This window comes from Leptospiraceae bacterium, from assembly GCA_015075105.1.
Taxonomy (GTDB): domain Bacteria; phylum Spirochaetota; class Leptospiria; order Leptospirales; family Leptospiraceae; genus JABWCC01.
The window spans coordinates 675,686-733,356 of sequence record JABTUZ010000001.1 but is presented as its reverse complement, the minus strand read 5'-3'; the positions used below and the strand labels follow the sequence as shown (position 1 = coordinate 733,356).

The following is a 57,671-nucleotide window of genomic DNA, read 5'->3' as shown; positions in this document are numbered from 1 at the left end:
TGTTTTACCTCATCCGGTTTTTTGTCTTTTTTCTCCTTTGCAGGGTCTGAAGAGAACTCCCATTTTCCGAAACTCGGTTGGCTTTGTTTGGCTGAGCCAGAGGCGCAAGAAAAAATTGCCAAAATAGAAATAATAGAAATCACTTTAAGAATTGTATTGAATGCGAAATAGGATTGAAAACCTCTAGTTGAAGAAAACATTTTTTACTCCGTTATATTTTTTAGACTATATTCAATTTTTTTATGTACTGAAAAATTAGTCTACAAAAATAAAAATCAAATTTTCAATGGACAATCAAACTCTAAAATAAAAAAATTCGGACTCTATGAAACTAAAAATTTATTCTATTCTATTAATGCTCTTGTCTATCTCTATTATTTTTTCCTGCACCTACCCAAAAGCTACTTTAGTCAAGAAAAAAAATTCATCAGGGAATGACCTACTTAAAATAAAATACAAAACTCCAAAATTATTTTCTTACGACCTAATAAAAAAAGAAAACCATTGGGTGATTCTGTTTCAAATTAATGACTATACATCAATCCCGATTCCCCCGACAGGATCAATAATTGACAATAGATGGTTTTACTACTTAGCTGCGATAGACAACCAATTCAATCCATTAATAGACTCAATAAATTTAATCGAAGAGCATAAACAAACAAACTCAAATTACACTGGAACAAATTACGGAATCTTTTCTACAAATCGAGGAGTTGTATTCGTGTATAAAATAGGAAATGTATTTTATTTTTCAGAATTTGATTCTTATGGAAAAACTCTAATTCACAAAAATAAATTTTACAAAAACTTAGAAGATTCGGTTGAAAAAAGTAAAATCCTTTCTATGAATTATCACGATGATTCTATTTATATTTTTTTAGTGGAATCCCCAAAAAATATTTATGAAAATTATTCTTTCAATCTAATTCAATATCATATTCCGACCAAGGATTTAAAGGTTTATAAAAACTACATCCCAAAAGAAAATTCTTGGTATAGCACAAATCAAATGGAAATCCATTTCACTAAAAAAAATATGCAAATTATTTGGAGTGAGTCTATAGATGCAAAATTAAAAAACTCTGCTTTAGCAATAAATCTTGCAGAATGCGAATACAAAAACTTACAATGTACAAATTTTCGTAATATTCTAAATACAGAAAAATCAGAAAATACAGATATTCGTATTTTTCGAGATGGGGGAAACTCAAAATTATTTATCCAAGAAGAAAAAAATCTATGGCTAATAATATCAAATGAAGAAAATTTCCCACTACAAACTCCGATAAAATTAGAAAACAATTCAAAGGAGTATATAGAATATTTTCAGAAGTACAAAAATTATCCAATTCAAGTTGAAGTAGATACAAATTGATTTTTTGTAAGTTTAATTGATTCAGTCAAATACATGTACATGAAAAAAAAGCAAAAATGTTTTCCTTTTCTCTTTTTGCATTACGTGTAGTAAAAAAATCAATTAGAAAAAATTCCCGAAAAATTCAACTGGGATTTAGAAAGTGAAAAATATACTCTGCGAGCGAAGGGACTTGAACCCCCACGCCTTGCGGCACCAGATCCTAAGTCTGGCGTGTCTGCCAATTTCACCACGCTCGCATTTGCGTAATTCTATATTTTTTTTGTGCCGATTTCGGTCAAATCTCTTTCATTTAGGATTATTTTTTAAAATCAAATTTGGAGTCGCAATTGCATTTTTACTATATTTAAAAGACAAGGAATTTGCCAATGCCCTCAATGATTCTTCGGTAGGTGAAAAAGAGAACAATATCTGCAAATTTTTACTTTTCGGAAATTCAAGAAAAGGGGACCCGAAATGGAGTAAAATTATATTTTTATTAGGATTTTTGAGAATAAATTTTTTAATTTCCTCAATATCTTCTAATTTTTCCGACGCAAGCACAATCTTTGACTTCTTCAACCTGTACAAAATCTGTCTTTTTTTTGAGAGCTTCACTTCTTTTAATTTCATTTCTTTTAATATTGATTTTAAAAAAGGATTTTTCACATAAAACTCTGTTTTAGAAATTTCTTTCTCGGTCAAAGGGGTGAATTTTTTTTCATAGCTTCTAATAGATTTTCTTGAAAGAATTTGATTTAGCTTTTTCGGAGATTCTTTTTTTATATACTCTGAGTATTTTTTTTTAGAATTCTCCTTTTTTTCAAACAAATATTTCTCCAATAATTCTTTTGGTGATTTGTACATATTCAAAGGGATGATTCCATTTTCCAATTTTAAAATAATTTGACGCTTCACCGCCTCATTCAGCACATTTTTTCCATTCACATCAAATGCTTTTTCTTTAACAGCCTCTTCGAGCATAAGTTTGTAATCTGAAGAGACCTTTCCCCAGCTTGTAAGCAGCACAATATCTGCACCTGCTAAGATAGCTAACTTCCCCGGCTTTTTATCTAAGTAGTTTTCCGATATAGCTTTCATTTCCATCGCATCCGTAAAAATAACTCCTCGAAACTTAAAACGATCTCGTAAAACCTTATTTAAAATTTTGGGGGATAGAGTCGCAGGTAAATCTGGATCTAATTTGGGAAATACGATATGTGCACTCATTACAGCGCGGATTCCATTTTCTATTGATTTTTGAAAAGGTACCAATTCCATTTGAAACAATTCTTCTTGGCTTTTTTGAATTACAGGTAAACCTAAATGACTGTCTATGTTTGTGTCGCCGTGTCCCGGAAAATGTTTTATCACAGGGATTGCACCACCATCCATTGCACCCCTTTGAAATCCTTCGCTCATCTTCAAAACTGTTTCCAAATCAGATCCAAAGGATCTTGTGTTTATTACCGGATTATCGGGATTATTGTTTATATCCAAAACAGGGGCAAAAAATATATTGATACCGTGTTCTTTCAATTGATAAGAGGTAAAAAATCCAACTCTCTCTGAATACGTTTCTACACCTACTTGACCAATCGCCATAGCTCCCGGAAATTCTTGAACTGATTGTACCCGAACCACCCTACCCCCTTCCTGATCCGTTGAAATTAGAAAAGGAAGAATTTTTTCGATAGAGGCTAAATTCTGTAGGTCTGAAGTTAATTTTTGAATCTCTTCTTTGGCTCCAAAATTCATCCCAAATAAAATAATTCCACCAGGTTTGATTTTTTGAATTTCTTGAATACCGATAGTATCCAAATTCTTTGCAGGAATGGCGATGTGTAGCACCTGACCGATTTTTTCTTCTTCAGTCATCCGGGATAAAATTTCATCAGCTAACAATTCGGTTTCTTTTTTTAACTCTGCGGATTTATCGTTACCATAGCCGGTACCAACAAGGAAAAAAATTAAAACCGCAGCGAGAAAAAAGAAGATTCCGATTTTTCTAAAAATACTTTTCATTACAAATCATTTAAAAAAATTCAATCCAAGAATCAAATCAATTCTTTCCTACTAAAATATTTCATAAAAAATTCTGATTTACCTACAAGCTCTTCCCACTCGTTTTGCAAAATACTTTCGGCAACAATCCCACCACCACTATGGAAGGACAATTTGTCTTTATAAATAAAAGCGGTTCGAATCACCATATTCAGATCCACTTCACCTCGAATATCCCAAAAACCGATAGCACCAGAATATATCCCTCTCGGACAAGTTTCAATTTCCTCGATCAAGTTCATTACCTCTATTTTAGGTGCCCCGGTCATAGATCCCCCGGGAAATAATGCTTTTAGTATTTCCGAAAAACTACAATTCTTTTTTTTCTCTGAAACAACTTCACTTACAAGCTGATAAACCGAAGGATGAGTTTCTATTTCTAATAGTTTATTTACTTTTACACTTCCCGTTTTAGATACTCTTCCAATGTCGTTTCTAATCAAATCCACAATAATACAATTTTCTGATTTTTCTTTTTCACTGGTAATTAATTTTTTCTTTAAGTTATCATCTTCCGCAATACTTTTCCGAATTGCAGTACCTTTTACAGGTCTTGAAATAATTTGACTTTCTTGTATCGACAAAAATTTTTCTACAGAAAAAGAAAGTATATGCAAATCTCCAATACAGACATAGGAAGTATAAGGGGTCTTACTTTTTTGTTTCAGATTAAAAAAATCTTCTAACGGATTCCCAAAATACTTTTTTTCAAATTTTGCAGTAAGGCAAGCCTGATAAATTTTCCCGGAGAAAATTGATTCATGAATTTTCTGAAATGCAATCGAATACGAATTCTGATCTAATGACAAATTGTAGTCTGAAATTAATTCTTCAAAAGTTTTCTCGGTTAAAGAAAAATCTTTTTTCCTTTCTGGAAAAGTATATCTATCGGAAAAAATTTTTTGAATTTTTTTATAAAAATCACTATTTGAATTTTCTTTCATAGAAACAAAATAATATTTTTTTTCTGAATGAAGAAAAATCAACACCTCGGGAAAAAAACACAAAACTGAATCTGAAAACTGTGAAACAGGGATTTTTTTTTTAAAAAACTCTATTTCATTTTTTAATCCGTATCCAAAATAACCATAAAACCCGCCAAGAAACGGAAAATTTTGCAGGCTTAGATTTTCTATGACGATTTTAGTTTGGATTTCTTGTATCCAGTTTTCGATTTGAGATAAGTAAGAAAAATAATTCTCACAAAAAAACCTTTCACTGAAATTTTTTTCAGGAAAGTGCAGAAGAATTTCTTTCGTATCGCTATTTCTTGTGACCGTAAAATCCGGATTTATCGAAAGGCAGCTAAACTTCCTTTCCTCGCCTCCTTGAGTTTTTTCGACTTCAAACCAAATCCCATAATTTTCGTTTTTTAAAATTTCTGGATAGACCCAATCCGGCTCTTTTTCCGTTTTCCATTCTCTGCAAACTATTGCATTATAATTCAAATCAGGCAGTATTTTCACGACAAACCAATTGACGAAAGAGTTCACTTTACTTTTTTGGATAGTATATGACTTCTATTTTAATAGACGGAAAAACTGTCTCTGAAAAAATAAAATCAAAAATCAGAAATTCTATTTCTATTTTAGAAAAAGAAAAAAAACAGATTCCAAGCCTTGCGACTATTCTTGTAGGAGAAGATTCATCTTCGGTTACTTATGTAAATATGAAAATTAAAGCCTGTGAATATGTGGGTATGAAGTCCAAGTTAATAAAGCTACCGCAAAGCACCAGTACAGAGCAATTGATCGCAGAAATCGAAAAATTGAACCAAGATGAAAATATAGACGGTATTTTACTTCAACACCCTTGCCCCAAACACATAGACGAAAGACTCGCTTTTGATTCAATTTCAGTGGATAAGGATGTGGATGGGGTGACTACACACTCTTTCGGAAAGCTATCTATGGGAGAAAAATCATTTCTCCCCTGTACTCCTTATGGAATTTTACTATTGTTAAAAGAATACAAAATCCCAATCTCAGGAAAAAACACTGTAATCGTGGGGCGATCTCCAATTCTGGGGAAACCTATGGCTATGCTTCTTTTAAATGAAGATGCAACTGTTACAATTTGCCATTCTAAGACTAAAAATCTTCCCGAAATAGTGAAAAATTCAGATATTGTGGTAGGTGCGCTCGGTAAACCAGAATTTATTCAAAAAGACTGGATTAAGAGAGGTGCAGTTCTTTTAGATGCAGGGTACAACCCGGGTAATGTGGGGGACATAGACATTAAAAATGGATCTGCCTTTTCTTCCTACCACACACCTGTGCCGGGTGGAGTCGGTCCAATGACCATTGCAGTTCTACTCTGGCAGACCTTACTTTCCAGAAAGAAAACTTTACAGGAACACCCTTTTTAAGAGATTGTTTACGAATGGCAATTAGTTTTGACGAATGTTTCCAGACTTTTCCTAAATTAAATATCCCTTCGGATATTGTAAGTTTTTGGGCAGAGGCTATAAAAGAACTGAAGAGTATTCCAATTAGCAGCACCTCAAAATCTCTTCTAAAAAGTAGTATTCTTAGAGAAACTATTTATGATATTTCTTTTCAAAGCTCCAAGAAATACCAGATCAACGGTACCTTAGTGATTCCCAGAAAAAGGGGGAATCTACCTATCGTAATCTATTTTCACGACTACATGGACAAACGTCCTGAAATAAAAAAAGCACACACTGAAAACGGGATTGCCCAACTCATCTTAGACTTAAGAGGACACGGAAACCAACTAATCCGTCCTGAGTCAACTGAAGGTCAACCAAACATAGACTGGACACCCGGCTATTTTTTGGAAGGCTTGGAAAAAAAAGAAGATTTCTACATGAAGCACGTTTACCTCGATGTGTTAAGAGCCATTGAATTTGTAAGACTCACCGATGGGATCGACGGAGATAAAATCATACTGCACGGAAAATCTTTAGGTGCCTCTCTTGCAGTTTTTGGAGCTGGGTTTTCTGATAGGGTAAAAGGAATTGTTGCAGAAACACCGAATTTTTGCTATATAGAAGAGGAGCAACTTTCTTTTGAAGCAGGCTGGTCCAAAGAAATATCTAAATACGCATCCAAAAGTAAAACAAGAAAGACCTCCTACAAAAAAACTTTGGCTTATTTTGATTCTCTCCACTTTGCAAATAAAGTGAAAGTACCGGCTCTATTTTCTTGCGGGCTTGAGGACAAAGTATCTCACCCAAAATCAATTTTTGCATTATTCAATCACTTGAATTGTGATAAAAGAATGCAGCTATACCCAAACGAAGGAAACGAAGCGGGGAAGGACAAACAAAACACTGTAAATGTTGAATTTTACAAAGAAATATTCGGTCTTGATGGAAATTAAATTTTTTAACTCACTTACAAACGAAAAAGAAGTATTTCAACCACAAGACCCCAAAAGAGTAAAGATATATTCTTGCGGTCCGACTGTTTATAATTTCAACCATATCGGAAATTTTCGATCTTATATGTTCGTGGATATACTCCGAAGAACTTTAAAACTTTTTGGGTATAGCTTAGACCAAACAATGAATATTACAGATATAGACGATAAAATAATTTCTAATTCCATAAAAGAAAATACATCTATCGAAGAGTTTACAAAGAAATGGATCGAATATTTTTTTGAAGACTTAGAAACACTGAATATTGAAAAAGTAGAGCACTACCCTAAAGCAACTGACTCTGTAGAAGAGATGATAGATATTATAGAAAAACTAAAGAGGCAAGGATTGGTTTACGAAAAGGATGGAAATATTTATTACTCAATAGAAAAATTTAAAAATTATGGGAAGCTGAGCAAGATCGAACTCCAAGGAAATATTTCCGGTGCTAGATACGATGCAGACGAGTACGATAAAGAAGATCTAAGAGACTTCGTACTTTGGAAATCTCCAAAATTGGATAAAGAAAAATTCTGGGATACCAAGTTTGGCAAAGGTCGTCCCGGTTGGCATCTTGAGTGCTCTGCTATGATTCGTAAAATATATAACTCTGGAATAGACATACACACAGGTGGAGTTGATTTACTTTTTCCTCACCACGAAAACGAAATTGCTCAAACAGAAGGAGCCTTCCCAAACGAAAAATTTGTAACTACTTGGCTACACTGCGAGCACCTTTTAGTAGAGAATCAGAAAATGTCTAAGAGCAAAGGAAATTTTTATACTTTGCGAGATCTGACCAACAAAAACTACAATAAAAAAGCGATTCGTTATCTACTTCTGTCCTACCATTACAGAACAAAGTTGAATTTTTCTATTTCAAGAATTGAAGAATCAGAAAAAGCAATCCAAAGAATCCAAAATACATTGGATCGAATCATAGAAGAAAATATTCCACTCCAAGCCGGTACACCGACAGAGTATGCAAAAACAGCATTTCAGGAATTTTTAGAAGGACTAAGTGACGATTTGAATACACCTAAGTCCCTTGCGAGTATTTTTGAATTTATCAAAATGATTAATTCTTCGATGGATTCGTCTTCTCTATCAAAAGAAGATTTAACAGACTGTATGAAATACTTTCAATCCATTGATTCTGTACTCGGAGTTTTAGAATTTCAAAAAAGAGAAACCTACGATGAGAAAATAGAAAACCTCATCCAAAAAAGAATTGAAGCAAAAAATAATAAAAACTTCAAATTAGCAGACGAGATACGAGACGAACTGAAATCCAAAGGAATCATCATAGAAGATACAAAAACAGGAGTCAAGTGGAAAAAAATCTAAAACAAAAGAGCTTTATTTACGGAAAACAAAACGTAAAAGAATTTTTTCGGAAACTGAAAAGCTCTAATTCCAATGAAAAAGTCTCTATTCGGGAAATTCTGGTAAAAAAAAATCCATCCAAAGATATTGAAAAAGAAATCCTCTCCTTTATTCCAAAAGGATTCCACATAACGTATATTTCTACAGAAGAATTTGACTCTCTATTTCCAAACTCTAACCACCAAGGCATAGCTGTTGTTCAAGATACAAAAAAAGAATTTTCTAATAGTCTTGATTTTTCTGATTTGAAAAAAGATATTACTGAAAAAAAGGGTCCCATACTCATTTTGGATCGAATCCAAGACCCCGGAAATCTTGGGAATATTCTACGAACTGCTGAGTGCTTCGGTGTTCAATTTGTAATTATCCCCGAAAGGGAATCCTGTGATATTACAAACGCAGTAGAAAAAGTATCTTCCGGTGCAACCCACTATCTAAAAATATATAAAGTCACAAATCTAAAACAAGTAATTGAAGTATTGAAAGAAAAAGGCTATTGGGTAGTAGCGGGTACTGAAAAAGGAGAGAGTAGTCCCAAAAATCTACCGTCTAAAGAAGAGACATGCCTCATCTTAGGAAATGAAAACGAAGGAATAAAAAAAATCTTATTAGAACATTCTGACTTTACATATCGGATTAATTTACACGGTAAAATAGAGTCTTTAAACGTTGGGGTGTCCTGTGGAATTTTATTAGACAGAATCGTAAATAGAATATGACGAACTATACTAAAAGAACCAGAGACTAAAAAATCATGCTTGATACAAATATTCAAGAACCACACTCCACTGGCATTCGACTCTTAGAAGATATGGAGAAAAAGTATAAATCCATTCCTATGGAGGCAATTCTAAAACAAGACGTACTTAGACTTGGGATCAATTTTTCTGTTGAGTCCCTATCTTTAAAATCTGAATACAAGCCGAAAGATTATTTTATTTTTTCGTTTGATCACGTCCCTTTGTCTGAAATGAAAAAAGGAGAGGACAAGAAAGCGCCGGAGGAAATTAAAATCAGTGGAGGGCACTTTCATTTACTTCCAACAATCATATCTACAAGAAACAATCCTAACTCACCTTATATAGTAAAAGCCATAGACGAAAAACCTTATCTTTTTTTAGATGAGGTAAATCTTGGAGTTTTAGAGTTCCCTCCTGTACCCTCTTGGTACAAAAGAAAAACAAAAAGTGGTAAACTACCTTCAGAAATTGCACCTGTAATTGAGTGGGGGTATTTAATTTATCTGACAGTATTTAGAAACTGTCAATATTTTGGAAAAGATGAAGAGTGTGCCTATTGTGATATAAATCACAACTATAGGCAACAAAAAAATGCGGGGAGACCCTATACTGGTGTAAAGGATGTAGAAGACATACTCGAAGTAATGTCTTTTATTAATGAAGAAGACTCTACTGCAAAAGTCTATACGATTACTGGAGGCTCCGTACTCACTTCTCTAAAGAAAAAAACAGAAGTAGAATTTTATCTTGAATATCCCAAAGCAATAGAAGAAAATTTTCCGGGTAAGTGGATGGGAAAAATTGTAGCACAAGCATTCGAGAAAGAAGATTGCCAAAAATTTAAAGAGGCAGGCATAAAAGTGTACCACCCTAATTATGAAGTGTGGGATTCTAAATTATTTGAAAAAATCTGCCCTGGAAAAGCCTCATGGATTGGTAGAGAAAAATGGATTCGACGAATTGTCGATTCTGCGGAAGTCTTTGGTCCTTCTTTCGTAATACCAAATTTTGTAGCAGGAGTTGAGTTATCCAAGCCACACGGGTTTACTACAGTGAAAGAAGGAGTTCAATCGAGCAAGGAAGGACTGGATTTTTTCATGTCCAAGGGAATTGTGCCGAGGTTTACTGCGTGGTGTCCGGAGCCTTACACAACCCTTGGAACGCAAGAAGGTCCACCCTTAGAATATTTTTGTGAGTTGCTTATTGCTTGGAAAGAAACTTTTGAAAAATACTCCCTGCCCGTCCCTCCAGGTTACGGTGAGCCAGGTCCGGGTAAAGCTGTATTTTCAGTTTCTGCGTTTATGGATGTAATCGGCTATAAAGGCAGAGTTTAAGTATAGTTTAGGCATTCTGAACTAAAAAAAATAATAAATTTTCAATTAATTATTGATTCTTTTTAGAATGTTTCTATAATAAATCCATGAAAACAATTCTACTAACTTTACTTATCGGGTTGCCTTTTTACTATTGTGGTGAAGTTGATAAGTCCTACAATAAAGACGAAAAAAGAGAAGCACTTTTTTGCTTTACCCTCCATCCAAATAGTGCAATCCCTCAATCTCTCAAAGATATTACTTTTACAAGTTGCATGATTTGGGTAAAAAATAAACACCAAAAAAGGGTGAAAAGTGACGGTGGAATTAACTGCTGGGATTGCCACAAGTCTCTCAAATTATAAAAACTTCTTGACACTCTTTAAAGTGCAATCTACAATTCCCTTATGGCCTCCCTATCCATAGACGAAACAAAAGAAAAAGTTCGAATTGTGATCGCACATATCCAAAAAGGCTCTTTTGAAGATGCAGAAAGAAACCTGTCTGATGTCTTAATCAATATTAAAAAAGATTATATGAATTTAGAATCTTCTGTTCCTACAAACCATGACATTGCGCTTCTTATTCAGGAAATGAGAAATGGCTTTTCAAAAATGGATAAGCGTTTTGAAGCAGTGGATAAGCGTTTTGAAGCAATGGATAAGCGTTTTGATGATCTAATCCATCAAATGGACAAACGATTTGAATCAATGGACAAGCGTTTCGATGACTTGATTCACCTAATGGACAAACGATTTGAACAAGTAGATAAAAGATTTTCTTTCATGCAATGGGCTTTTGCTTTATTTTTATCGTTAATAGGTATAATGCAGGGATTACTTCTCGGTATTTTAAGCACCAAAAACTTTTAATCAGGGTCTTTTTCATTGTGAATTCTTCAAGAAAACAAAAAAATAATTCAATAACAATGACTAAGCTATTTTTCTAAGTCTAAATTACTAGTAATGCCATGAAAAATATTATAGAAACTCTTTCTAAAACCATGCTCCCCCACGAAATCGAAAAGGTGCTTCCCTTAATAGATGAAATCAATAGCTTAAAAAAAGAAAAAAATGCACTCATTCTTGGGCACAATTATATGACACCTGATGTATTTTACGGAGTGTCGGACATTACAGGAGATTCACTCTATTTAAGTAAAGTGGCAAGTGACACAGACAAAGACATTATACTTTTTAACGGGGTGCACTTTATGGCAGAAACCGCAAAGATTCTTTCTCCACAAAAAAAAGTCCTAATTGCTGATTTGAGTGCAGGCTGTTCTCTTGCGGAAAGTATAACTAAAGAAGACGTAATTGAATTAAAGAAAAAATATCCAAATGTTCCAGTGGTTACTTATATCAACTGCTCTGCAGAGGTAAAAGCTGAAACAGATATATGTTGCACATCTGCAAACGCAAGCCAAATCATAGATTCAATAGATTCTGACACAGTAATATTTTTACCTGATGTTCTACTTGCATCCAACGTTCAAAAACACACTCAGAAAAAATTGATCACTCACCCGGGAAAATGTATGGTTCACGAGGTCTATACCGCAGAAGATATAAATATTACCAGAAAACAATTCGATGACCTTGTAGTGATTTCTCACCCGGAGTGTAGTAGCGAGGTAGTTGACTCATCCGATTTTTCGGGATCCACTTCTCAGATGGAAAATTTTATCCAATCCTCCAATGCAAAAAATATCATGCTGATTACTGAATGCTCTATGGGAGACAACCTCAGGTCTGTTTTTCCAGAGAGAAGTTTTGTTTCTACGTGCCAAACCTGCCCTCACATGAAAAATTACTCTCGAAAAAGTAAAGGGATGCATTACTAAAAGAGCAATTTGAAATTTTCTTAGAATATGAAGTTATCGAAAAAAGCAAGAAAATCAGTACAAAAAATGCTGGATATATCTTTTAAAGCCCGCACCTGAAAAATACCAAATTGCAGATTATGCAAAACTTTCAAGTAAAATGAAAAAATCCTTTTGATTTTGGAATTATCTTTTTTCCATTTTGGGTAAAAGTAACCTTACCGTTTCCTTTTTCAGCATTCCCTATTTCTGTAATTCCTGATTCAACAATCCGATCCGATGACAAAAATAGAATCTCTAACTCTTCCCCGGAAGATAATACTCCCTCAACTCCAATGTATTTCGCATAACGCTCCAAATTAGGAAGTTGGTCTAAATTAATTTTTAAATGAACAGAAGATGCTTTCGCCAATTTTAAAGAATCCTGAAACAATCCATCTGTAATATCCATGCTTGCATTTATACTGTATTTGTGAAAAATATCTTGCATAAAAAAAAGTTTTGAAACAGGCCTGAGGTGCTTTTCTATGGAATTTTTATAAGTTACAAAATCCGGTCGAATTTTTTTACTCAAAACTTGAAATCCGATTTCTGATAGCCCTAGATCCCCCGTGATATACAAATAGTCCCCTGCTTTCCCTCCTGTTCTATTGACCGGATGATTTGTCTTGCCGATTAAAGTCAGCGTCAGATTTGTATTTTCTGAATAGTATGTATCACCACCCGAAAGCTCTATCGAATAGAATTTCAGGTTTTTTTTCAATTCAAAAGAAAATTCTTTTATCCATGTTTTCTTAGATGTTTTTTTGGATAAACCAAGATTTAAAAATGCGTTAGTCGGAATCCCTCCACCTGCTGCAATATCCGAAACATTGACTTCGACCAATTTTTTTGCAATATCTTTTGGGGAACTCCAATTTGTTTTGAAATGGGTATTTTCTGAAATAGAGTCTGTGGTCACTAAATATTTATTATCAAGCACATAACAGTCGCTTTTTGGCTCTGCATTTTTATTAAAAAATAATTGAATTATATCTTCTTCTGTCATTTGACTCTAAAACTTGATTTCAAACTATATTTCTTTCCAAAGTACATTTATCCAACACAAATCCAAAATTTACAGCTTAAATTTACCCGTTTTGAACTCTTTTTATTTGTCCAATTCAGCTATTAAATCAAGAAAAAACTATCATATTATAAAAATTATTACAAAAAAACAGATTTTATCCAATAAAATAAATTTTTATTCCAATAAATTGGAAATTATATTGACAATCTTATTCTATAAAAAATTGTGAATAAAAAGCTCTATTTTGGAAGATTTTTAGAAATTCAGAGTAGGCAGACTAAGGAGAAAACTATGGCAAGACAATTTAAACCGGAAACTATCGCAATTCATGGAGGACAAGTACCGGATCCTACAACTACATCCAGAGCTGTTCCGATTTATCAAACCACATCCTTCGTATTCAAAGGAACGGAGCACGCAGCCAAACTATTTGGGCTTCAAGAATTCGGGAATATTTACACAAGACTAATGAATCCGACTATAGATGTTTTGGAAAATAGAGTAGCAGCACTCGAAGGTGGAGTCGCAGCCCTTGCAACTGCATCGGGTCAATCTGCCGAAACCTTGGCACTATTAAATATCGTAGAGGCAGGACAAGAAATTGTAGCTTCTTCTTCATTGTATGGAGGAACATACAACCTACTCCACTACACTTTTCCAAAAATTGGGATTAAAGTTCATTTCGTTGACCCGAAAGACCCTAACAATTTCAAAAAAGCGATCAACGACAAAACAAGGGCAATATACGCAGAAACTCTAGGAAATCCTAAATTGGATACGTTGGACCTTGAAGCAATTGCAAAAGTAGCACACGATGCCGGAATCCCTCTGGTGATCGACAACACTATGCCAAGCCCCTATTTAATAAATCCTATTGAGCACGGCGCAGATATAGTGATCCACTCACTGACAAAATTTCTTGGCGGGCATGGAACTTCACTCGGTGGCATCATCATTGATTCAGGAAAATTCAATTGGGGTAACGGAAAATTCAAGGGCTTTACAGATCCAGATCCAAGTTACCACGGATTAAAATTTTGGGATGTATTCGGTAAATTTGAGCCTTTCGGTGGAGTAAATATAGCTTATATAATCAAGGCAAGAGTACAAGGTCTCAGAGATATTGGGCCTGCTATTTCTCCTTTTAACGCATGGGCAATTCTTCAAGGGGTAGAAACACTTCCTATTAGAATGGAAAGACATTCTGCCAATGCGCTGAAAGTCGCAGAATATTTGAGTAAGCACCCAAAGGTAAGCTGGGTTACCTACCCTGGTCTACCGTCTGACGTAAACTACAACACTGCAAAAAAATATCACAAGAGAGGATTATTTGGAGCCATACTTGGGTTTGGAATAAAAGGTGGAGTTGTCGAAGCAAAAAAATTCATAGAGAAATTAGAAGTGTTTTCTCTATTAGCTAATATCGGTGACGCAAAATCTTTGGTTATCCACCCTGCCTCAACTACTCATTCTCAATTAAGTGAAAAAGAGCAATTAGAAGCCGGAGTTACACCTGATTATATTCGGTTGTCAGTCGGATTAGAAAATATCGATGACATTTTGTTTGACTTAGAAGAAGCACTTAAATCAGTCTAAACTTTTTTCCCCTGTCTAAAAAACAGGGGAAAATTCTTTTCTTTAATTTTAAAATTCTTTACTTACGAATAAGTTTCTCTTTACGTGGAATTAGCGATGAAAGATAGCGTTGGGCAAATTGAAACTCAAATTGCAAAGTTTGAAAAACTTATCACAGAAAACGGATCTGTAATCAGTCCAGTAGAAATCGCTTACGAAACTTACGGAAAACTATCTGAAAATAGAGATAACGCTATTTTAATTTGTCATGCACTTTCCGGTGATGCACACGCTGCCGGTTTTCACAAAAATGCTACCAAACCCGGCTGGTGGGATTACTATATAGGACCCGGCAAGGCATTTGATACCAATAAATATTTTGTGATTTCGTCTAACGTCATAGGAGGTTGCAGGGGAAGTTCAGGTCCTACAACTATAAACCCCGCAACAGGAAAACAATACGGCTCTTCTTTTCCATTTGTGTCTATCAAAGATATGGTAAATGCACAACACTTACTAATGGACTTCTTTGGATTGAATAAATTTTTCTGCGTATCTGGAGGCTCGATGGGTGGAATGCAGGCTTTGCAATGGGCGGTATCCTACCCGGACAAGGTAGAGAACTGTATCATCCTTGCAACCTCTGCCGAGCACTCTGCCCAGCAAATATCCTTTAATGAGGTGGGAAGACAAGCAATCATGTCAGACCCACACTGGAACAATGGAGATTATAATGATGACCCACCTCGAAAAGGTCTCGCTCTTGCAAGGATGATTGGGCATATCACCTACTTATCTGATCTTTTGATGAGAGAAAAATTTGGTCGTAAGCCTCCAAAAGGAAATATTTTGACAGCAGACTTTGCAGTAGGTAGCTATTTAGTTTACCAAGGAGAGAGTTTTGTTGACCGGTTTGATGCAAATTCTTACATCTATGTAACAAAAGCCTTAGACCACTTCAGTCTCGGAAAAGGAATGGAACTAACGTCTTCTCTTTCCAATGTGAAATCCAACTTTCTTGTAATTGCTTATAGCTCGGATTGGCTCTACCCTCCTTACCAGTCCAGAGAGATTGTAACCTCTCTCGAAGTAAATGCAATCCCCGTATCCTATTGCGAAATCGAAACTACCCAAGGACACGATTCTTTTTTACTCGCCAACCAAGAGCAAACCCATCTAATTTACCATTTTTTAAATCATGCGAGAAACACTATCAATGGAAAATGAGCTAGAAGTTGAAAATCAAAGACCTGATTTTAAATATATCTTAAAAATGATTCCTTCCTCAAGTCGAGTTTTGGATCTAGGTTGCGGGAATGGAAATCTACTCTATCTCCTAAAACAAAAAGGAGTAAGAGGTCAAGGAATAGAAAAAAATGAAGACTGCATATATAAATGTATTGAAAGAGGAGTGACTGTTCACCACGGCGATTTGGACGACGGACTAAAACACCACCTGAATAAAAGTTTTGACTATGTGATTTTAAACCAGACTATTCAGGAAACCAAAAATCCGGGGGGAATCATCAAAGAGTCTTTGAGGATAGGAAAAAAGGTGATAGTCACATTTCCAAACTTTGGTCACTGGAAAGTACGTTGGATGATCCTGTTCAACGGAGAAACGCCAGTAACTGCCTCCCTCCCTTACAGATGGTACAACACTCCAAACCTACACTTTTTGTCTGTAACCGACTTTTTAGATTTCTGCAAAATACAAAAAATTAAAATAGAAAAAAGTGCATTTTTCTCCGGAAAAAAAAACGTAAGACTAAATCCAAACTATTTTGCGGAACTTGCACTTTTTGTGCTGGTTGAGTAAAATTTTCCACTAAGTTCAAAAGAAAAGAAGACTATCGATACCAACTAACGCATATTTATAAATGCAATTAATAGTTTTATGACAAACTGACACCCAAATCATATTTTATGCAAACATTAATTTTCTACCTTTAGGTACCGGGATTGGATCATTAAACTCCTTCGCAGTCTCTAACCAAAGATTCATTGCTTCATTAACATTTTTTAGTGCCATGTCATTGGTTGAACCATGTGCCATGCAACCTGGTAATTCCGGAACCTCGGCAATAAAAGCCTCATCCTCTTTACTATAATAAATGATAACTTCATATTGATTCATAATTTTTCCTTTAGCTTATTTAGAATTAATACTTTTCTAATCTGGCGAACTTGGTATGGTTTTGCTTTTGCTCCATCTTTTTGTACATTAATACGCTCCTCCACACCATCCATTCTAAAAATATGGTGAGATCCTTTCACACGCATTTCAAATCCGATTTTTTGCAATAATTTACAAATATCTTCAAAGTCAATATTTGCATCAGAATTCCCATCAATAATTTTTTGCCAGATTTTTTCATAGGAACCCATATTTTCAATAAATTAACAATTTATGATATTAGTCAATGATATATGAATCATTTTTAAACAAATAAAGCCCATGCACCCCAATTCAAACTCCCAGATCCCGCACCACTTTTTTTCAAAGAAAAAGTTGTGATGGGCAGATTCCCAGTCATTCAGAAGGGAGGGCGAGCCGGAAGCCGATAGTCTCGAAGACCCCGGTATTGTATTGTTTTTTAGTGAAGTTTCAAATTCTAATGCCTGCATATTTCATTTACGAGTAATGCAAACTTTTCCTGCTTTTTCCTTTTTTGCAGAAAGTTTTATAGTAAAATCAATTTTTAAAAATTTATTTTTAGAAAAAAAAAAGCCCGAACGGATATTCGGGCTTCAGAGTCGCACGGCGATTTATAATTTTATTATAAATCCATTCTACAGTATTTATCGTCTTTATTTTGAAAATCTGTAGACCTTTATTTTTCGCATCCCAGCGCCACTTTGTTCTTACGAAAAAAAGTGGTGCCGGGTAACCTAAATTACTCTTACTTCAATAGCTGAAGAACTGTTTGAGGTTTCATATTTGCCTGAGCAAGCATCGCTGTTGCCGCTTGGGTCAAAATCTGATACCTTGTAAAGCTCGTCATCTGCTCTGCCATATCGGTATCTCTGATTCGAGACTCTGATGCTTGAATATTTTCATAAGCACTCATCAGCCCTTTTGCAGCGTGTTCAAGTCTATTGTAGTATGCACCTAAGTCTGCTCTTTGTTTAGAGATCATTCTAAGTGCATCGTCTGCAAGACCAATCACTGAGTTAGCCTTCCCCGCAGTTGACAAAGATATAAATGTCAATACAGTCGGGTTTCTAAGCCCAAGAGCGGCGGTATTCATGGTTTCAATATACACTCTTTCTCTTTGGTGCATATTCGCCCCCATGTGAAACCACATACTCGCAGTAGGATTCAATCTTGCAAAAGCACCTGTCAAGAGTTTCATCTTGTTGAATTCTGCTTGAGATGCAATACGGTCGATCTCATCTACAAGCTGAGATACTTCCACTTGAATCTGTTGACGATCTTCTTCGGTATATATACCGTTAGAAGCCTGAACTGCAAGCACACGAATCCTTTGAACGATTTCGTGAGTTTCCTGCAAATACCCTTCAGTGGTCTGAATCAAGCTCATACCGTCTTCGGTATTTTGCTCTGCTCTTCTGAGACCATTGACCTGTGTTCTCATTTTTTCGGATACTGCAAGACCGGAAGCATCGTCTCCGGCTCTATTGATCCTCATTCCACTGGATAGCTTTTCAATATCTTTCGACAGATTCTCGTTGTTAAATTTCAACGTTCTGTGAGCAAAAATTGCGCTTATATTGTGGTTAATAACCATCGGGTTTCCTCCTTGAATCCCACCTCTTTATAGAGGATAAAAAATGGGTTTTCCGAAGATCTTCCTTGACCTTCCTAAATTTTGTTTCGTCACAATCGAAAATTTTGATTATATTTTTTTTAAAATTCTAAAAATAATATTACATATAGGAATCTGATTACTATGTCGTATAAGTCTTGTGAAAATGAATAAATTTAAGCCGAATAAAAAATTGTTTCTTTTTAATCGTGCAAAGAATAGATTAAAATTTATTTATAAAAGAGAGGATTTCATGTTAAAAAATCTAATAGTTGTATTTTTTCTTCTATTTATAATTTCTTTTGGTCTGAACTCAGAAGATTCGATTCTTACTCCTCTTGAAAAAGAAGTCTTGGATGAAATCAATCTACTTAGACAAAACCCTCCCAAATACTCTGAAATTCTAGTAGAATATAAAAAATATTTTGACGGAAAACTGATTCGTGTTCCCGGAAAAATTGCCATACGAACAAACGAAGGTATTTCTGCGGTAGATGAGGCAATCCGAGAGTTAAAAAAAGCCGAGTCCTTAGAAACTCTTCAATATTCTAAAGGACTTTCTCTTGCATCCAAAAGCCACGTAAACGACACAGGTCCAAAAGGGAGTGTCGGGCACACAGGCACAGACGGCTCAACTCCTTCATCCAGAATGAATAGGTTCGGAAAATGGGATTTGCTTTCTGCGGAGAATATCAGCTATGGGTATAATGTTGCAAGAGATGTTCTAATTCAATTGATTGTGGACGATGGAGTACCGTCCAGAGGACACAGGTTGAATCTATTAAAAAAGGGAATTCACTATGCAGGAGTAGGATGTGGAGACCACAAAATGTACAAAAGTATGTGCGTTATGAACTTTGCTGGAAAATACACAGAAAAAGACACAGGTAGCAATGAATCTGTCAATAACGAAACTTCAACAAAAGAGCCTGCAACAAAAAACCCTACATCGATCCGAAACAAGGTTCTACCTAAAAAATCCGACGAATGGTAAATCTATGAGATTCAACTTAGTAAATATCGCTTTTCTATTTCTTACATTTTTACCAATTCAGTTTTTTTCGGAAGATAACTCCGATCATTTAAAATCCAATGTAAGAAATTTGCGTTCCAATTTAAAAAGTATGGGCTATACAATAGGACAAGAAAGACTCTATGCAGGTATCACAAATGGTGGTAGGGTGATTTTTACCGCAAGAATTAAAACTTCTACCCTGCCTGACTTCATTGCATTTGGGGCAACCCACGACGGAAGTGTAAATGAATTTTTATTTACGGTGTACGAGGCAGACGACAAAGATCGAATAATTCGTAAAATTGTTTCTAAAAAAGTAGATTCAGAAATTTTAGTTGAATTAAAAAAAGAGAATATCAAAAACTATCATCTGGAAATCGAGATATTGGACAATACAAGAGACCCTTCTATTGTAGAAGTACTCTATGGCGTAATTTATTCATTTTCAAAAGATATTCCTGCAAATAAAAAATCAGAAGAAAAACCTTCACTAATCAATCGTCCTGCTTCTGATTCTGAAAAATCAGGGTATTTTCAATGGGGAAAAATTAGTTTTTAAGTCTAAATTTTATGGGAATAGAAAAAATCTTTTTAGCCAATCCAAGGGGATTTTGTGCCGGTGTAAAATATGCAATCTCTTATGTAGAAAGCGTAAATAAAATAAACAGTACATTAGAAAACCCGATTTATGTACGAAAAGAAATCGTTCACAACAAAAGAGTTGTGGAAGACATGAAAAAAAAAGGAGTTCAATTTATCAGTGAGCTAAATGAAGCTCCCGACGGTGCGACTGTGATCTTTAGTGCCCACGGTGTATCCCCGGAAATTGTGCGTTATGCGAAAGAGCATTCTATGAAAATAGGAGATGCTACCTGTCCCCTCGTAACGCGAGTTCACAGAAAAGCAAGAAGATTGAAAGACGAATACCAAATCATCTATATCGGACACAGAGGACACGACGAGGCAATAGGCACAATGGGAGAGGCAGAGATGATGCTTGTGGAAACGGTCGAAGATGTAATTGCACTAAAAGAGAAAATTACAAAAGACAAGCCCCTCACCTATCTGATGCAAACTACACTTTCAGTTATAGATACAAGAGAAATCGTAAAAAAAATAGAAGAGCTTTTTCCTTTTGTAGAGCACCCCGAAAAAGACGATATATGCTATGCGACTACCGAAAGGCAAGAAGCAGTCGGTGAGATGATTCAAATAGTAGATGCAGTGCTCGTCATAGGCGCAGAAAATAGCTCTAACTCCAACAGACTCGTTCAACTTGCACAAAAACAAAAACCGGAATCTTTTAGAGTCAGCTCATCCGAAGAAATCACAAAAGAAATCATTCTAAATAAAAATATAAAAACTCTGGGTGTAACCGCAGGTGCATCTACTCCTCAAGTGTTGATTGATGAAATCATCGCTAAGTTATTGACTTTTTTTCCTGATGCAAAAGTGAAAGGTTTTCCCGGTTCGAGAGAAGACTCCATGAATTTTAGATTACCAAAAGAATTATTGAAAGACTAAGTAAAAAGCGTGAAACATCCCTCTTCAGAATTTCTACTCAACTCTATAGACGAGATTATTTTTTTAACATCGAATGAACATTCACTTTTAAATCAAAAAATTCTACTCGCAAATGATAGTTTTTGGAAATTTTTCGGATACGAAAAAGAAGAAATTCTTGAGAAAGAGCTACCTATTCTTTTTTCGGAAAACTTGGAAAATCCGATCTTTCAAAATTTTCAGAAATCCATGAATTATAAAAAAGTTCAAAAAACAGAAATCCCTTTTCTAAAAAAGGGAAAGTCCCTGGTCACCTTAGAATGGAGGATCTCACCTGTATTTGAAAAAGACACAAAAATTTTGTATTACCTGTCCACTCTAAAAGATATTGGCTCACTCAAATCTGCCAAGGCTTCTCTCACCAAAAGACTGAAATACGAGATGGGGATAAACGCATCTTCACAAATCCTACTCTCTTCCAATTACGTAAATCCTATTTCAGAAGCCTTGGAGAATTTGATTATATTTACCGATGTGTCCAGAATTTCAATTTTTAAAATATTCCACAGTGAAAATCAGGACTACTTTGCAAATCCGATTCAAGTGACAAACCCAAACATATCAAAATTTGATTCCGATATCAAAAGTATTTTTTTTGGAAATGAGTTTCACTGGTGGATAGAAAGTTTTTTAAAAGAGGCTCATATTTGCGGTACGTTAGACGAATTCAACGAAAAAGAACAAGCTATATTTGAAAAAGAAAATATACTTTCAGTTTTGGTAATCCCTATTTTTGTAGATAGTACTCTTTGGGGGTTTATTCGGTTTGAAGACTGCGAAAAAAAAAGAAATTGGAATTCGGAAGAACTTGCTATTTTTAAATCTTTGACACTTATGATAGGAACATTTCTCGATAAAAAAGCAAAAGAGAAAGAACTTCAACTCCACAAATCTCACCTTGAAGAATTAGTAAAAAAAAGAACCAAAGAATTAGAAAAAGCCCTCCTCCTTGCCAATTCTGCGAACAAAGCAAAAAGCGATTTTTTATCCAACATGACCCACGAACTTAGAAGTCCTTTAAATTCAATTATAGGATTTTCGGAATTAATTCGATTGAATGAATCTCAAGTGAAAGAAAAAGAATATTTGAATTTTATCCATACTGCGGGTGTGCATTTACTGAAAATCATAAATGAAATTTTAGATATTACAAAAATCGAATCAGGAATCATCACCTTACAAAAAAATAGAATAGAGATTTTGGAACTTGTCCAAAATACAATCTTTATACTAAATCCACAATCGGATAAAAAAGAAATTTCTGTATTTTTTCATCCTCCAAAAAAAGAAAAATTCTATATGATAGGTGACGAAAAAAGAATCCTGCAAGTTTTTATCAATATTTTAACCAATGCGATCAAATTCTCACCCAAAAAAGGGAGTATTACGGTTCAAGTCAGAATTATAGATTCATTCATTGAAATAGATTTTATAGACACAGGGATAGGAATATCCAAGGAAAACATAGAGAAAATTTTTGATAATTTTGCACAATTCGAATCACCTTTGGGCTCTGAAAACGAAGGTACCGGTCTTGGACTGCCTATCTCTAAAAAACTTGTGGAAGCCCACGGAGGAAAAATTTTAATAAAAAGTGAAATAGGGAGGGGCAGCACTTTTACAATTTCACTTCCATTCACAGAAAAAATTTCAGACTAAGCAGTAAAATTAAAAAAACTTCTTAAAATAGGGCAAAATGACCTATCTACAAACAAATTGCTTATTCGAAGAAGTGAAAATTTTATTGACTAAAACTAAAAAGCAGAATACCCTATTTGTGGTATTGACAAAATTTTATGATATGAGCAAAATACATAGTGTATAGGAAAAAATAAAATTTTAGATAAAGTTTTTAAAAATTTAAAAAAATTTTAAAAACTTTATTGACTTATTTTGACAAAAAAGGGACATTATTTTTTCACAATTTTGAAATATATATTTGAAAAGTATTAGCTTTTATGTTGTTTAAGTGAAAATTCTAAATTCAATTTTTTGGGATAGGGATGAATACTTTTCAGTTATCTATAGAAAAAATCCAAAATATTACTAAAGTCCATAAATTGACTATTTTATTTTTCGGGATTTTACTCGTAACCATTTATACCTCTGCTTATCTGTACTATATAGAAATCGAAAAAGATTTCAAAATCGACTTAAATCGAAGGCTCGCTACAATCTCCGAAAATGAAATTAGAGAATTAGCTAGTTTTAGAAACGAAAGAATTGGAGACGCTGTAGGTTATTATAAAAACGAAGTTTTTTATGAGTTGGTACACAAACTAGTACAAAATCCGTCGGATACTTCTAAAATAGCTAACTTGCTACAGAAATACCAATACCAATACCAATACCAATACCAATACCAAAATATCCTGATTTTAGATGGAAACCATAAGAAAATTATTTTTAATTTGAAAAAAAATCCTATTTCTAATTCTACTCTCAATCTTTCCGCAGAAGCTCTAAAAACAAAGAGCGTAACAGTACAAGATTTTTATGTAGATGAATTCGATAAAAAAATCTATTTATCTATTCTTGTTCCGATTTTAAAGCACGAAAACTCAAATCCTATCGGACTTGCAATTTTTACAATCAACCCCGAAAAATATGTTCAGCCTTCTTTTGATGAATGGTCTGTATTCTTTAAAACAGGGGAGATTCTATTATTCAGAGAAAAAGACGGTAGTATTCAAAATGTAAATTTCCTGAAATACGATAAAAACAAATGGATTGACTTTGCCTTTCCATTGACTCGGGTAGAATTACCTGCAGTTCAATCCATCCTAGGCAGAACCGGAAACCTTGAAGGGACAAATTACAGAAAAGTACCCGTAGTGGCTTACTCTAAAAAAATTGAAAACTCTCCTTGGTATTTTATGCTTCAAGTAGAAAAAAAAGAAGCATACCAACCGCTAATCGAAGAAAGATGGAATTTAATCATCTCAGCAACTTCCTTAATTGGTTTATTTGGTTTTGGTCTATTTTTAATTTCGAGAAGACAGGTGATACTCGACTTAAAAGAAAAAGCAAAAATTTCAAGCGAGATGAAACTGATTAAAAGTGCGTTACACGCAGCAGCCAACGAAATTTTGATCCTCGACAACACAGGTATAGTCCTCTGGGCAAACAAGAGCTTCTCTCAAAATACAGGATACCTGCCTATAGAAATATTAGGCGAAACCCTAGACAAATTAGTCAAGTCAGGGGTGCAAGGTGACGCTTTTTACAAAAAGATACAAGATACAGTTCAAAATGGCGAGGTCTGGAAAGGAGAGGTAATCAGTAAAAGAAAAGACGAAAGCCTTGTACCGATGGAAACCATGATTACGCCTGTATTGAACGAAAAAAATAGAATTACACACTTTGTAATAGTAAAACAAGACATTACAGAAAGAAAAAAGACTGAAGAGCTGAGAGAAAATTTCTACGCCCAATTAGAAGAAAAAGTACAAGTTAGAACAAAGGAATTGAGAGACTCTTATAAAAATATGGAGGAGATCAATTCTTACTTAGAAGGTGCCATGCTCGATTTAAAAAATATGCAAGAAAAAATTATAAAAAGCGAAAAGCTCTCATTTCTCGGAAGGCTCGCTGCGGGAATGACCCACGAATTGAATACCCCACTCGGTGCAATCGTAAGCTCAAACAGAACTCTTTCAGACATTCTAAACAACAAAATCCTAAGCTGTATAATCACGATTACAAATTTAAGCTCGGATGATTTTCAAGTATTTCTTTCGCTATTGAAAAACAGCCAGAATAACCCAATCACAATCGAGCTTCCCGACAGAGAAAAAAAATTGAAGATTCAAAAACAATTGGAGGCAGCAGGATTTTCTGAAAAAAGAGAATTGGCTGAATTAGTATTAGGCTCAGGTGTAGAAGAGTCTGATGACAGTTGGGCGATTTTTTTTAAAAACCCTAAGTCAAAAGAAATCTTGAAATCCATTTCTTGTTTTCGATCTTTGAGGGGACTAAGCGAAACGATTTCTTTTGCGTCTGCAAAATCACTGACTGTTGTAAATGCGTTAAAAAATTATCTAGTACAAGAAAATCCGACAGAAAAAGACAATATTACAGAAGTCAATTTACAAAAAGAAATAGATTCCATACTGACTCTGTTTCAAAGCAAGATAAAGTATGGTGTGAAAATCACAAAGAATTACACAACTTCCGAAAACTGTTTAGGGAATTCAGACAAATTAAACCAAGTCTGGATCAACCTATTGAATAACGCACTACACGCAATGAACTACAAAGGCACTATTGAAATTAAAATCGAAGAAATAGATTCCTATATTGTTACATCCATTACAGATTCAGGGATAGGGATTCCTCTCGAATTACAAAGTAAAATCTTTGACCCTTTTTTCACTACGAAAAAGAATGGTGAAGGAATCGGAATCGGCCTAGATATTTGCAAGGGATTTATAGAAGATATGGATGGGAAAATTGAAGTACACAGTGTACCCGGAAAAACTACATTCAGTATTTGGCTAAAGGCCGCAAGCAAGAGAGAGAGAGAGAGAGAGAGAGAGAGAGACTTTGCGAGATTGAAAAATCCATGAATTTTATACTTTTGCGTTATGATGAAGAAAATTAAATATCAGAAGAATTAAAATACCACTTCGACGATAAATTTGAAATAGAAACTGCAATGAGTGCAAAAGAAGCACTAATCCTAATCGAAGAGCTAAAAAAAGAAGGAACCGAGCTACCCTTGGTGATTAAAAAAACTAAAAACAACATACCCTTATGAACCCATTTCAAAGATCAGAGACAACTATCCGGAAATAAAATCGGTAATGATTACAGGCTATATCGACAAAGAAACAAAAGAAAATATTTCTAAAAAAGAAGGTGTGATTGCAATTTTCACTAAACCATGGGACTTCAAAGATTTAAAAATCAGTAAAGATTAAAACTAAATCGACAAAACACAAAAAAAAATTTGAAAGGTAAAAAAAAAACCTAAACCATGGGACTTAAAAATTTATTCAAACTAATCCGAAACAAAAAAAAAAACAACTATAAAAAGAATTTTCAAAGTTAATTAATCCCATGTAAATATCTTTTACTCCGAAAATAAAAGAGGGTAAAGAATATGGCAAAAACAAAATCCAGAAAAGACGAGCTCATGAAGAGTTGATCAAAGGAATACAAAATCCTGAAGAATTGATCGGTGAAAATGGTCTTCTTCTGAAAAATTAACCAAAGCTATAGTCGAGAAGGCTATGCGGCAGGAACTGACCCATGAATTGGGTTATGAAAAACATTCTCGGCAAAATGGTGCCGGCAATTCCCGCAATGGTTTTCTGAAAAGACTATCAAGGCGACCTGGAAATCGACGTTCCCAGAGACCGAATTCCGAATTTGAACCGAAGATAATCAAGAAAACCAGACCCATTGGAATGGATTTGATGAAAATAATTTCTATGTATGCGAGGAATGACGACACGCCATCCAGGCTCATCTTCAGGAAATCTATCAGGTTGAAGTTTCTCCTGATCTGATCTCCACAGTAACAGATGGTGTAATCGAAGAAGTAGTAAATAGCAGACCAGACCTATTGATTCAATCTATCCGATTATTTATCTTGATGCATTGAGGGTCAAAATTAGAGACGATGGTCAGGTCAAAACAAGGCTGTTCATATGGCTATCGGCGTCAATATGAACGGTTTAAAAGAGGTTTTGAGGCTCTGGATTGAAAAATGAAGGATCCAAGTTCTGGCTCCAAACCTGACTGAACTAAAACCGTGGGTTGCAGGATATTGATTGAACTGTTGATGGACTTACCGGTTTTCGGAAGCGATTAAACTATTTATCCAAATGCCGAAGTTCAGCTTTGTATCGTTCATATGGTCAGAAATTCTCTAAAGTATGTTTCCTTTAAAATCGAAAAGAGCTTTCATCCGACTTGAAAAAAATCTATCGTGCAGTGAACGTTGAGGAAGCAAAATTAAAACTTCAGGAATTTTCTAAAAATGGGATTCAAAATATCCGATGATTTCAAAATCCTGGGAAAACAGATGGAATGGAGATAATTCCTTTCCTTGCCCTATCCGGCAGAAATCAAAAAGCAATTTACACAACCAATGCAATCGAGTCTTTGAATATGACGCTCTGAAAAGTGATCAAAAACCGGGCTTCATTTCCAATGATGATGCGGCAAAAACTGTTGTATCTGGCTCTGCAGAATGCATCAAAAATGGACCATGCCTATCCGGGATTAAAAATAAGTGATTAATCAGTTTGCAATAAATTTTGAAGGGAGAATGGAAATTTAAACGGAAAAGGATTTTACACAAAATTTCCTACACCCTCGAAAATTTACTAAGATTTAAAAAGCACCCTATTCTAATAGTAGAAGATAAAATAGAAAATATTATTCTGCTGCAATCTCTTTGTAAAGAGTTAGGAATTGAAACAGAGGCAGCAACCAACGGAAAAGAAGCCTTAGAGCTATTAGAGAAAAAATTTTACTCTATATATATTGTGGACTTAATGATGCCTGTTATGGATGGGAAAACCTTCATAACAGAGCTTAAAAAAATCCACCCTGACTCTGTTATCTTGGTTCAAACAGCCTTAGACTCACCGGATACGATCATAGAGATTATGAAAATGGGAGTCTTTGATTATATCGTAAAACCGATTAATGCAGACCTATTCAACCAGAATATTTTAAAAGCCTTAGAATACCAATACTTGAAAGAATCTGAAAAGAATGCGATCATGAACGAGGGTTTGAAACTTAGGGGTCAATTAGAGTGGCTAAACTACAAAGAAACAAGGCTGAAAACCGGTGAGGGGTCTCAAGACAAAAATTCTATATACAACCTAAAAACTTCCCTATCCCAAGGTGGTGGATTAGGGATGATGGTGTCAGTAATAGAAATGATCCAAGCCACAGCAACAATAAGCGACGGGGCTTACCATGTTGACAAAGAAGTAATGGAGCTACTATTTGAAAATAACAACCACTCCAGACAATTACTAGACGGCTTGGACAGAATCACAAATCTAATGGAAGAAAAATTAGAGTTCACGGAAATAGATTCCTCAGAATTATTAGAAAAACTCACTCCTGTTGTTGAGGACTTAAAGCCCTACTTTCAAAAAAAGAATTTGCACGTTACCCTACCCATTTCCAAGACGAGGCACAAGCTAAATATCAATCTAGAAAAAATACTCTTAGTTTTTGAAGAAGTTTTGATAAACGCATACAAATACTCTACTCCAAAAAGCCAAATCAATATTTTTTGCAATTCTTCTCAAGGGTATTTTTGTATTTCTGTGAAAAATGAAGTAGCCAAAGAGCCTTACGGTGGAGTTCCTGAATCTATGGAAAAATTGGTCATAGAGCCTTTTTTTAGAATCCACCCACCATTAGAAGACATAATCTCTATTGAAAAATTTGGGCTTGGGTTAGGGCTTACAGTTGTCGATTATTTAATTAGGAAACACAACGGATTATTTTTTATTCACGATGCAATAGACCATACCGGAAAACAGGTCAGCACTTGCGTCTTAGCTGAAATTTTTATTCCATTAAAAGTATAAGGAGAGAATCGTTGTCTAAAAAAATCATGATTATAGACGATTCGGATGTTTTCCGGAAAGTCGTTTCTGTTTATCTAAAAGGCTCAAATTATGAAATACTTGAGGCCTCCAATGGAGAAGAAGCCTTAAAAAAGCTCAGCGAAACAAAGGTGAATTTAATTATTTGCGATGTAAATATGCCGGTAATGGACGGACTAACCTTTCTAACCAAGGTGAAGGCAGAGCCTAATAACAAGTTTACGCCTACGGTAATGCTCACAACCGAATCACAGGAAGAAAAAAAGAAAGAAGGGATGGAAAAAGGTGCAAAAGCCTGGCTTGTGAAACCATTCTCTCCTCAACAATTATTAAGCGCAATCTCAAGGCTTATCATATAATGAGTTTAAGTTTCCGTACAGAGACATTGGGTGACTCCACAACTATTTATTTTGAAGGAGAGCTGAATATTTATTCTGCTGCAGAACTAAAGGCAGAGCTATTGGAATTTCTAGATTCTTGCAATTCACTCACAATAGATCTAGACCAGGTTACTTCGATTGATACTGCGGGTGTGCAAATTCTAATCCTTCTAAAAAAAGAATCAGACAAAGAAAACAAAAAATTTATTTTAAAATCACACAATTTAGTAGTGCTTAGATTTTTTGACTTGTACGGTCTTACTGGATTTTTTGCAGACAAGATAAGTATCTCCAAAGAAGCTAAAGAAAAATTCCGATTTAGCTACGGCACAAAGCTCCACCCGGATAGAATAGGTGTTTCTAAAAAATGAATTTAGACGAGATCAAAGATACATTCATAGCAGAGTCGAGCGAGCTTCTCCAACAGATGGAGACAATTCTTTTGGATATAGAATCCGGTGAGGGAGACGAAAATTCTCTGAATGCGCTGTTTCGGGCAATTCACACAATCAAAGGCTCGGCAGGGATTTTCGGATACAAAGACGTAGTGGATTTTACACATGTAGTTGAAAATGTTTTAGAGCTTGTAAGATCCGGGAAAAAAAATCTAAAAAAAGAATCCATTGGAGTATTGTTGGAGTGCAGGGATCATATATCTGATCTAATCGAGCACGCATCCCTGAATACAGAAATTGCCCCGGATACAATCAAGTTAGGGAAAAGTCTTTTACGAAAACTAAATCAAAATTTTGATCTGGAAACTCAATCCAATGAAAAAGAGCCAGAAGTAGAGTTGCAAAAAAGTACCACCCCGATAGACAACTCAAAAAAAACTCAAGGCACAAACTTCCATATTTCCATTCGATTCAATCCGAGTATTTTAAAAAATGGATTAGACCCTTTTTCTTTTATAAATTACTTAAACGAAATTGGCACAATAGCCAACCTTGTAACTCTTACAGAGGATATACCGGACAGGAAAAATATGGATCCAGAAAATTGTTATATCGGTTTTGAAATCCAACTGCAAACAGACGCAGACAAAGCTACAATAGAAAATGTTTTTGAATTTTTACAGGGAGATTCAATACTACATATTCTAAAGCCCGGATCCACAATAAACGAATTTTCTAAGTTTCTTTCTTCCCTGTCCGAGCCAAAAGAAAAAATTCACTCTTACTTAACATATATTAAAGCGTTAGACGAAACAGAATGGGAAGAAATTCAAAAAGTACTCTCCGAAAAGTTATCAACCTCCCCGACTAACATAGCTACAGAACTACCTACCAGAGAAATTGATACAGACGTATCCTTAATGGTTAAAACAGATGAAATCCACGAAGAAGAAATAGACTTATTCACGAAAAAAAAAGACAAAGACCTTCACTTATCAGAAAATAAATCTATTAGAATAGACTCGGAAAAATTAGACTCACTCATAAATCTAGTTGGAGAGCTTGTGATTGCAGGCGCTAACATGACCCAGATTGCAACAAAAAATAAAGACTCCGATCTGGTAGAATCCTCATATATAATTTCCAGACTCATCGGTGAAATCAGAGATAACGCACTCAGAATCAGAATGGTTCAAATCGGATCTACATTCAGTCGATTCCAAAGAGTAGTAAGAGATATAGGTCAAAATCTAGGAAAAGATATTCACTTTGTGACTACAGGCGGAGAAACAGAATTAGACAAGACTGTAATCGAAAAAATAGGTGACCCACTACTACACTTAATTCGTAACGCAATAGACCACGGCTTAGAGTCTGTAGAAGAAAGAATCAGAAACGGTAAACCAGAAAAAGGCACTCTAAAACTAAACGCATACCACGATACAGGTGGAATAGTGATAGAAGTCATAGACGACGGTAGAGGTCTCGACTCAGATAAAATTCTACAAAAAGCAATCTCAAACGGAGTTGCAAAAGATTCAAACTATTCAGAAAAAGAAATTTATTCCTTTTTATTTTTACCCGGATTTTCTACAGCAGAAAAAATCACAGATATTTCCGGAAGAGGTGTAGGACTCGATGTAGTTCAAAAGAATATTGACTCACTTCGTGGGTCTGTCGTGGTAGAAAGCGTAAAAGGAAAAGGCACTACTTTCAAAGTTCGTCTCCCACTCACTTTGGCTATCATAGACGGATTTGCAGTAGAAGTGGACTCAAGACACTACGTGCTACCACTCGAAATGGTGGTTGAATGCCTTGAATTTACAGAAGACGAAAACAGAAAAAGAAATTATATCAATTTGCGTGGAGAGCTTTTACCGTTTGTAAGAATGTCAGAAATTTTCCTAAACAAGGAATCTGAAAAAAAGAAAGGCAATATTGTAGTAGTTCAATACGGTGATAAAAAAGCAGGACTATTGGTAGATAAGCTATCTGGAGAAATCCAAACGGTGATCAAACCACTTGGTAAAATATTCGGCAATCTAAAAGGAATCAGTGGATCAACAATTCTTGGGACTGGTGAGGTTGCGATGATTTTAGATATTCCTGTACTAATTGAAATTGCAGTAAAAAATGAATCATTAAATTTTCAAAAAGATTTAGAAGGTCAACAAATAGGAGAAAAACAATGAAATTAGCGGTCAAACTTGCATTAGGGTTTTTGGTGGTAATTGTACTTTTACTTATCAATGCATATTTAGGAATTTCCAAGTTAAGAGAATTAAACGATATTATAGACGTAATTACAAAGCAAAGATGGCCAAGGGCACAACTTGCCATGGATATAACGAATTACTCAGGAGAAATCGGAATCAGTATCAGAAACATGGTACTAGCTCAAACTAAAGAAGAACAATTAAAACAAAAAGAAAGGGTTTTAGAAGTCAGAGGGAAATTAGGCGAAATCATTGAGAAACTAAAAGAGACTATCACCAATCCAAAAGCCAAAGAGCTACTCCAAAAAATTATAGAAAGCAGAGTAAAATACGTTGAAGGTCAAAATGCCATAATTGCTTTTGTCGAGTCAGGGAAAACAGAAGACGCAAGAACCTATCTACAAACAGACCTTCGCCCTGTTTTACGAGCCTACCAAGAAAGTGCAAAAGCCCTATCTGATTTTCAAGGAGAGCTTGTAAATGTTAGCGGAAGAGAAGCACAGGAAACCTTCCAGCTATCTCTAAAAATTTTAATCGGTGTGACAATCCTTGCGGTCTTTCTTGCAATTATCGCAGCTCTATTCTTAACAAGAAATATAGTCACCCAAATCGGTGGAGAGCCTGAGTATGTAGCCGAAATAGCAAATAAAGTATCAGGCGGAGATTTGACTATAGATGTTCAGATAAAAAAGAACGATTCTGTAAGCGTTCTATATGCTATGAGAAACATGGTAGTGAAGTTATCTAAGATTGTTACTGAAGTGAGGGCAAATGCAGAAACCCTATCTTCTGCGGCAGAGGAAGTTTCCGCAACCGTTCAGTCTCTATCCCAATCCACATCAGAGCAAGCAGCAAGCGTAGAAGAGACGAGTGCCTCTCTCGAAGAAATGGGTGCTACCATCAATCAAAACGCCACAAACGCAAAACAAACCGACTCCATTGCAACTAAGGCAGCCAAAGACGGTTTAGAAGGTGGAAATTCAGTTCAAGAAACAGTAAAAGCAATGAGACTTATCGCAGAAAAAATAGGAATAGTAGAAGACATTGCCTATCAAACTAACCTACTCGCACTAAACGCAGCCATTGAAGCAGCAAGAGCCGGTGAACACGGAAAAGGTTTTGCTGTAGTTGCAAGTGAAGTTAGAAAACTCGCAGAAAGAAGTCAAATTGCAGCAAATGAGATTTCAGGACTTGCAGGCTCAAGCGTTCAAATCGCAGAAAAAGCAGGCAGCCTGATTCAGGAAATCGTACCCGCAATCAACAAAACTGCAGACCTTGTTCAAGAAATTGCAGCATCGAGTGAAGAGCAGTCTTCCGGCGTAAGTCAATTGAATAAGGCAATGGGGCAAATAGATCAAGTTACACAACAAAATGCGTCTGCATCTGAAGAGCTTGCCTCCACTGCAGAAGAATTGTCCAGTCAAGCAGAAAGTCTAAAACAAAGTATGGAGTTTTTCAAAATTTCAGACGAGACAGAACATTCTACATTCAAAGGGAAAAAGGAAGTCTATAAAAAAGTGTCTAATTTTGCTCACCCGGAAACTACAAAGAAGCCTCAACCAGTAGCTAAAAAAACTCCAGTAGTACATCCATCTCATACAGACGATAACGAAGATGATTTTGAAAAATTTTAGGTGAAAGAAATGGAAGAAAAAAAATACGACGAAAACCAATTTCTCACCTTCATGCTCGGCGGAGAAGTTTTTGGAATAGGAATACTGCACATCAAAGAGATTATAGAATACGGTGGGCTGACCTTTGTCCCAATGATGCCCCCATTTATCAGGGGGGTCATCAATCTCAGAGGAAATGTAGTCCCTGTAATTGATATGAGTGTAAGATTTGGTCAAGAACAAACCCCGATCACAAAAAAAACCTGTATCGTGATTATTGAAGCAAAATTTTCCAACGAAAAATTAGATATAGGTGTTTTGGTTGACTCTGTAAACGAAGTGATCGATATTACTCCATCAGAAATAGAGCCTCCTCCTTCCTTTGGAACAAAAATTCAAATAGATTTCATTTACGGAATGGGGAAGATTGACGGAAAGTTTATTATTCTATTGAATGTAAACAAAGTTTTATCTACAAGTGAGCTTGCGGTTATAGAAGAAAAAACAAATCTTACAAAAGAAATTCGACAAGAAGCTTAAGAATCCTCGACTCAATGGAATTCCCGGAATTAACTGATAGAGAATTCAAGCTATTCCAAAAACTGATTTATGAAAAAGCAGGAATCAGTATGTCGGAAGCCAAGAAAGCTCTAATATCAAATCGTCTTGCAAAAAGAATTCGACATTTTGATCTTAACACGTATTTAGAATATTACAAATTAATTGAAAGCAATTCCTACCCGGAAGAAAGCCAGATTTTAGTCGATTTACTCACCACAAACGAAACCTATTTTTTTAGAGAGCAAATCCACTTCGATTTTTTAAAAAATGAAATACTTCAAAACCCCTACTCTTTGAAAAACTTCAGAGTATGGAGTGCTGCGTCCTCATCGGGTGAAGAAGCCTATAGTATAGCCATGATTCTTTCCGAAAAATTGGGACACACCCCCTGGGAAATTATAGGCTCTGATATAAGCATTCGGATTTTAGAGAAAGCAAAAAAAGGGATTTATTTATTATCAAAGTCCACCGGAATTCCAAAAAACTACTTAAAAAAATATTGCTTAAGAGGAGTCAATGCACAGGAAGGACACCTAAAAATAATCAACGAAATCAAATCCAAAGTTCATTTCTATCAAATCAATTTAAATGAGCCACTCCCTGATATAGGAAAATTCAACGTAGTATTTTTAAGAAATGTGATGATCTACTTCGATAACGATACAAGAAAAAAAATCATCGAAAATATCTTGCCTACAATAGAAGACAAGGGCTATCTTTTTATAGGACATTCTGAAACACTTTTCGGAATCACAGACAGCCTGAAAAATATAAAACCTACCATCTATCAAAAGAAATGAATCTACCAGAAAATATTCTTGACGTATTCTTGCAACCGGGTGATTTCTATTGGGGCGATTCTGAAACCAGAATAAGGACACTGCTTGGGTCTTGTGTTTCATTTTGTTTGTGGCATCCTTACTTAAAGATTGGTGGAATGTGCCACTATATGCTCCCAAGTAGGGGCGTTAGGCGAAATCTTGAAAATCGACTTGACGGGAGATATGCCGATGAAGCTATGGAGATGTTTTTAATCGAGATAGAAAGAGCCAATACAAAACCTCAAGAGTACAAGGTAAAACTATTTGGAGGTGCGAGTATGTTTTCTGATATGAATTTGAGAATAAACAAACAATCCGAAAATACAGATTTTATTCGTCTCCAAGACATGGGAACAAGGAATATAGAAAAAGCCAGACAATTGGTAGAAACATTTAGACTGAATGTTACGAGTGAAAATCTTGGTGGCACAAGACACAGAAGACTTCATTTTGATTTATGGAGTGGTAACGTATGGCTAAAAAGACAAGAGACAAACGAATAAACAATGAAAAAAATTAAAGTGGCAATCATAGATGACTCTGCGGTAGTACGTCAAGTACTAAGCGAAATTATTCGTACAGACTCTGAATTAGAATTACTTTTCACCGCACCAGATCCGATTTTTGCATTAGATAAAATGAAAAACTCTTGGCCGGACGTAATCGTACTGGATATAGAAATGCCACGAATGGATGGGATTAGTTTTTTAAAAAAAATCATGCAAGAAAAACCTACTCCTGTAGTAATCTGCTCTACTCTCACAGAAGAAAATTCTGAAACTACAATGCTTGCACTCTCTGGAGGGGCAGTAGAAATAATTACAAAACCCAAAGTAGGTCTAAAAAATTTTCTGAATGAATCAAGTGACGAACTTATAGACTCTATTAAAGCTGCATCCCATGCCAATCTGTCCAAAATGAATTTTCCAAGTCATGGAATTGTTTTCCAAAAAAATACTGCAGATGTTATCTTAAAACACACAGGAGGTGGTGTACCGAATTTTATCACTACAGATAAAATTGTAGCTATTGGAACTTCTACAGGAGGGACTCAAGCCTTAGAAGCAATACTTACAAAACTCCCTGTGACAAGCCCGGGAATAGTCATCGTCCAACACATGCCTGAAAAATTTACATTAGCTTTTGCGAATAGGCTAAACAATATCTGCAATATAGAAGTGAAGGAAGGCTCTCACTTAGACAGGGTCGTGAGCGGCAGAGCACTCATTGCACCCGGAAATAAACACATGGTTCTAAAAAGAAGTGGTGCGCAGTACCATATAGAAATAATAGATGGCCCCCTCGTATCAAGACACAGACCCTCGGTAGATGTACTATTTCGATCTGTTGCAAAATCTGCCGGAAAGAACGCACTCGGTATAATCATGACTGGAATGGGAGACGATGGAGCCTCAGGATTACTCGAAATGCTCCAATCCGGTTCAAGTACAATTGCACAAGACGAAGAAACCTCTGTTGTGTTCGGTATGCCGAAAGAAGCAATCAAGAAAGGTGCAGTAGAAAAAACTGCCCCACTCTATAACCTACCCTCAGAAATAGTGAAGTTTGGAGAATAACTATCCTAGTAATTCAAGTGTAACTTTTTTCTTTCTTTGTATTATTTCTTCTTCGGTTTCCTCTTTTACAACCTCGTCCGGCTCTACTTTAAAAAGAGTCTGACCCTTGGTTACGATTTTTCCATCAGAATTTTCCATTAGGCTCTGAATAATTTTACCGCTAAAAGGAACTGAAATCTTGTTAAACATCTTCATCACTTCAATAATAAAAAGAGGCTGCCCTGCACTAAAAGAGTCTCCTACTTTTATTAACTCCGGCAAGTTAGGAGCTTCTTTGGAATAGAACATTCCGCCCATAGGAGCAACTATTTCATCGGATTTTGCTTTAGGAGGAGGAGACAAAAATTTAATAAATTTTTCTCTGGAAGTCTCTTCTAAAAATTGTTGTGGAATGATTGCACCCAACTCATCGTCAATTCCTAACTCATAAAACTTAGACAAAATACCGACCTTGGGAAGCATAAGAAGTAACTCCATTCCTACCTGAAATCCTTTGTGAGAAGCCCTGCACTTTCCCCAAAGCTCATTAGAAATTTTTTCAGAATTTGGACTTTCTGTTTTTGAAAATATTTTTTCTAAATCAGAGAATTTCTCGTTTTTACCAATCAAATTTTCTATTTTCTCGTAGAAAGAAATTGCGTTATTTAAAATCAATTTATCGTGATCCCAAATTTTATCACAAGGGAGTTTATTTTCTACATCTTCTAAATTCAAATAATAGTATAAATCATTCAAAATTAAAACTGGATTCCTTAAAAACTCTGCCTTCCCATCGGAAATTTTCCAAGAGTAGTTTTCGTGAAATCCTAAAAATCCTGCCAATAGATGAGGAGAAGATAAAAGTTTCTCTATTGGACGGATAGTTAGAGTGTGCTTCCTGTTTAAAGATTTCAAAGCATTGGGTTTATTTTTCTTAACACTATTTTGAGTTTCTTTCCATGCAATTTCTAAGTCTAGATCTTTTACCTTGGATTCTAAAGCTCCAACAGCTGCGAGGTAAGACTGCATGAATCTTGTAGAAGGCTTGAACATAACGTCCTTTCCGAGTATCCAATTGATCAACCCATAGTGAACAGGAATATTGGTTTGTAAATCAACACCTCTAAGCTCTGTTCTTCTTAGGATATTGCTAAGTCTCTCCAAATTTTCTTTTCTGGAATTTCCATAGCTTACGATTAATGCAATATTTGAGTCATAAGCACCGGCGAGTTTGTAGTGAATAAAAATCCCGGTATCTGGATTCCGTAACCCGATTCCCTGATCATCTCTGATTTCATACTGGACCGGAGGCGACCATGTTTGTATGATCCCACCAGCATGAGGGCTAAGGGATTGGTTAGTCGCATTGACCCTAACTTCTCCACCAGAAATATTTCTCACTATTCTTTCAGGTTTTGGAAGTCTTTTACCGTGTAGAGATAAAATCGCCATCGCTTCTATAAGGCTCTCTACTATAAAAAATTCTGAGTTCTTTTTGGGGTTGGTGAATTTTAACTTATACACCATTTCGGTTACTCTGTGCTCTACTTGAATTCTTGTATTCATCTCCATAAAGAAATGATTCGTTTCCTCGACTATTGATTCAAAAGTTGAAACACTATTCAAATGCACTGCCCTACCGAAGACTTCAGACTGCTCTTCCATTTCCAATAGAACTTTTAAATCACTTTCTAAAATCTTTTTCTTTTTTATGTCTGTGCAATTTTGAATTTCTTTTTCCATAAGCTCTTTTGTAAAAGAAATTTCCAAGAGTTTTTGCTCGTGCATCTGCAAAGAACAATCTCTCCCCCCAAGAGCCACACACCATTCTCCATTTCCAATAGACTGAATTTCATTGTGGCGAGTATTCTCAATATTCAATTCTATCAGGAAATTTCTGTTAGAGCCTTCCTGGGTTACTTTGGACTCTGCAATTATTTCCATAACTGCACCGGATACTTCTTCAGGCTTAGAGATCACTCTTTGCCCTTTTCCTCCACCACCTCCGATGTATTTAAATCGAATTCTCTTGCCCGGATATTTGTTCCAGATTTCGTTACTTTGTTTTAGTGCTTCTTTTTGCAAGTCTGCAATAGAAACTGCATCTTTTAATGCCGAATAAGAAGAGTATAAAAGTTTTTCTGCATTGTCTTCGATAGAAATTTTTGAATCATACTGAAAGTTTATATTATTCTCTTTAGCGAATTTTTCCATTCCCTTAGAGTCTGAATATTTGGAAATCAGAGCAAGGGCAGATACGTTGTCCACACCGGGTGTAACTGACACGTTCAAACTTCTTGCTAATTTTTTTGCCTCATCTTTTGCTCCGGCCCTTCTTGCGACACTTGATGAGGGGCCCATAAATGTAACTCCACTTTTCTCAATGGCTTCGATAAACTCTGCGTCTTCTGCCATAAATCCATAGCCCGCAAATATATGGGTATAGTTATTGGAAACTGCGATATCTATAATCTGCCTTATTCTCTCTTCTTTTTCTTCCTTTCCTGCACCCATGTAGTCTGGAACTCTATGGATATTTTCCTGATAGGGGAATTTTCTTAACTCAGGTGCCAAAGCCATCGAATACACAATACTATCTTTCTCCGATAGTAAGATACCGTATTCTTTTACACCGATTTCATCGAATACTTCCATTGCCTCTTTTCTAACCGGCCCGCGACAAACGATCAAACACTTGATGCTGTCCAAAGCAAACGAACGAATCCACTCATTCTCAGATTCGTGAAATTTTATTTTTTTCCCTTCAAAATCAAACATTACTCGAACTCCCTTTGAACGCCGGACATAGGTTCCGGCTTGTAATGACTAATCAAATAATTTAACTCTCTGCCAAGCACACTTCTTGTATAACCCGGCATAACTACACTCGATACCGATCCAAGGGACAATGCCTCCTTCGGATTCATTAGAGTTTTCTCATAACGCATGGACAATTCTGCAAGTTTAGAATCCCTAAGAGATTTGGCTTCGGTCTCACTCATTCCTTTTTTCATATTCTCGGAGTAATCTTTATTTATACCGGAAATCTCGTCTTTGTAAACATACTCTTTTCCGGCAGGCCCCATAACGGCAATTCTTGCAGTAGGCAGGGTGAATACGATACTTGCACCGGTAAAGTAAGAATTGAAAGTAGCGTAAGCACCTCCAAAAGCATTCCGAATAATTAGAGTGATCCTTGGAACTCTTAAATCAATAATCGAATCGAGAAGTTTTCTTCCTTCTAATACTATCCCACCCGACTCTTGATCTCTACCCGGTAAGAATCCAGTAGTATCTTCTAAAAATATTACAGGTATATTGTAAAGGTTTGCAAATCGTACAAATCTGGCTCCTTTTTTTGCGGCGTTTATATCAATTTGTCCGGAACTGACCGCAGAATTATTTGCCATAAAAGCAACTACGTGCCCACCAATCCTACCAAACGCAGTTACCAAATTTCTGGATCTTTGAGGTTGAAGTTCAAAATACGCACCGTGATCACAAATTTGTTGTAAATAAATTGTAATATCGAAAGGAGTGTTTAATCCTGTCGGTGAATTGAAAGTTTTGCGAAATAGAATATCTTCTTCGTGAATAAACCGATCCAATGGATCCGAGGTAGGATGAAATGGAGCAAAAGAATGGTTGTTGTCAGGTAGATAGCTAAGTAGTCTCAAAGCAGTCCTAAGCGATCCAAGCTCATCCGAGGTAGTCAGATCGACTACCCCACTTTGACCGTGAACCTTAGGTCCCCCTAGATCATCCGCAGTAACATCTTCACCAAGAACAGACTTGACTACACCGGGCCCGGTTAATCCAAAAAAAGTATTCTCGCACTGAATCATAAACGAGCCTTGCCTTGGAAGGTATGACCCGCCACCGGCATTAAAACCGAACATTAGCATGATACTCGGAACTTTTCCGCTTATTTTGCGAAGTGCAGTAAACGCTTCACTGTAACCGTCAAGACCTCCCACGCCAGCAGGAACATAAGCACCTGCTGAATCATTCATCCCTATGACAGGAATCCCGTGCTCTCCGGCCATATACAATAGTCTTGCGAGTTTACTTCCATTCGTGGCATCCATAGATCCTGCTCTAAGAGTAAAGTCGTGTCCGTAAATAGCCACATCTCTGCCTTTGATATTTAAAATTCCAGTAACAATAGATGCCCCGTCGAGACCTGGCCCCCAGTTTTGGTATAAAATATTTGGCTCTTCGTCAGTGAGTACCTTTATTCTTTCCCAAACAGTCATCCTGCCTTTAGAGTGTTGAACTTGTATCCGATCCACTCCTCCACTTAGTTTGGGCTTTGCAATCAGCTCTTCACCCATTTCAATGATTTCTTCATAAATCCCTTTTTTGCGGGTTGTTTCCTTTTGTTTAGAAATATTAGAATCGATGAAAGGATTTTCTAAAGAATATTCTTCTTTTTCCATGATATAGTCCTCTTAATATTTAGGTACTGGCTTTCCAGTATTTTTGAATTTAGTCTCTTGGAAAGTGATTTTTATAATTGGTGTAGCTTGCAAAAAGTCAATCTTCAAATAAATATATACAAAATTTTAAGTACAATCTCCATTGGCTAAAAGCAAAAATGGTTTGGGGGTATTTGCGGGATCCTCATAGTTTGTCAACCACGAATTGCACTGTCTAAATCTTTGTAAACTTGAAATAAAGATAGCATCTCTACAAGCTCTAAAACCTTTACTACAGCAGGCTGCAAAGAACAAAATCTAAGCTGGATTTCTTTCTCTTTACACATCTTCATGGCGTTTACAAAAATTCGTAATGCCGATGAAGAAATGTATTCAACTTTTTCTAGATTTAAAATTAAAACATCTCCGGTCATAGACTGGATCTTTTTATTAAAATCTTCTTCTATCTTATGAACCAAATGTACATCCATTTTCCCTTCTAAAGAAAAAATTGTACATCCATTCTTTTCACTTTGAATTATTTCCATTTTTTCACCCGGCGATTAATTGATTTTTTTTTCAATTAGTATATAATTTAAACCATTTTCTTTATAATAGGTGACTTTATCCATTAATTTTTCAATCAAATACACTCCAAAACCACCCTTTCTTTCCCCTGCCATATTGGCTTCTACACTTGGAGGCTTGACCTTTGAGCGATCGAATGGATTACCCGAATTAGAAAAAAGTACTTTTACGAATTCATCTGAAAATTTGATTTTACAATCAAAGAAAAGTCCTTTGGAAGGCAAGCCATTGTACGAGTGAAGGACTATGTTGGTGGCTGCCTCATCGCATGCTAATAAAATATCGTCCCTTAGATTTTCGTTTAGGGACTTTACCTTGATCGCATCATACACAAATTCTCTCAGTTTGGGAATCTCTCCGGTATTTGCAGAGAATTTTTTAATAAATTGATAGTCATCGGTAAATTTCAATAGCAATACCGTAAAGTCATCAAATTGTTCATTGTCTCCTGAATACTCATCTACTAATTTATATATATCTTCTACAATTTCTTGGACATGCTTATTTTTTCTGGAAATAATTTCTTGAACAAATCGGTCTAACCCAAATTCTTCATCTTTTTCATTTTTCTCTTCAATTGCCCCATCTGTGTACAAAGCAACAATATCCCCTGGCTCTACTCTAAATTTTCCACCTTTGTAATTCGTAAACGGAACAACTCCAAGTGGGGCACCTACCCCTTTCAAGCATGAATAGCTTCCATCTTTTTTAATCAATAGCTGATCGTTGTGTCCCGCAGAGGCAAATTCCAACTCAAAATTAGCCGGGTTGTAGTGGATATAAAAAAGAGTCACAAACATTCCGGATTGTGAGTGCTCGTAAATAAGCTGGTTGGCTCTTTTTAAAATTTCTTCAGGTATTAGTTCATGATTTCTGGATAATGTTCTAATTATCGAAGAGCTCATTGCCATAAATATAGATGCAGGAAGGCTCTTTCCACTAACGTCCGCTACCAAAAAAGAAAACTGGCCGTCCGAGTATTGAAAATAATCAAAAAAATCACCCGATACTTCTTTTGCGGCTACTGTCTTTACTCCGATTTCAAAATTAGAGTTGGATAGTTTCAAAGAAGGTAAAAGATTGTTCTGAATATTTTTGGTAATCTCTATCTCTTTTTCCATAGCTTTTTTAGTAAGCATTTCTTGGTTTAGTTTGAAATTTTCGTAACCCTTTGTAATTTGAGAAGATATAGCTTGGAGCAATCGTTTGTGATTTTCATCGAAAGACTCATTGGCTTTTCTATCAGAGATTACAATCGCTCCAAATGGCCTTTTTGCAGTCTGAAAAATAGGGATGATGATAAATGACTTTAAAATATATTTTTCGTCCTCATTGGATAAGGCAGCAAGAGTCCATTCTGAAATAGAAGCAATCGAAGTCTCGTTATCTGAAATACATTTATAAATCAAAGAATCTTCCGTAAGAACTTGAGAGAGTATCTTTTCCTGATTTCCTGACTTTGACACTACTTGAAATTCTTTTTCTCCATTTTGTCGGATAAATATAAAGGTCTTATTGGATTCCAGCTCAGCCGAAATAATTTGAACTGAGCGAATCAGCAGATCCAGCTCGTCTCTTGATTCCAATACAGCTTCACCCAATTCAAAAAGACTCCCAAGTTCACTAACCTTTTTTTCTAACTCGATATTGGTAGTTTCTAAATTCTGGAGTAGTCTGGTTTTCTGAATTGCAAGGGCTGCCGCATCCGAAAAACTTAGGAACAAATCTATGTCGTTTGAATTGTAATTGTTACGATCTATTGTGTTAATTGCTTCCATGACTCCGATCACTTCGTCGTTTACTATCAAAGGAGCACCCAATATATTTCTAGTTACAAAATCAACCGCCTTATCTACGCTTTTGAAAACTCTCGGATCGGATTGAGCGTCGTTTATAATCATGGGTTTTTTGGTCACTGCAATCGTACCGGCGATTCCTTGACCGATAGGAACCCTAAGCCGGCTCAACTCTTCTTGTTTTTCACCTGCCACAATATGAAAATACAACTCGTTTCTTTCTTTATCTACCAAAAGAATAGAGCAAGACTCAGTTCTAAAAACTGATTTCACTGATTCCATAACCGATAGCAATAGCTTAGATAAATCCAAAGAAGAGTTGATTAGCCCTGAAACTCGTATAATTTCTTTTAGTAAATACTCCATCCTTGAGTTTTTAAAATAATTGTTTGTATTTTCTATCAATAGAAGAATGGAAGTAGCAATCGAAAGATATATCTCTTTTCTGGAAGAGTCCAATTGAGTATCTTTCAAAATCATACTCAAGTAATTGCAATACACTACAATTAACTCAAAATCGCTTGTCGAAAAATTCTCAAAGTGGTAAATCCCTTCGAGTAAAAAAACTCCAAGGTCAAAGTCGCCTGTTTCTAAACCGAGATAGCAAGAAATATACGATTCTGTTGTTTTGCGGTTTTCCCCGGGAACAAAATCTCCTTTTTTTAATAAGAAATTTTTCCTGTCTTGAAAACTTTTGAGTGCTATATCATTGGAAATTTTATCTTCTTGGAGCTCGTTTAGACTTTGAAGTTCGTTTTTTTCACTTAGAAAAAAAAACGACCCTCTCTTTGCCCCTACAAGTCTGATTGCTTCGTTTAGAACCAATTGAAATATATCAACTAATTCGGGGTCAAAAGAAACATAGAAATTATTCTCTGTATTCCTTTTTAATAATGGTGAGAGACTTGAATTTTCCAATACGCTAAAAAAATTTACTTTGTAAACTTCATCGCCTCTTCTCGAAGTTTTTTATTTGCATCTTCCAATTGCTTGATTTTATCAAATGCACTAATAAGCTCAGCTCTTGATAAATTGGATACAGTGGTGGACGCAGTCACTGTGTCTTGGGCTTGCTTCAATTCGAGTCTGGAATAATCGACTATCATTTCATACATTCGCATAATCTCATCTGCATTGGCAAGCTCTTCCTCATTCAACTTTAACACTTTTTCATAACCCCTGATAATATCGTCTTGGGTCTTGACTTTCTTTTGCAGATTTTCAATCGTTTCCATAAGCAATTTTCCTTTCCTACTATTCACTTGACACTTTCGTGGCAAAAACTCAGGTTACACTGAGGGGGGCGTAGCTCAGTTGGGAGAGCGTTTGAATGGCATTCAAAAGGTCAGGGGTTCGATTCCCCTCGTCTCCAACAAAAAAACATCGCCTAATGATTTTTTCTTTGTAAAATAGTCTTACGTCAATGTTTTTTTATAAATAATCTATGTGATTCATGAAAAATACAGAAAAACCAAACCGATTAAAAAAAGACATCTACATCCTGCCAGACTATTTGACCCATTCTGAAAAAGAGGTCTGGGCGACTTTCCTGCAAGGAAAATACAGACTTTTCCTTTTTGAGCTACCAGGCCACAAAAAAAACGAAAAAGGGCAAAATTACTCCCAATTTTTAAATTCTATCGAAAAAAAGGTATTGGAAGACCCAAATCCGATTGCAATTGTTTCTACCGGTTTTACCTCTGCCCTGGCATTAGAGTTAGCGTATAAATACCCCAAAAAAATCGTTCAGTGCATTTTAATTTCTCCGGTACTAACCGAAAGCCGCTTAAAGCAAGCTCTCCTTAAAATAAAAAATATCCTAAACTGGTTACAAAACGAGAAAATCAGACTTTTCTCGGTATATGCAATTTTCAAATCAAGAAATCTGTTTATCCGCTTAACAAATACAATTTCTTTTTTGAAGAATCTAAATTTCAACACAAAAGTAGTGTTTATTTTATCTGCTAAGAAATCCTATCTCAATGATTTTCAAACGAAAGACTCTTTACGTATTTCCAAAAATCCAGAGGTAGTCCGATTCAGATACTCTTCCACGAAGGTCAATAAAAATGACTGGAGATTCAAAAAACTGATTTTTGAGATACTGAACCAGAAATAATATTCAGCTGCATACAAAATACTATTCAAAATTTCTTTTATACCAAATATGGATTTTAAAGAATAGCTACAGTCTAATGATAACAAGGAAACTATGTCTGTAAGAAAAATTTTAAAATTAGGCGATCCGATTTTAAGAAAACCAAGCGAAGAAGTCACAGAAGAAGAGATCAAAGAAAAAGACTTCAAAAAACTCATTCGAGATATGTTTGATACGATGAAACACGCGGAAGGTTTGGGGCTTGCCGCACCACAAATCGGAATTCTAAAAAAATTGATTGTAATCGGATCAGAAAAAAGCGACCGCTACCCGGACTCTCCCAACATTCCTGAAAAAGTAATTATCAATCCAAAAATTACTATTTTAGATTCTCCTTTATCCGGTTACTGGGAGGGTTGTTTGTCTGTTCCACAAATGAGGGGTTTAGTCGAAAGACCTTCTAAAATATCCATAGAATACTTTGATGAGAAGTGGAATAAGTACAACGAGGTTATAGAAGGATTTCAAGCGGTAGTGTTTCAACACGAGATAGATCATCTTTCGGGGATACTGTATGTGGACAGATTGAAAGATACGAAACTTTTTGGCTTTATAGATGCGTTAGACGAAACCGAAGACAATTTAGACTAAGCTTCATTTTAGTTCGTTACTTATTTCTCGATTGGGAGGTATCCAAGAACGGTTTCTATCTATTGTATTTAGAGGTATAAACTCTTGACTATGCCTGATCAAATCTCCCTCTCGAAAAATTAAATTTATTTTTCCGACCGAGTTTTTATATATAGGGCATTCAGCAAAAAATATTCCCTTTGTATAAAAGTAGGATGACATATTTTCTCTTTTTCCGATAAGTATATCTAACCTGTCCGAATCCGGGACAATTGCTGTTTGAAGTAAATTTTCCTGCAAGAATACGATTCTAACATTTTCGTTCTTTTCACTTGCACCGGAAATATTTCCTGTTTTTTCTCTGGCAGACAACAAAATTTCTCCTATTTGAAAATCCTTATTTTCAACGATTCCAAAAGAATTTTTGCGAGAAGTTACCAAGGGTAGATTTAGAGATTTTAGAGAAAGATTGGAATCTAAATATGCAATTTCTTCTTCGGTTAAAAATACTGCATCAAAAGGAACTTGGTTCAATATTTTAAAATTCGATCGAAGTCCTTTCCCTTTTCCGAAAACATTTCCTCCCGTAAATAAAAGCACTTCTCCATTGGAATGGCTGAGTCTTGTTTTTTCCCTCCTTTTCAACTCAGATAAGGTAGATAGACCAAGCCTTCCATCTTCGTCAAATTCAAATAACCCGGAAATATTGCACAAATATAAGATTTCTATTTCTCTGTCGCTTAGACTGATTGGTTTAAAAGAGTTTAAAAAAAATAGAAATAGAACAAGTAAACCGACTCTAAATTGCACCATACTTTCATTATCTCATTATCTTCACTAAATCTATAGAAAGTTTTTACTTTATTTGATTGTATTTTTTTTTTAATAAAGCGATTTGACTATTACAGATACGAGGAAGGTAATGTATAAATCATCCAAAGAAGCCAAGAATCTTGCAGAAAAGCTAAAAAACTCCAATAAAAAAGATGTAGTATCGTCCCTTAAGCAAAAACCATTCTATTTAAGCATTATAAGGTATTTATGTTTGATACTTATAATTTTGTCTATCCCTGCATTTTTCTCCAATTGGAAACTATCCTTGGCAATTTTTATTTTTTCAGTAATTTTGTTTAGTTATAGCGAGTTATTTTTACAGCAAACCCACGGAATCGTAAAAATCTACGGGCCTCTTGGAAGATTGAGGTATATTACCGAAAATCTGATTCGAGACAAATACCTGCAATATTTCCAAGAAACCAACACAGACGGAAGACCGATTCCAAGAATTGTTCGAGACTATGTTTATCAAAAAGCCCACAATCTAAAATCAGTAACCAGCTTCGGGACAGAATTGGATATCTACGATCCGGAAAATACCCCCGGAGTCAGAATTTTACACCGAAATTTTCCAGCCAAAATCACTAATTTAAACTACGAGGTTATCATAGGAGGGTCTAGAAAAAATATAAAACCCTTCATCGTTAAAAATACGATCAATGTATCCGGGATGAGCTACGGCTCTTTGAGTTACAAAGCCGCCGAGTCCATAAGTCTGGGTGCAAAAGATGTAGGGTATGTAAATACGGGAGAGGGCGGTTACGGGCCCCACGGATTTTCAGGAAACGATATTGTTTTTCAAATCGGAACAGGGAAGTTTAGCGTAGGTGAAGAAAAAACTCTCCAAGATGGTAAAACTACCAGAGTCCTAAACGAAAAATTATTAATTCAATTAGTAAAAACCCACCCTAATATAAAAATGATTCAGCTAAAAATCTCACAGGGTGCAAAGCCCGGAATTGGAGGAGTGCTCCCAAAAGACAAAGTGACTCCTGAAATTGCAGAAATCAGAAAAGTACCTCCCTATAAAATGCTTATCTCTCCGCCCCAGCACGCAGAGTTAATTGCACAAACTCCGAAGGAGAGCGTTTTTAAACTTATGGATTTTATAGAAAGGATTAGAAAAATTACAGAGCTACCCGTAGGCATAAAAATTTGTTTTGGAAATTTGGAAGAAATAGAGCTACTCGCAAATGCAATGAAAATATCCAAGAAAGGGCCAGATGCAATTCAAGTAGATGGAGCCGATGGTGGAACTGGTGCCGGTCCAAATATATTCGTGAACTATGTAGGTTACGGTAGTACAGTAGAGACTACCGCAATTTTAGACAAAACTCTAAAAAGGCTTAAAATCAGAGATACTGTAACAATAAGCTCCTCCGGAAAATTATTTACACCTGCTCATGCTGCATCTGCATTTGCTGCGGGTGCAGATACGATTGAAACTGCAAGAGGGATTATGCTTTCACTTGGTTGCATCCAAGCACTGAAATGCCATACCAATGAATGCCCGACTGGAATCACTACAAATAAAGAATGGAGGATTCGAGCCATCCATATCCCAGAAAAGTCCACAAGAATCCATAACTACTTAACCGGGTTTCACGAGGATATGTTGGAGATTACAAAAATCACTGGACACTCCGATCCGAGAGATATTCAACCGGAAGATCTAAGAATGTTCTCTTATGAAAACTTTTTTAGTAAACCTTCTAAACACCAAACAAGTCAACCTACTTCCGGTTTAGTATGAAAAAATTAATTCAAATTACCTTAGATTACGGCAAAATGGTAAAATTTTCCCATACACTTTTTGCTCTTCCTTTTGCCGGACTTTCCTTTGTAAGTGCACTTGCAGAAACTAATAAGACTCCAAGCGAGCTCCAAAGGATTTTATTTTTGATTGTGCTTTGTATGTTTTCTGCGCGTAACGCTGCTATGGGGTTTAATAGATGGGCAGACAGAAAGATAGATGCCTTAAATCCAAGAACAAAAGACAGAGAAATCCCAAAAGGCGTGATTTCGGAAAAGTCTGTCCTTTTTTTTGTAGTTGGATTTTGTGTATTATTTATTCTGTCTTCCTACTTCATAAATTTTTTATGCTTTCTTTTATCTTTTCCGACTCTCGGAATAATTTTATTTTACTCCTATACAAAAAGATTTACTTATTTGTGTCACTATGTATTGGGACTTGGGATAGGCATTGCGCCTATGGGTGCTTATCTTTCCGTGACAGAATATTTTTCTTTACCACCTATTCTATGGTCATTCGGACTTATGCTCCATATCGCTGGGTTTGATATTTTATACTCTACCCAAGATATAGAAATAGACAAAACTATTGAAATGAAATCTATCCCCGTAAAATTTGGAATTCTCTATGCCCTGCTAATTTCAAAACTAACGCATGCAATTTGTTTTATTCTATTTTTATTTGCAGGTTTCACTGCGGGACTTGGAGTATGGTACTACACATTTTTAGGAATCACAGGCATACTTTTGATTGTGGAGCATTTACTTGTATCTCCAAGGAATATGAAAAGACTCCCCATTGCGTTTTTTCATATCAATGCTTCGATTAGTATAATTTTATTTATAGGAATATTTTTAGATAAGTGGAGTATCGTATTATCTAAATTAGGAATCATGATTTGAAACTGATAGTAGGAATAGCCGGTGCAAGTGGTTCGATTTACGCTGCGAGTTTCCTGCGAGCAATAATGTCGATGGAAGGTGAGACGTACCTAATCGTAAGCCCGGCTGCGTTAAGAATATTTCGCGAAGAGTATTCAACCAATATTTCATCAGGAAAAGAAATCTTAGAATTCATATCAGATAGATGGCACATTACGCATAACAAAAATCATATACTCGAAAGAGATTTTAAAGATATCGGAAGTGATATTGCCTCTGGCTCAAACAAATGGGATGGAATGGTAGTCATTCCTACATCAATGAAAACGATCGCTTCTATAAATTCAGGAATCACAGAAAATTTAATTGAACGATGCGCTGATGTTACTTTAAAAGAAAGAAGAAAATTAATCTTAGTCCCAAGGGAAACCCCTTACAACAGAATCCACTTGAAGAATATGCTGTCTTTGGACGAAGCTGGTGCGATCATAGTTCCTGCCTCTCCTGCTTTCTATCAATTACCAAGGACGTTAGACGATATTGCAGATTTTATTTCAGGGAGAATACTGAATCTCTTAGGAATTGAAAACACACTTTTCCCGCATTGGGGGTCATTAAAAGATTAGCCTGCCCTCTCTATTTCTTGTATTCTTTGCTTTAAATCAGACGCTATTTCATACTTTTCTACAGAGATAGCATCGTATTTTTTCAAATACAATTCTGCCAAGTCTTCTCCCTTTTGCCCCGGATAAGTAAGAACTCTTCTGTAATTGTCTAAATCAAACTGTGGGTGGTTAGAGGAAAATTTTTCTAGAAATTTATCTACTTTTAATTTCGCAGCCTCTCTTGCGATACCCTGTGATTTTCTATACTGGATAGATAAATTCGCAAGTGCATCTAAATAATCTTTTACCCCATCTCCTTCGATCACCGGGATTGGATTTCTTTCTTTGGACTTGCACATTTCTACATACTTCATCACAAGCAGGTTAAACTGATCCATTCTTTCCTGAATGTACAAGTCGGCTTTCTTATCGTCGTCCGGCATTTCAAAATCTGAAATATGAACTACATCGTAAGAGTCTCCATTGTCAGAAATGATAGATCTCAATTCTTCTACAGAATCAAAAGAAATTGGTGGAAATGTAACCACAGGAAAATTATCTCCTATTTTTAGAAAGCTAACTACTACATTGGATGCAATGACTCTGCCGCCTTTCTGTATCGGGTTATCACCGACAACGTAACAATAGACGATTAAGTTACCAGTAGGATGTGATTTTGAGCCTTTTTCAAAAATCATTGGACCTCTTTTTATACTTTCTTAGACTCTTTATATTGAATCATAAGATTTTTTTTTGTCAAGTAAAATATCCGTATTATTTTATTTAGAATAACTCATTCAAATCTGTTTTGCTTTACATTTGTGTGAAAATTTTTGATTTGAAATTTTTTAAGGCAAATCAAATTTTGCCTCTATGGACAAACAACTACAAAAAGAACTGCTATCGGAATTTTTCGGAACTTTCATTCTAATTCTTTTCGGTGACGGGGTTGTGGCAATGGTAGTGCTGTATGGGCTCGGTAGCTTTGAATCGATCAACTGGTGCTGGGGACTTGCGGTCGTATTTGGAATTTATGTAAGCTCTAAAACCAGTGGTGCACACCTAAATCCGGCAGTTTCTGTTGCTCTTGCCATAAGAAAAATTCTGCCTTGGAAAAAAGTCATTCCATACTCCCTATCACAAATATTTGGAGCCTTTGTTGCCTCTGCACTTCTATACTATAACTACAATGAAGCGTTTTTTCATTTTGAAAAAAATTCCGGTTTAGTGAGAGGGAGCATTGAAAGCATTGCTACCGCAAAAGTGTTTGCTACCTACCCCTCAAAGTATGTGACGAATTGGGGTGCGTTTTTTGACCAGATTCTTGGAACTGCACTTTTAATAATTTTGATTTTTGCCGTAACAAATCCAAATAACGAAAAAGACGAGGCAAACAGATCTCCTTTTATCATAGGGCTTGTAGTAGTTGCAATAGGGATGGCTTTTGGCGGGAATGCAGGCTACGCTATCAATCCGGCAAGAGATTTTGGACCCAGACTATTTTCTTACTTTTCCGGCTGGGGTAAAATAGTTTTTACTGCGAGCGACTATTATTTTTACGTACCTATTGTAGCACCTATCATTGGATCTGTGATCGGAACATACGCCTACATTTTTTTTGTAGGAAGGTTTTTAGATAAATCCTGATTTCTTTTAACTTGAGTTTATTCGTGTAACCATTTCAGAAATGCTTTTTTTTCGTTGTGTTTATGAAATGAGTCGCGCCACAAAAAAAGTCCGATCTCTTTCTGGAGTTCATCTTGTATTTTTGCTAATCCACACACGTATTTTAATTCGGGTAAAATTGTATCAGCCATATCTTCTAAACCGAAAGGATAGTCTTCTTTTACATTGTATTCGCTATTCTCGTCTTTTCTTTTTGATATATCCAACACTCTTTGAAATAAAAGTTCGCCAAAGACTTTTATTTTTAGAATTTTTTTTTGGGTAGTTTCTTCTACCTTAGTCCAATCTATATTCTTATTTTCTTTGACCAAAGAAAGTAAGGAATGTATCCAACCACAAAATATTGCAGAAATAGAAAGAATCTCCGAAAATCTTAAAATCTCAGCGTATTTTCTATAATCAAAATTTAATATTTCTTCACTTAAAATTGTGACCTCTTCACATTTTAATTGTACGTGGGTGGCTTCCATAGCAAACGGCAATGAAAATTTTTTCTTTTGTAAACCAATTTTATTTTGGTCAACACAAACTACCCTAGCTTTATTTTCCGAAACACTATTTACAACGAGTAGGTAATAATCAGAATGAAGACCATTGGTCAAAAAACTTTTTTCTGCGTTCAATATGAAGTTATTTTCTTTTAGCTCAATTCTGCTTTTCAAATCTCTTAATTTAAAATTCCAATTTTTCTCACTCACTCCAAAAGACACTATTTTTTCACCAAGAACCACTTCATGTAAAATCTTTTTGGAAAGAGTATCTCCTTCTTCTTTTGCTATCTTTAAAATATACCCGGCTACATTTACTTGAGACATTATAGAAAGAGACAGACCTACTCCATGTGGAAGTGTAGCCAATCGAAATAAATTTTTATGAAATTCGTAAAAACCTGCTCCATTCAAAGGAGAAAAAAAACCTAATTCTGCAAAATTGGAAATAGTATTTTTATATAGATTGTCCGTATCTAAAGATTTTGAACTAAGCCGTGTTTTTAATTCATCGAAAGTCAATCTATATAGTCTTTGAGTTTTTTCGATCGAGTCGGATGACGAAGCCTTCTTAGTGCTTTTGCTTCAATTTGACGAATTCTTTCCCTTGTTACCTTAAATTGGTAACCGACCTCTTCCAAAGTTTGAGCATAGCCATCGTCCAAACCAAACCTCATACGAATTACTTTTTGCTCTCTTGCAGGCAGAGTATGCAAAACCTGACGGATTTGTTCTGCGAGTATTGTGCCAGCAGCCGTATTCACCGGAGACTCGACTTCTCTGTCTTCTATAAAATCTCCAAGCTCAGAATCTTCCTCACTACCTACAGGTATCTCAAGCGAGATAGGCTCTCTCGCTACATTCTTTACAGCCTTAACCTTCTGAACCGGCCAGCCCAATCTTTCTGCGATCTCTTCATTGCTTGGGTCTCTCCCAAACTCCTGCACGAATAATCTTGCTTCACGGATTACTTTGTTCACTTGTTCGATCATGTGAACCGGAACTCTAATCGTTCTTGCTTGATCAGATATAGCACGGGTAATCGCCTGACGTATCCACCATGTAGCGTAAGTAGAAAACTTGTATCCTTTTTTGTATTCAAATTTGTCCACTGCCTTGATGAGACCGATATTTCCTTCTTGAATGAGATCAAAAAAATGCATCCCTCTATTTGCATAACGCTTGGCAATAGAAACTACAAGACGAAGATTTGCCTTTACTAATTCTTTTTTTGCTTGTGAGATTTCTCTTTCACCTTTGATTATTTTTTCGCCCCATTCTTTTATATCGTTAGTGGAAGAACCGGCTTCTTGCTCCATACGACGAAGTTTTCTTTCATTGTTTCTTATATCCTTGATAACTTCTCTTACCTCGTCAATATCGACCCCCATCATCTTTTCGATTTCTTCGAGATTTTCGTTCTTTTCGATGAACCTGTTAAAAGTTTTAATTTCTCTTACATCGTGACCATATCTTGCTTTAATTTTTAAGAAATGTCTGTCAATTTCTTTAATTCTGAAAACCATAGACTTAATTTTCTGTGAAATTTTCTGAATCTCTCTTTGAGATACACCGACTTCTCTTGTAGCCCTGTCAATCTTGGAAGAAGAAACTTCTATTTTTTCTTTCAGCTCTTTGTATTTTTTACTGTTCTCTGAATATTTGCGAATTCGATTGATACATTCATTAAATACTTTTTCTTCGGCTTGGATGATCTCCATGTTTCCAAAAAATAATTTTTCTAACTTCTCTGCTTCTAACTGACTCAGTGCGTAAGGCTTATCCACTCGAACCAATTCATACACTTTGATTTTTCTGCTGCGAATCTTTGGCATAAGTTTTGCAAAGCTCGCCCTCAAAATACTGGAACCGAGAATCGTCTCTTCTATAATTTTTTCACCCTTCTCTATTCTCTTAGCAAGAAAAACCTCTGTCTCTCCGGAAATCAAACTTACCTTTCCGATTTCTTTCAAATATAGACGAATAGGGTCTTCAGAGGTAGCACTAATCGAAGGGCTGTCTTTCTTTTTCTTTGTTGCCTTTTCCTCTTTTCCGGATACTACAGGCTCTACAGATTTTTTAGAGTATTCTTCTACAATATCAATCCCCATTTCATGGAGTAGAGTGAATACATCATCTATCTTTTCCGAATTTAAAATTTTATCCGGTAGTATCTCGTTGATTTCATCATAAGAAACCTCACTATTGGCTTTTCCTATTGCGATGATTTTTTGAACTTCCGGCAAACTCTGTAAATTTTCCATTTTTTAGTTCCTTATGCTGTCGATAAAGACAGTTTTCGAATATAGTCTAAATGTTTTTCTTTTTCCGTTTTATAAAACGATAAATCTGACAAATATTGCATCTCGTCTATTTGGCTCATTTTTCGGGCTTCGTCCAATTTTCTGATTTCATCGTCTATAAAAAATATTTTTTGACGATGAATCAATTCATTCAATATAGACCGATAATTTTCAAAATCGGGAACTTCTTCTTTCTCTATTAGAAAAGGAGCGATTGAATTTTTTACAAATTCGGGAAGCTCAGAAGAAAGGACTGACCTTGGACTAACCTCTTCATTATTTATAAATTGAGTGTATATGTAATCCCATAGTATTGAACAATCCTCGTCTAAAAACTCAATCTCGTTCAATTCTCTCGATTCAGATAAAAGCTCATTATGTAATATCAGCATAGACACAATCTTTTTCTCACAAATAATTGCAGAATTGGAGCTTGTCCTCTTTTTAGGAACAGACACCGTAGTTCTATTATCGGTTTTTGAAACTTGAAAATTCTCTCCAACCGTTGTAGAAAAATCAGAAAGTACAGAAGACATGCTAAGCCCAAGCCTTCTGGCTCCCTCCTCTAAGTAGGCTTCCCTGTCTGTTTTTTTTTCTAAAACTTTGACTAATTCAAACAACTGACCAACTGCGTATTTTTTCTCATCCGGAGTAGAATTGGACCTCGCCTTCCCTATGGTTTCTCCTATTAAAAAATCTGAAGCAGAAATAGCAGAATCAATCTTATTTTGTATTTCTGTAGGATTTTTTTGTCTCGAAAAATCAAATGGGTCAATTTTTTCATCCAAGACAGAAACTCTCAATTCCAACCCTTCTTTTAGACAGATTAAACTTGATCTGTAAGCTGCCTTCCTGCCCGCCAAATCACCATCCATCATCAATATCAGCACGTCTGCATAGTTTTTCAAGTGCCTAACCTGACTTTCGGTTACAGATGTCCCCAGAGAAGCCACTGTATTTTCGATACCTTTTGAAACTAATCCAAGTACATCCAAATACCCTTCTACTAAAACTACCTTTCTGGATTTTCTAATCGAGGATGATGCGTTATTCAGGTTGTACAGGATTTTCCCCTTATCATAAACCAAGGAAGCGGGACTATTGACGTATTTGGCTTCTTCTGCTTGTCGAATTATCCTTCCCCCAAACCCTGCAACTTCCCCGGAAATATCAATAATCGGGAACATCACCCTATCTCGAAAAAAATCATAGTAAGAGCCTTTTTGATTCGGTCTTTCCTTTAATAAACCCAATTTTGAACCAAGACGAATTTCTTCTTCTGACTTCAATATGTCTCTTTTTAAATTGTCAAACCCCAAAAAAGAATACCCCAACTGAAATTGATCAAAAATAGATTCTTCAATTCCTCTCGATTTCAAATACTCGTAAGCCTCTTTTCCACCACTTGACCGAAGGTTATTGAAATAGTATTCAGAAACTTTTTTGTTCAATAGATAGAGTTTTGTTTTCTCTTCACTTTGCCCGGATTCAATCTGAGATTTAGACTGTAGAGGAATTCCGGAAAATTTAGAAAGTATCTCAAGTGCAGGTAAAAATTCTACATTTTCAAACTCTCTTACAAACTGAATGATGTCTCCTGACTTATGACAACCAAAACAATGATAAACACCTTTGTCTGGAGACACGGTAAAAGAAGGGGTTTTTTCGTTATGAAATGGACAAAGACCTTTATAGTATCTACCATGCTTTGTCAACTTCACAAAACGGGAAATATAACTACCAATGGCTACTTCCCTGTGTATTCTCTCGATAAAATCATTTTTCTTTTGCAATGAGGTATAGACCAATTACTTGGATAGCATAGATTTTACAACAGAGGAAACGAGAGCACCATTTGCGTTCTTGCCCTTCAATTCCTGCATAACTCTGCCCATGATCTTTCCTGTATCTTGAGGCCCCACAGGGATAAACTCCTGAATCACTACAGAGGCTACCTTACGGATTTCTTCTTCAGATAAATCAGGTGGCAGATAAGAAATTATGATTTGGTTCTCGTCTTCTTCTTTTTGAGCCAGATCGTCCCGTTTGGCTTTTCGGTATTCTTCGGCAGTCTCTTTTCTTTTCTTGGAATTGCTTTTTAAAATTCCCATAACTTGCTCGTCGTTCAAAGAAGACGATCCGGTCCTTGTTAATTCATATTGAATATCAGCTTTTATCAAACGAAGAGTCGCAAGTTTCAACTCTTCTTTAGCCTTCATTGCATCCTTTAAATCCTGATTTATCTTGTCTTGAAGCGACATAGTACCTCCAACAAAAATACGAAATTGATTACACTCATTAATAGCCCGGTAAAAAGCACAATTTCTCATAGAGAAAAAGACTCTTTACAAGTGCCTGTGCACAAATACCGCCTTTAGAATAGTACAGTGCAGTATATTTTAAAAAATGGGATATTTACTAAATTTTATCTTTTTTGGCAAAAATTCTTTTCTTTTTGTCCCTTTTACGCCTTGCTGCATCATTTGCCTTTTTCTTTATGATGCTCGGTTTTTCATAATGCTCACGTTTTTTAATTTCACTCAAAATTCCAGCATTCGCACAATCTCTTTTAAACCTACGAAGCGCACCTTCGATTGATTCGCCTTCTTTAATAACTATTCCGACCACTCATACCTCCAAATAAATCCTATACTAAGGAATTTTACCAGCATAATTAACGTCGGGTTTTTTGTCAAGAGTCAGGAAGTTTAATTCAGAAAAATTATGCAGCAAAAAAATCGGCTTTTTGAATATCGGCTAACTCAATTCTGGCTACTATTCCCTCTTTTCCGTTCTTAATCACTACATCGCCCTCAATTCTTCGATTTTTGTCTAATTCAATCACAGTGCCGTCTTTTAAGTGTAGAACTATATCTATACCTCTGTAATTAACGTATCTTTCTAATGTCTTTCTAAAATTGGAGCTTATTGCCATATCGGGAAACCTTCAGGATTATTTGTATTTACTATTTGTAACGGTACAAGCACAAAACCCCTTTAGCAAAATTTTATGTCTCTAATTTTTTTTTCAAAAATTTTTATAGCATTTCGCATAACGCATGTAAAGTACTTTAAAAGGGTTTCGCTTAACGCATGATACGTACTTTATGAAAAATAAAATAATTTACTGATTAAAATAGACTTTGACTCCCAAATGCCTTTTTTTTAAATCTACTGTTCATATTGCTTTTTTTCAGGTCATAAAATCTCGATTACTCCAAAAGTCAAATCGTCGTCAAACGAACTTTTTCCACTCCATTCCTTTGCGTAGGTTTCAAGCAAGTCGGGTATCTTTGACAAATCAGAAGAGATATGATTTCTCATAAATTCCTGTAACCCTTCCTCATCTATCATTTCACCGGATGAGTTTCTTGTTTCGGTAACTCCATCGGTATAAAAAATAA

The 57,671-nt window shown here is 35.6% G+C and carries 52 protein-coding genes, 2 tRNA genes and 2 pseudogenes (2 of these 56 running past the window's edge); 34 read left to right on the top strand and 22 right to left on the bottom strand.

Translation table 11 applies throughout. From position 1 onward, the window contains the following. On the bottom strand, window positions 1-200 hold the start of the coding sequence (locus HS129_03605; GenBank protein MBE7411139.1) for a hypothetical protein. 421 nt of this gene lie to the left of the window's left edge; 200 of the gene's 621 nt are visible here — the first part of the coding sequence; the start codon lies at window positions 198-200; the stop codon falls past the left edge of the window. Between the two features lie 125 nt (window positions 201-325). On the opposite strand from HS129_03605, the gene HS129_03600 reads away from it, so the two are divergent. Beyond that, window positions 326-1,378, top strand: a complete 1,053-nt coding sequence (locus HS129_03600; GenBank protein ID MBE7411138.1) for a hypothetical protein — start codon at window positions 326-328, stop codon at window positions 1,376-1,378. 157 nt (window positions 1,379-1,535) lie between these two features. Here HS129_03600 and HS129_03595 read toward each other — a convergent pair. The 3 genes from HS129_03595 to HS129_03585 form a co-directional block, all read right to left on the bottom strand. Beyond that, window positions 1,536-1,617 (bottom strand) — tRNA-Leu (locus HS129_03595). Window positions 1,618-1,666: 49 nt separating this feature from the next. Beyond that, window positions 1,667-3,373, bottom strand: coding sequence for a beta-glucosidase (locus HS129_03590; protein MBE7411137.1), 1,707 nt, complete (start codon window positions 3,371-3,373; stop codon window positions 1,667-1,669). A 41-nt stretch (window positions 3,374-3,414) separates the two neighbouring features. Beyond that, entirely contained in the window at window positions 3,415-4,914 is a 1,500-nt protein-coding gene (locus tag HS129_03585; GenBank protein MBE7411136.1) for an anthranilate synthase component I family protein, read from the bottom strand. 20 nt (window positions 4,915-4,934) lie between these two features. On the opposite strand from HS129_03585, the gene HS129_03580 reads away from it, so the two are divergent. From HS129_03580 to nadA, 8 genes and pseudogenes are all read left to right on the top strand, one after another. Continuing rightward, complete coding sequence (locus HS129_03580; GenBank protein ID MBE7411135.1) at window positions 4,935-5,789, top strand: bifunctional methylenetetrahydrofolate dehydrogenase/methenyltetrahydrofolate cyclohydrolase; 855 nt, start codon at window positions 4,935-4,937, stop codon at window positions 5,787-5,789. 14 nt (window positions 5,790-5,803) lie between these two features. Further along, on the top strand, window positions 5,804-6,766 hold the full coding sequence (locus HS129_03575) for an acetylxylan esterase (GenBank protein MBE7411134.1): 963 nt from the start codon (window positions 5,804-5,806) through the stop codon (window positions 6,764-6,766). After that, window positions 6,753-8,153, top strand: a complete 1,401-nt coding sequence (locus HS129_03570) for a cysteine--tRNA ligase (protein MBE7411133.1) — start codon at window positions 6,753-6,755, stop codon at window positions 8,151-8,153. Before HS129_03575 ends, HS129_03570 begins: the two co-directional genes overlap by 14 nt. A 14-nt stretch (window positions 8,154-8,167) precedes the next feature. Continuing rightward, the gene (gene rlmB / locus HS129_03565; GenBank protein ID MBE7411132.1) at window positions 8,168-8,911 is read left to right on the top strand and encodes a 23S rRNA (guanosine(2251)-2'-O)-methyltransferase RlmB; all 744 of its coding nucleotides are present in this window, start codon (window positions 8,168-8,170) and stop codon (window positions 8,909-8,911) included. Window positions 8,912-8,946: 35 nt separating this feature from the next. Next, window positions 8,947-10,266 carry a radical SAM protein gene (locus tag HS129_03560; GenBank protein MBE7411131.1) on the top strand — a complete coding sequence of 440 codons (1,320 nt, stop codon included), beginning with the start codon at window positions 8,947-8,949 and terminating at the stop codon, window positions 10,264-10,266. A gap of 86 nt (window positions 10,267-10,352) precedes the next feature. Next, the gene (locus HS129_03555; GenBank protein ID MBE7411130.1) at window positions 10,353-10,610 is read left to right on the top strand and encodes a hypothetical protein; all 258 of its coding nucleotides are present in this window, start codon (window positions 10,353-10,355) and stop codon (window positions 10,608-10,610) included. Window positions 10,611-10,652: 42 nt separating this feature from the next. Continuing rightward, a complete protein-coding gene (locus HS129_03550) occupies window positions 10,653-11,117 on the top strand; it encodes a hypothetical protein (GenBank protein MBE7411129.1) in 465 nt (154 codons plus the stop codon). A gap of 98 nt (window positions 11,118-11,215) precedes the next feature. After that, window positions 11,216-12,187 (top strand): annotated as a pseudogene (nadA, locus tag HS129_03545) (quinolinate synthase NadA). A 31-nt stretch (window positions 12,188-12,218) separates the two neighbouring features. On the opposite strand, the gene thiL reads toward nadA, so the two are convergent. Beyond that, the gene (gene thiL / locus HS129_03540) at window positions 12,219-13,115 is read right to left on the bottom strand and encodes a thiamine-phosphate kinase (GenBank protein MBE7411128.1); all 897 of its coding nucleotides are present in this window, start codon (window positions 13,113-13,115) and stop codon (window positions 12,219-12,221) included. A 312-nt stretch (window positions 13,116-13,427) separates the two neighbouring features. On the opposite strand from thiL, the gene HS129_03535 reads away from it, so the two are divergent. From HS129_03535 to metW, 3 genes are all read left to right on the top strand, one after another. Continuing rightward, complete coding sequence (locus HS129_03535; protein MBE7411127.1) at window positions 13,428-14,732, top strand: O-acetylhomoserine aminocarboxypropyltransferase/cysteine synthase; 1,305 nt, start codon at window positions 13,428-13,430, stop codon at window positions 14,730-14,732. A 96-nt stretch (window positions 14,733-14,828) separates the two neighbouring features. After that, window positions 14,829-15,938, top strand: a complete 1,110-nt coding sequence (locus HS129_03530) for a homoserine O-acetyltransferase (GenBank protein ID MBE7411126.1) — start codon at window positions 14,829-14,831, stop codon at window positions 15,936-15,938. Next, window positions 15,928-16,530, top strand: coding sequence for a methionine biosynthesis protein MetW (gene metW, locus HS129_03525; protein ID MBE7411125.1), 603 nt, complete (start codon window positions 15,928-15,930; stop codon window positions 16,528-16,530). The genes HS129_03530 and metW overlap by 11 nt, the downstream gene beginning before the upstream one ends. A 105-nt stretch (window positions 16,531-16,635) precedes the next feature. Here metW and HS129_03520 read toward each other — a convergent pair whose 3' ends face one another. The 3 genes from HS129_03520 to HS129_03510 form a co-directional block, all read right to left on the bottom strand. Further along, window positions 16,636-16,848, bottom strand: a complete 213-nt coding sequence (locus HS129_03520; protein ID MBE7411124.1) for a type II toxin-antitoxin system HicB family antitoxin — start codon at window positions 16,846-16,848, stop codon at window positions 16,636-16,638. After that, on the bottom strand, window positions 16,845-17,099 hold the full coding sequence (locus tag HS129_03515; GenBank protein MBE7411123.1) for a type II toxin-antitoxin system HicA family toxin: 255 nt from the start codon (window positions 17,097-17,099) through the stop codon (window positions 16,845-16,847). Before HS129_03515 ends, HS129_03520 begins: the two co-directional genes overlap by 4 nt. A gap of 515 nt (window positions 17,100-17,614) precedes the next feature. After that, window positions 17,615-18,463 (bottom strand): flagellin, encoded by an 849-nt coding sequence (locus HS129_03510; protein ID MBE7411122.1) that lies wholly within the window; start codon window positions 18,461-18,463, stop codon window positions 17,615-17,617. Window positions 18,464-18,734: 271 nt separating this feature from the next. On the opposite strand from HS129_03510, the gene HS129_03505 reads away from it, so the two are divergent. From HS129_03505 to HS129_03435, 15 genes and pseudogenes are all read left to right on the top strand, one after another. Next, window positions 18,735-19,475: a CAP domain-containing protein gene (locus HS129_03505; GenBank protein MBE7411121.1), complete on the top strand. Its 741-nt coding sequence runs from the start codon at window positions 18,735-18,737 to the stop codon at window positions 19,473-19,475. A 4-nt stretch (window positions 19,476-19,479) separates the two neighbouring features. Further along, on the top strand, window positions 19,480-20,055 hold the full coding sequence (locus HS129_03500; protein MBE7411120.1) for a hypothetical protein: 576 nt from the start codon (window positions 19,480-19,482) through the stop codon (window positions 20,053-20,055). 11 nt (window positions 20,056-20,066) lie between these two features. Beyond that, the gene (gene ispH / locus HS129_03495; protein MBE7411119.1) at window positions 20,067-21,020 is read left to right on the top strand and encodes a 4-hydroxy-3-methylbut-2-enyl diphosphate reductase; all 954 of its coding nucleotides are present in this window, start codon (window positions 20,067-20,069) and stop codon (window positions 21,018-21,020) included. A gap of 9 nt (window positions 21,021-21,029) precedes the next feature. After that, window positions 21,030-22,718, top strand: coding sequence for a PAS domain S-box protein (locus HS129_03490; GenBank protein ID MBE7411118.1), 1,689 nt, complete (start codon window positions 21,030-21,032; stop codon window positions 22,716-22,718). Between the two features lie 344 nt (window positions 22,719-23,062). Next, entirely contained in the window at window positions 23,063-25,627 is a 2,565-nt protein-coding gene (locus tag HS129_03485; protein MBE7411117.1) for a PAS domain-containing protein, read from the top strand. 550 nt (window positions 25,628-26,177) lie between these two features. Continuing rightward, window positions 26,178-27,294: pseudogene (locus HS129_03480) on the top strand (IS256 family transposase). A gap of 76 nt (window positions 27,295-27,370) precedes the next feature. After that, window positions 27,371-28,624 carry a response regulator gene (locus tag HS129_03475; GenBank protein MBE7411116.1) on the top strand — a complete coding sequence of 418 codons (1,254 nt, stop codon included), beginning with the start codon at window positions 27,371-27,373 and terminating at the stop codon, window positions 28,622-28,624. Window positions 28,625-28,635: 11 nt separating this feature from the next. Next, entirely contained in the window at window positions 28,636-29,001 is a 366-nt protein-coding gene (locus HS129_03470; GenBank protein MBE7411115.1) for a response regulator, read from the top strand. Further along, on the top strand, window positions 29,001-29,393 hold the full coding sequence (locus tag HS129_03465; GenBank protein MBE7411114.1) for an STAS domain-containing protein: 393 nt from the start codon (window positions 29,001-29,003) through the stop codon (window positions 29,391-29,393). The genes HS129_03470 and HS129_03465 overlap by 1 nt, the downstream gene beginning before the upstream one ends. Beyond that, entirely contained in the window at window positions 29,390-31,609 is a 2,220-nt protein-coding gene (locus HS129_03460; GenBank protein ID MBE7411113.1) for a chemotaxis protein CheA, read from the top strand. The genes HS129_03465 and HS129_03460 overlap by 4 nt, the downstream gene beginning before the upstream one ends. Next, entirely contained in the window at window positions 31,606-33,267 is a 1,662-nt protein-coding gene (locus HS129_03455; GenBank protein ID MBE7411112.1) for an MCP four helix bundle domain-containing protein, read from the top strand. Before HS129_03460 ends, HS129_03455 begins: the two co-directional genes overlap by 4 nt. A 9-nt stretch (window positions 33,268-33,276) precedes the next feature. Continuing rightward, entirely contained in the window at window positions 33,277-33,786 is a 510-nt protein-coding gene (locus tag HS129_03450; GenBank protein MBE7411111.1) for a purine-binding chemotaxis protein CheW, read from the top strand. A gap of 14 nt (window positions 33,787-33,800) precedes the next feature. Continuing rightward, window positions 33,801-34,607, top strand: a complete 807-nt coding sequence (locus HS129_03445; protein MBE7411110.1) for a protein-glutamate O-methyltransferase CheR — start codon at window positions 33,801-33,803, stop codon at window positions 34,605-34,607. Next, window positions 34,604-35,131 carry a chemotaxis protein CheD gene (locus tag HS129_03440; GenBank protein MBE7411109.1) on the top strand — a complete coding sequence of 176 codons (528 nt, stop codon included), beginning with the start codon at window positions 34,604-34,606 and terminating at the stop codon, window positions 35,129-35,131. Before HS129_03445 ends, HS129_03440 begins: the two co-directional genes overlap by 4 nt. 3 nt (window positions 35,132-35,134) lie before the next feature. Continuing rightward, window positions 35,135-36,205, top strand: a complete 1,071-nt coding sequence (locus tag HS129_03435) for a chemotaxis response regulator protein-glutamate methylesterase (GenBank protein ID MBE7411108.1) — start codon at window positions 35,135-35,137, stop codon at window positions 36,203-36,205. On the opposite strand, the gene HS129_03430 is transcribed toward HS129_03435, so the two are convergent. The 5 genes from HS129_03430 to HS129_03410 all read right to left on the bottom strand — a co-directional run bounded on the left by HS129_03430 (window position 36,206) and on the right by HS129_03410 (window position 44,221). Next, window positions 36,206-38,962 (bottom strand): biotin carboxylase, encoded by a 2,757-nt coding sequence (locus tag HS129_03430; GenBank protein ID MBE7411107.1) that lies wholly within the window; start codon window positions 38,960-38,962, stop codon window positions 36,206-36,208. Next, window positions 38,962-40,623, bottom strand: a complete 1,662-nt coding sequence (locus HS129_03425) for an acetyl-CoA carboxylase carboxyltransferase subunit (protein MBE7411106.1) — start codon at window positions 40,621-40,623, stop codon at window positions 38,962-38,964. The genes HS129_03430 and HS129_03425 overlap by 1 nt, the downstream gene beginning before the upstream one ends. Before the next feature lie 194 nt (window positions 40,624-40,817). Beyond that, entirely contained in the window at window positions 40,818-41,150 is a 333-nt protein-coding gene (locus tag HS129_03420; GenBank protein ID MBE7411105.1) for an STAS domain-containing protein, read from the bottom strand. Window positions 41,151-41,165: 15 nt separating this feature from the next. Beyond that, complete coding sequence (locus tag HS129_03415; GenBank protein MBE7411104.1) at window positions 41,166-43,904, bottom strand: SpoIIE family protein phosphatase; 2,739 nt, start codon at window positions 43,902-43,904, stop codon at window positions 41,166-41,168. A 14-nt stretch (window positions 43,905-43,918) separates the two neighbouring features. Continuing rightward, window positions 43,919-44,221: a hypothetical protein gene (locus HS129_03410; GenBank protein MBE7411103.1), complete on the bottom strand. Its 303-nt coding sequence runs from the start codon at window positions 44,219-44,221 to the stop codon at window positions 43,919-43,921. A 64-nt stretch (window positions 44,222-44,285) separates the two neighbouring features. Here HS129_03410 and HS129_03405 point away from each other — a divergent pair. The 3 genes from HS129_03405 (at window position 44,286) to HS129_03395 (ending at window position 45,735) form a co-directional block, all read left to right on the top strand. After that, window positions 44,286-44,358: transfer RNA gene (locus HS129_03405), tRNA-Ala, on the top strand. 81 nt (window positions 44,359-44,439) lie between these two features. After that, on the top strand, window positions 44,440-45,105 hold the full coding sequence (locus tag HS129_03400; GenBank protein MBE7411102.1) for a hypothetical protein: 666 nt from the start codon (window positions 44,440-44,442) through the stop codon (window positions 45,103-45,105). Window positions 45,106-45,198: 93 nt separating this feature from the next. Then, window positions 45,199-45,735 carry a peptide deformylase gene (locus tag HS129_03395; GenBank protein ID MBE7411101.1) on the top strand — a complete coding sequence of 179 codons (537 nt, stop codon included), beginning with the start codon at window positions 45,199-45,201 and terminating at the stop codon, window positions 45,733-45,735. Window positions 45,736-45,738: 3 nt separating this feature from the next. Here HS129_03395 and HS129_03390 read toward each other — a convergent pair whose 3' ends face one another. Further along, on the bottom strand, window positions 45,739-46,527 hold the full coding sequence (locus HS129_03390) for a hypothetical protein (protein ID MBE7411100.1): 789 nt from the start codon (window positions 46,525-46,527) through the stop codon (window positions 45,739-45,741). 109 nt (window positions 46,528-46,636) lie between these two features. Between HS129_03390 and HS129_03385 the strand changes: the two genes are divergently transcribed. The 3 genes from HS129_03385 to HS129_03375 are packed head-to-tail and all read left to right on the top strand — an operon-like array spanning window position 46,637 to window position 49,811. Next, window positions 46,637-48,304: an FMN-binding glutamate synthase family protein gene (locus HS129_03385; protein ID MBE7411099.1), complete on the top strand. Its 1,668-nt coding sequence runs from the start codon at window positions 46,637-46,639 to the stop codon at window positions 48,302-48,304. Next, window positions 48,301-49,206: a UbiA family prenyltransferase gene (locus HS129_03380; GenBank protein ID MBE7411098.1), complete on the top strand. Its 906-nt coding sequence runs from the start codon at window positions 48,301-48,303 to the stop codon at window positions 49,204-49,206. Before HS129_03385 ends, HS129_03380 begins: the two co-directional genes overlap by 4 nt. Further along, window positions 49,203-49,811: a UbiX family flavin prenyltransferase gene (locus HS129_03375; protein MBE7411097.1), complete on the top strand. Its 609-nt coding sequence runs from the start codon at window positions 49,203-49,205 to the stop codon at window positions 49,809-49,811. Before HS129_03380 ends, HS129_03375 begins: the two co-directional genes overlap by 4 nt. Here the strand turns inward: HS129_03375 and HS129_03370 are convergent. Beyond that, complete coding sequence (locus HS129_03370) at window positions 49,808-50,488, bottom strand: hypothetical protein (GenBank protein ID MBE7411096.1); 681 nt, start codon at window positions 50,486-50,488, stop codon at window positions 49,808-49,810. The two genes, HS129_03375 and HS129_03370, sit on opposite strands and share 4 nt — an antisense overlap. Before the next feature lie 175 nt (window positions 50,489-50,663). Between HS129_03370 and HS129_03365 the strand changes: the two genes are divergently transcribed. Then, window positions 50,664-51,437, top strand: a complete 774-nt coding sequence (locus HS129_03365) for an MIP family channel protein (GenBank protein MBE7411095.1) — start codon at window positions 50,664-50,666, stop codon at window positions 51,435-51,437. Between the two features lie 17 nt (window positions 51,438-51,454). Here the strand turns inward: HS129_03365 and HS129_03360 are convergent, their stop codons facing one another. The 7 genes from HS129_03360 to HS129_03330 all read right to left on the bottom strand — a co-directional run. Further along, complete coding sequence (locus HS129_03360; GenBank protein MBE7411094.1) at window positions 51,455-52,486, bottom strand: hypothetical protein; 1,032 nt, start codon at window positions 52,484-52,486, stop codon at window positions 51,455-51,457. Further along, a complete protein-coding gene (gene rpoD, locus HS129_03355; GenBank protein MBE7411093.1) occupies window positions 52,483-54,228 on the bottom strand; it encodes an RNA polymerase sigma factor RpoD in 1,746 nt (581 codons plus the stop codon). Before rpoD ends, HS129_03360 begins: the two co-directional genes overlap by 4 nt. A gap of 11 nt (window positions 54,229-54,239) precedes the next feature. Further along, on the bottom strand, window positions 54,240-56,060 hold the full coding sequence (locus HS129_03350; protein ID MBE7411092.1) for a DNA primase: 1,821 nt from the start codon (window positions 56,058-56,060) through the stop codon (window positions 54,240-54,242). 15 nt (window positions 56,061-56,075) lie between these two features. Next, window positions 56,076-56,528: a GatB/YqeY domain-containing protein gene (locus HS129_03345; GenBank protein MBE7411091.1), complete on the bottom strand. Its 453-nt coding sequence runs from the start codon at window positions 56,526-56,528 to the stop codon at window positions 56,076-56,078. A 157-nt stretch (window positions 56,529-56,685) separates the two neighbouring features. Further along, the gene (locus HS129_03340; protein MBE7411090.1) at window positions 56,686-56,895 is read right to left on the bottom strand and encodes a 30S ribosomal protein S21; all 210 of its coding nucleotides are present in this window, start codon (window positions 56,893-56,895) and stop codon (window positions 56,686-56,688) included. Window positions 56,896-56,989: 94 nt separating this feature from the next. Continuing rightward, the gene (locus tag HS129_03335; protein MBE7411089.1) at window positions 56,990-57,202 is read right to left on the bottom strand and encodes a hypothetical protein; all 213 of its coding nucleotides are present in this window, start codon (window positions 57,200-57,202) and stop codon (window positions 56,990-56,992) included. Between the two features lie 263 nt (window positions 57,203-57,465). Continuing rightward, window positions 57,466-57,671: the 3' portion of a SpoIIE family protein phosphatase gene (locus HS129_03330; protein ID MBE7411088.1), read on the bottom strand. 3,157 nt of this gene lie beyond the right edge of the window; only the last 206 of its 3,363 coding nucleotides appear in the window; its start codon lies beyond the right edge, outside the window; its stop codon occupies window positions 57,466-57,468.

Bases quoted from the DNA above. Each gene is read 5' to 3' on its own strand.
- HS129_03600 (MBE7411138.1), top strand. From the start codon at position 326: ATGAAACTAAAAATTTATTCTATTCTATTAATGCTCTTGTCTATCTCT.
- HS129_03580 (MBE7411135.1), top strand. From the start codon at position 4,935: ATGACTTCTATTTTAATAGACGGAAAAACTGTCTCTGAAAAAATAAAA.
- HS129_03575 (MBE7411134.1), top strand. From the start codon at position 5,804: ATGGCAATTAGTTTTGACGAATGTTTCCAGACTTTTCCTAAATTAAAT.
- HS129_03560 (MBE7411131.1), top strand. From the start codon at position 8,947: ATGCTTGATACAAATATTCAAGAACCACACTCCACTGGCATTCGACTC.
- HS129_03555 (MBE7411130.1), top strand. From the start codon at position 10,353: ATGAAAACAATTCTACTAACTTTACTTATCGGGTTGCCTTTTTACTAT.
- HS129_03550 (MBE7411129.1), top strand. From the start codon at position 10,653: ATGGCCTCCCTATCCATAGACGAAACAAAAGAAAAAGTTCGAATTGTG.
- thiL (MBE7411128.1), bottom strand. From the start codon at position 13,115: ATGACAGAAGAAGATATAATTCAATTATTTTTTAATAAAAATGCAGAG.
- HS129_03535 (MBE7411127.1), top strand. From the start codon at position 13,428: ATGGCAAGACAATTTAAACCGGAAACTATCGCAATTCATGGAGGACAA.
- HS129_03530 (MBE7411126.1), top strand. From the start codon at position 14,829: ATGAAAGATAGCGTTGGGCAAATTGAAACTCAAATTGCAAAGTTTGAA.
- metW (MBE7411125.1), top strand. From the start codon at position 15,928: ATGGAAAATGAGCTAGAAGTTGAAAATCAAAGACCTGATTTTAAATAT.
- HS129_03520 (MBE7411124.1), bottom strand. From the start codon at position 16,848: ATGAATCAATATGAAGTTATCATTTATTATAGTAAAGAGGATGAGGCT.
- HS129_03515 (MBE7411123.1), bottom strand. From the start codon at position 17,099: ATGGGTTCCTATGAAAAAATCTGGCAAAAAATTATTGATGGGAATTCT.
- HS129_03510 (MBE7411122.1), bottom strand. From the start codon at position 18,463: ATGGTTATTAACCACAATATAAGCGCAATTTTTGCTCACAGAACGTTG.
- HS129_03505 (MBE7411121.1), top strand. From the start codon at position 18,735: ATGTTAAAAAATCTAATAGTTGTATTTTTTCTTCTATTTATAATTTCT.
- HS129_03500 (MBE7411120.1), top strand. From the start codon at position 19,480: ATGAGATTCAACTTAGTAAATATCGCTTTTCTATTTCTTACATTTTTA.
- ispH (MBE7411119.1), top strand. From the start codon at position 20,067: ATGGGAATAGAAAAAATCTTTTTAGCCAATCCAAGGGGATTTTGTGCC.
- HS129_03485 (MBE7411117.1), top strand. From the start codon at position 23,063: ATGAATACTTTTCAGTTATCTATAGAAAAAATCCAAAATATTACTAAA.
- HS129_03465 (MBE7411114.1), top strand. From the start codon at position 29,001: ATGAGTTTAAGTTTCCGTACAGAGACATTGGGTGACTCCACAACTATT.
- HS129_03460 (MBE7411113.1), top strand. From the start codon at position 29,390: ATGAATTTAGACGAGATCAAAGATACATTCATAGCAGAGTCGAGCGAG.
- HS129_03455 (MBE7411112.1), top strand. From the start codon at position 31,606: ATGAAATTAGCGGTCAAACTTGCATTAGGGTTTTTGGTGGTAATTGTA.
- HS129_03450 (MBE7411111.1), top strand. From the start codon at position 33,277: ATGGAAGAAAAAAAATACGACGAAAACCAATTTCTCACCTTCATGCTC.
- HS129_03445 (MBE7411110.1), top strand. From the start codon at position 33,801: ATGGAATTCCCGGAATTAACTGATAGAGAATTCAAGCTATTCCAAAAA.
- HS129_03440 (MBE7411109.1), top strand. From the start codon at position 34,604: ATGAATCTACCAGAAAATATTCTTGACGTATTCTTGCAACCGGGTGAT.
- HS129_03435 (MBE7411108.1), top strand. From the start codon at position 35,135: ATGAAAAAAATTAAAGTGGCAATCATAGATGACTCTGCGGTAGTACGT.
- HS129_03430 (MBE7411107.1), bottom strand. From the start codon at position 38,962: ATGTTTGATTTTGAAGGGAAAAAAATAAAATTTCACGAATCTGAGAAT.
- HS129_03425 (MBE7411106.1), bottom strand. From the start codon at position 40,623: ATGGAAAAAGAAGAATATTCTTTAGAAAATCCTTTCATCGATTCTAAT.
- HS129_03420 (MBE7411105.1), bottom strand. From the start codon at position 41,150: ATGGAAATAATTCAAAGTGAAAAGAATGGATGTACAATTTTTTCTTTA.
- HS129_03410 (MBE7411103.1), bottom strand. From the start codon at position 44,221: ATGGAAACGATTGAAAATCTGCAAAAGAAAGTCAAGACCCAAGACGAT.
- HS129_03400 (MBE7411102.1), top strand. From the start codon at position 44,440: ATGAAAAATACAGAAAAACCAAACCGATTAAAAAAAGACATCTACATC.
- HS129_03395 (MBE7411101.1), top strand. From the start codon at position 45,199: ATGTCTGTAAGAAAAATTTTAAAATTAGGCGATCCGATTTTAAGAAAA.
- HS129_03390 (MBE7411100.1), bottom strand. From the start codon at position 46,527: ATGGTGCAATTTAGAGTCGGTTTACTTGTTCTATTTCTATTTTTTTTA.
- HS129_03385 (MBE7411099.1), top strand. From the start codon at position 46,637: ATGTATAAATCATCCAAAGAAGCCAAGAATCTTGCAGAAAAGCTAAAA.
- HS129_03380 (MBE7411098.1), top strand. From the start codon at position 48,301: ATGAAAAAATTAATTCAAATTACCTTAGATTACGGCAAAATGGTAAAA.
- HS129_03370 (MBE7411096.1), bottom strand. From the start codon at position 50,488: ATGATTTTTGAAAAAGGCTCAAAATCACATCCTACTGGTAACTTAATC.
- HS129_03365 (MBE7411095.1), top strand. From the start codon at position 50,664: ATGGACAAACAACTACAAAAAGAACTGCTATCGGAATTTTTCGGAACT.
- rpoD (MBE7411093.1), bottom strand. From the start codon at position 54,228: ATGGAAAATTTACAGAGTTTGCCGGAAGTTCAAAAAATCATCGCAATA.
- HS129_03345 (MBE7411091.1), bottom strand. From the start codon at position 56,528: ATGTCGCTTCAAGACAAGATAAATCAGGATTTAAAGGATGCAATGAAG.
- HS129_03335 (MBE7411089.1), bottom strand. From the start codon at position 57,202: ATGGCAATAAGCTCCAATTTTAGAAAGACATTAGAAAGATACGTTAAT.